This window comes from Burkholderia sp. LS-044, from assembly GCF_004803625.1.
Lineage (GTDB): Bacteria > Pseudomonadota > Gammaproteobacteria > Burkholderiales > Burkholderiaceae > Burkholderia > Burkholderia cepacia.
Map to the genome: position 1 here is coordinate 1 of NZ_SSWO01000016.1, position 57,449 is coordinate 57,449.

Sequence of the window (57,449 nt, forward strand, 5' to 3'; positions counted from 1 at the left end):
GGCAGTTCAGGCAGCGGCCCGCGGGCCGCTGCCTGACGCGCTACAGTTTGCCTTTTCTTCTTCATTGGCATATCCATGACTTTTACACCTCATGATATGCCCCGCCCACGAAATCACGGATAGGTCCGGCCCGTCGGAATGAGAGCAGCAGTCGATGCATTGCCACAAACGACAAATGCAGCGGCATACACGTCCGGCGACGCGAAGGATCCTCCCCCCAACAACACCACAGCAGTCAACGCCCCCACTACGGCGCTCGTCCCACCCGCCCTTCGCCCTTTCGCAGTTTCCGATGCGGCCACATAGGTGCCCGTCTTCTCGCACCAGACATTCTTGTAAATCTTGTTCATTTTGTTCTCCCTGTTGTACTGCCCGGCCGATCGGAACTCGCACCAAAAAACAGCGGCTCTTGTGAAAGAAACACAATCCCCCGCAGCCCCGCGGGGAGTTCATCGTGGGCGACTTTTATGCCTTTGCACCCAGCCCCGTCCTTCGCCGGGCCGGCCGCTGCGGAAAATGTCGCGCAGTGTCATGTCGGCATAGCTCCATACGAGATGCCGAATGCTGATTTCATCTACTGCTGGCAAAAATATAAAAAGTGCTTGCTATCGAAACGACCACACCGACAATCAGCGACTCCCATTCCTCCGCTGCGGGCGCGTCATTTCCATCGCGTGAAAATCATGAAAATTATTTCGATATGTTTTTTAAACTAATTAATCTTATTATCGAAAAACATCACCGAACACACAGCAACAGGAACAGTCGCCGCGCGCCTCACCCCGACAATTTATATTTCGCCCTCACCGTCGACGCCAACACCCATCTTCATTAAAAGATGGATCGTGACCCAAACACCTCAGAGATTGGCGACCCTTCACACCATTACAATTGCCGACGCAACACCGGGAGACATGCACACGCGACCGCCGCATCATCGGGAAAACCCGTTTGCTCAATTCTCACGATCAAAATTGGATATCTCAAACTGCTTGCGATCCTTATCGCGAATCCACTCAGGCGCCCGCCCTACTCCTGACCACGTCGCTCCGCTGACCGGGTCGAAATAACGCGGCCGCCGTTTCGTCGCACGGCGCAGGATATCGGCCGTAAATATATCCTCAGGAGAAAACCCAAACTCACGGACGCAATATCTAATCTCGAGCAAAATCGCCTCAGCAGCCGCTCGCCGCTCTTCAGCAATTCGAGCCTCCAGATTCGCCCTTCTTTCCAAATACCGCCGATGAGACTCCAGGTTGCGCATTTATATAATTACATCTCGTAAAACATAAAAATAAGCACCGATCGAGTCGACAACACAAAAACACTCCACTACCTGAACTCGCACTCGCCCAACAATCCATATGAAACATGCTATATCGACGAGCAATAGCGATTGACAACATTTGTCACACATCAACCGCACCCCAATATCCATTCTGTTCATAAAAGTTGACAAAAAGACCGCTCAAGAATGTCACTCTATTTCGCAAATCAATCCTGCCATTCGGCCATACAACGCCCAGACAAAATATTTCGATTAGCTTTCACTTAAATCTGAAAACACAAGCTGCCCCACGCACGAGGGTATGCACGGATTTAAGCAACACGAAAAAAATGGTTCCAATGAAAATTCTTACCGTTGACGACGAGCCAGCACAGGCTGCGTTTATCTGCGATGTCCTGATCGCAGAAAGGTTCGATGTCCGAAGCGCTACCCGCGGCGCAGAAGCCATACGCCTCCTCGAAACCGATACCTTCAACCTGATCGTGCTCGACTGGAACTTGCCGGATATTTCCGGGCTGGAAGTCCTTGCCTGGATTCGTGCGCGAGTCGGCAGAGACCTCCCCGTGTTGTTCCTGACGAATCGAGTGCGCGAGGAACAGCTTGTCGTTGCGCTTGATGCAGGCGCTGATGACTACATGGTCAAGCCTGTCCGACGCCATGAGCTGATCGCAAGAGTCCGTGCACTCCTGCGGCGGGCCTATCCCGTGAACGCGACGCCGACATCGATCAACATCGGTCGTTACCGTCTGGATCTCGTGACCGAAACCGTGTTCCTGAGTGACGAGCCGATTAAACTGACATCGAGAGAATTCAACGTCGCCGTTGCGCTGTTTCAAAATTGTGGTCGCGCAATGCCTCGCGAAGCGTTGATCAAGTCGATATGGGGACGCCATAGCGATCACATCTCCAGGACGCTCGATACACACATCTATCGCGTGCGTTCCAAGCTGCGAATCACGCCCGAAAACGGTGTTCGACTTCGCGCTGTTTACAATCACGGGTACCGGTTGGAGTTGCTCGATTCCAGTCACACGGTCGATGGGGAGTAGCTGCTTCCTAGAGCGCTCACGACATTCGGCTCTGTGTGCCCGCCAGCGTCGTTACAGCAGCAACATATGCGGTTTGAGTTCAAGACAGGCGCAAAGACCGATGCTGAAGACGCCATACGTGATCGATGAATCCAGCTGCGAACCACACGCAACCGGGATCGACGACAATCTGCAGCGATCCCGGCGCTGTCGCGGCTCGTTCGGCTGCCCTGTGGGCACCGAGCGATTGCAGTCAGACAATCGCGTCGTCGCACTGACCGTCGCGCAAGCCGACGGCTGGTTGCACGATACGGCGGTCGATATCGATCGTCGACGCACCCTTGACCATGACTTCCCGCTCTGCCGGTGCCGTCAACTTCCAGGCGAACGCCGTGACGCTCAGAACTCGATAAAGGGAATGTTGCATTTTCATCCTCACGTCGGAAGCCACGAATCGCATCGATCGCCCCCGAGCATCACCGCATGAAGTCTCACTCTGTGCTGCACAAGGCCGGAAATTCGCATCCGGCATCGGTACGTTCGCAACCGGCACCAGAGACGGCGCGAGCCGCCGTTACCGAGCCTGCTCACGCGGCGGCGTGACGATCGACTTCGCCGAGCCTTGAATCAGTCGAGACGCAAGCGGCACAGGCTCACCATGTTTGGGGCGATCGGCAAGCCAGGCCACACAGACAGCCAGTGCGATCGCGCTTCCCCACAATGTCAACAGAACACGCATCTTCACTTCACCTTCGCGGGCTTTGCCACCTGCGCGATTTTTTCCTGCGGTGTCGGCGCCGTTTCCAGGACGATCACCAGTGCCACGACAAGTCCGCAGATCAGCAGACCGCACATGCCGAACACCGCTCTATTCATTTCAGCGCCACCACTGCATCGTTAGGCCGAATGCGCCGATCGACCCACACCGGGAAATCTGCGCACCAACGCTTGGACCGCGCCTGGAAGCGTCGACTCGATTCAAACGCCCGATGGTCGGCCGCACGATGCGTGATTGGGGCGGTCGCGTCGACCGTGGTAGCGTCGATCGCAATGAAGATGCCTTGGTCACGAGGTGGCGTACCGGTCACGAGCGCCCCGAGTCTCGATGGCTGACCGGACTTTTCGACGGTCCCTGAACGCATCCCCGGTGGAGGCACTCGTTGCCCCGGAAGAGGGGCGTCATAGACTCCCATGGGTGAGGCCGGATTTAATGCCACACCATATTTTTTATTAGTAATACAAATAATCATGCTCGCGAATTTTACTCCGCCAAAGACATCGAAACTTCAGTTGACTGGATCGGAATATCGAAGATTCATGCGCTGCATCGAACGGTCACAACCGGCCAGCGGACACTCGACACGGTCGTCAGAAGCGCCTGGAAGCCGTAGTTCGGCACGATCCGGGTAGCAGTTCCGATTGACCCGTTTGCCAACTACTCACGCCAATACACCTCACGCAACATTTGACTTCATCTCGTCGACAAAGCCGAGGCCGTGAGCTCCAATTCAGACAAGACGCGTTCGATTACGTCAGTCCAGTTTCCACGCGCGGTCTGGGTAAAGAGTCGCATGCCGGGATACCACGGACTGTCGTCGCGATTGCGCAACCAGCGCCAGCAGCCCGCGTACCGGTTCAGTAACCACACGCGCTTCCCCATGGCTGCGGCCAGGTGAGCGACCGCGGTATCAACGGAAATGACAAGATCCAGCGCGTCGATGAGGGCCGCTGTATCGGCAAAGTCCCTCACCTCGTGCATCCAGTCGACTACGTGTGGATACTTCTCGTGAGAAAGCTCTTTCGAAATGTCATCCGCCTTCTGCAAGCTGATCCAGTGCGCGTGAGGCCACGCAAGCAATGGCGCCATCGTATCCAGATCGATACTACGCCGGCGATCATCGGGCGTGCCCGAATGCCCTCCCGCCCAGACCACCCCGATGCGTGGCAAGGTGCGTGGCTGCAACTTCGCCACCTTCGATGACCATTTTCGCGACCGTCGCCGATTCGCGTACAAATAAGGCAGATCGGCGGGAATGTTGTCTACTTGCGTTCCGAAGGCCATCGGCAGCGACAGCAGCGGGCAATACCAGTCCCACTGAAGCGGGTCGAATGACTTGTCGTCGAGCAACGTCAGATTTGGCCACCGAGAGCAGAGCGAATCAGTCAGCAGCCGGCGCAGTGGTTTCGGGCATAAAAGGCCAACTGCAGTGAATTGCCGAAGCGCCATTTCGAGATATCGACAAAAGTGCAACGTATCGCCCAATCCCTGCTCGGCCAGAACGAGCAGGCGGTTTTCGCCAGGCGGCAGCCCTTGCCCCTGCCACCGACGGATCGGCAAAGCCGGGTACTTCGCCCCGGGATACGAATCGCCCGCCAGCATGGTTACCCACCGGTGTTCGAAGTATGGCCAGGCCTCCTTATATTCACCGGCGCGAAGCAATGCATATCCAAGGTTGCCGCAGGCTACGAGATTTTTGGGATCCAACTCGATTGCTCGACGATACGAACTGATTGCGAGGTCGGTCTCGCCCAACAGGCTGAGACACACGCCCATATAGCTATGGGCATCCGAACGTGCCGGATTTCGTTCAATCGTGCGTCGACAAATATCGATGCCGTCTTCCGGCTTTTCGTCCAGCACCAAAGCCAGGCACAGGTTGTACAACAACTTCGAAGTGTCCAGATCCGGCTGGTGATCTTCGGCAAACGCCAGACCGCTTCGCGCGCTTGCTGCCGCCTGCGAAAATGCCCTCAATCGTGTTTGCACCACGCTCAGGCTGTTGTAGAAGATGGCATTGGGAGACGCGTCAATAGCCCTCTTGAACCAGTCCTCTGCCTCCTCAGCCCTATCCTCGGCCTTACCCAATGAAAAGGCGATAAGCCCTCTCAGATGCAGGGCATCACCGCTCGACGGGTACTCCTTCAGAACGTCTTCGACCAGCCGAAGAGCGCGTTCAGGCTGGCCAGCGTGATAAGCCTCGATGGCCTTGTCATAGCACAACTGGATATCTTCAAGATTCGATTCCACGGCAACCCCGATCAGCAGTCCACAGCAGTGAACGTTCCGCAGCGCAGTTCGGACCCGGAAGATGGACGCTGGATATCCATTACCGCCTCAATGCCGATTTGCCGGCGTTGCATGGGGCGCGCGTCGAAGACCGGCGATTTCCGGGGGCCCTTCCAACGTCGACGTGTCAGTTTGAAAATTCAACCAGACCTCGAGCCGTCGTTGAACAAACGTTATCCAGAGATCGGTCGTGACCGGATGCCGTCCGAAAACATCCTGCCCCGCAAAAAACCTCGATCAGAAAAAAGCCAAGCGTGAGCTTGGCGTCAAATCCGAGGGGAAGTGCTCCGGTAACAGAGCATTGACGATGGTACGCGTCCGCACACGGCTAGATTTGAACGATTGTCACATCCAGAAAGAGGGAGGCATTTGCGGCCTTCGGCGATCACCGTTATCGGCCTGCGAGAACCGGTCATTCAAAATCATGCGAACCATCGACTCAACGACGGAAGCGTGCCTCGTCCGGAAGCCTTGCTTCGACAACACGGGCCGTCCGAATCTGAACGAGCCTCGACATTAATCGCCGGAACCCAGCCGGATGCCTCGCGCGCCCCTCCCCGCGGATCCATCGCTTCGCATCGAAGCATTCATTTTCATTACGCCGATATTTACGGTTTACCTCCGCACTAAACACGCCAAACGCCCTCTCCGTAAGGCCCTGGATTACATTCGGTAATTTAATGCGAATCATTCTCGTTTACATTGACTTTCCCATTTGACACTCCTACGATGCGCCGCGTTGCGCTTCGCTTCGTGCCCTGGCCAATCGGAGCCGAGCGTCCGGACAGCGGCCGACAAGCAGGACTCCACACTAATTAGAACCAGGGATTTGATATGAAGTTTGCGTCGTTCCAGGGAGACAGCGTCCGTGCCCGGATGCGCCCCGCCGCCTGCGCGGCCATCCTTGCATGCGCGTCGTTCGCGAGCGGCGCCGCTTTCGCCGACGTGCCCGTCGACGCACAACCCGAAGCACCCGAGGCCGACCTCTCGATCCAGGCGAAGCCGACCAACATGTGGACCGGCATCTGGACGCGCCAGAGCCTGCTCGGCGACATGGGCGGCATCCGCCCGTGGCTCGGCAAGTACGGCGCGACACTGCAGATCACCGAAACCAGCGAATACCTCGCGAACCTGCGCGGCGGCCTGAACCGCGGTGGCGCCTACGACGGATTGACGACGGCCACGTTGACGGTCGACACGCAGAAGGCGATCGGCCTGGCCGGCGGCACGTTCAACGTCAGCGCGCTGCAGATCCACGGCACCAACCTGAGCGCGCGGAACCTCGGCACGCTCAACACCGCGAGCGGCATCGAGGCGCAGGGCACGACGCGCCTGTGGGAGCTGTGGTACCAGCAGTCGTTCCTCGACAAGCGCGTCGATGTGAAGATCGGCCAGCAGAGCCTGGATCAGGAATTCATGGTCAGCACGTATGCGAACACGTTCGTCAACACGATGTTCGGCTGGCCCGCACTGCCGTCGTACGACCTGCCCAACGGCGGCCCCGCGTATCCGCTCGCGGGCCTCGGCGTGCGCGTGCGCGCGCAGATCACGCCGAAGCTCACCGCGCTCGCGGGCGTGTTCGACGGCGACCCGCTCGGCAACAACCCGAACAACCTCAGCGGCACCAGCTTCAACCTGCACAACGGCACGCTCTATATCGGCGAGCTGCAGTACGCGCTGAACCAGCCGTCCGACGGCGAAATGGACACCGGCCGCTCGAACGGGCTGCCGGGCACCTACAAGATCGGCGTCTGGTATCACAACGGCCGCTTCGCGGACCAGAACGTGGGCACCGACGGGCTGTCGCTCTCCGATCCCGCGTCGAACGGCAACGCGCAGCTGCGCCACGGCGACTACAGCTTCTACGCGGTGGCCGACCAGATGATCTGGCGCCCCGACCCGACCGGCCCGCGCAGCCTCGGCGTGTTCGCGCGCGTGATGGGCGCGCCGGGCGACCGCAACCTGGTGAGCTTCTCGGCCAATGCGGGGATCGTGCTGAAGGCGCCGTTCGAAGGCCGCGACAACGACAGCGTCGGGCTCGGCGTCACGTACATCCAGGTCGGCAACCACGTGACCGACCTCGACCAGGCCGCGCGGACGTTCGCGACCGGCCCGTACGGCGTGCGCACCCGCGAGACGACGCTCGAAGCGACCTACCAGTACCAGGTGAACCCGTGGTGGATCGTCCAGGCCGACGCGCAGTACACGTTCAACGCGGGCGCCGGCCAAAACCCGAGCGACGCGACACAGCCGCTGCGCAACACGTTCGTGCTCGGCGCGCGTACGACGATCACGTTCTGAGCGACGCGCCCACGCGACCCGTTTTTCGTGCGCCGCCCGGACGGCGCGCCCTCCAGGAGATTCACATGATTCAATCCGCCCCGCTTCGCCGCCTCGCGACGGGCGCACTGGCCGCCGCCGCCCTGACGGCCGCCGCCGGCGCACTCGCCGAGCCGCAAGGTTTCCTCGAGACGCTGCATCGCCACACCACGCTCGTCAACACGGTGCCCGGCAACGGCGACCAGAACCCGTACGCGATCGCGGTCGCGCCGGTGTCGGCCGGCACGATCCAGGCGGGCGACGTGCTCGTCGACAACTTCAACAACGCGGCGAACCTGCAAGGTACCGGCAGCACGATCGTCGACTACCGCCCGTCGACGAAGCAGCTGAGCCTGTTCGCATCGATCCCGCGCGACCTGAAGGCGTGTCCGGGCGGCATCGGCCTGTCGACGGCGATGACGATGCTCAAATCCGGCTGGGTGATCGTCGGCAGCACGCCGAGCAACGACGGCACGACGAACACCAAGGGGGCCGGCTGCCTGATCGTGCTCGATCCGCAGGGCAAGATCGCATCGACGTGGTCGACCCCGAACATCAACGACCCGTGGGGCAACATGGCCGTGGTCGACCGCGGCGACAGCGCGACGCTGTTCGTCAGCATGGCCGGCTTCGGCGTCGGCCGCGCGGACGGCAACCCGCCCGTCTACAAGCAGGCGACCGTGCTGCGCCTCGATCTCGACGTGCCGGCGGGCAAGCCGCCCGTCATCAAGCAGGAAACGGTCGTCGCGAGCGGCCTCGGCGCGCAGGCCGACAAGGGCGTGTTCCTGGTCGGCCCGACCGGCCTCGCGTTGTCCGGCGACCAGAAGAAGCTGTATGTGTCGGACGCGATCGGCAACCGGATCGTCGAAATCGACGACCCGCTCACGCGCGACACCAGCGCGGGCGTCGGCCGCCAGGTCACCGCCGATGGTTTCCTGCGCCGCCCGCTCGCGCTCGCGACCGCACCGAACGGCCACCTGCTCGCGACCAACGCGCAGAACGGCCAGGTCGTCGAGATCGACCCGGTCGCCGGCAAGCAGCTCTACGCGCGCTGGATCAACACCGACAAGGCGCAGTCGCCCCCCGGCAACGGCAACCTGTTCGGCATCGCAATGACCCCCGAGGGCGACGGTTTCTACTACGTCGCGGACGACGTCAACACGCTGTTGCTCGCGAAGTAACGGAACGAACCATGGCAGACGATCACAACCAGCCGCCCCGCCCCGCACGGCGCGGCTTCCTGAAGGCGGGCGGCGCCGCGGTGGCCGCCGGCCTCGCGGCGGCGTCGATGCCGGCCGCGAAGGCGGCGGATGCCCCCGCCGCCGCACCGGCCCCCGCGCACGACGGCGTCGAGCCGTTCTACGGCCAGCACCAGAGCGGCATTGCGACGCCGCAGCAGCGCCACGCGTATTTCGCGGCGCTCGACCTGACGACGGCGCAGCGCGCGGACGTCATCGCGCTGCTGAAGACCTGGACCGACGCCGCCGCGCGGATGACGCGCGGCGACACCGCGCAACCGCTCGCCGCGACGGGCGGCGACGAAGTCGCGCCGGCCGACGGGGGCGACGCGCTCGGCCTCGGCCCCGCGCGCCTGACCATCACGTTCGGCTTCGGGCCCGGCCTGTTCGCGCTCGCGGGCAAGGACCGCTACGGCCTCGCGAAGCAACGCCCCGCCGCGCTCGTCGACCTGCCGCGTTTCAACGGCGACCAGTTGCTGCCCGAGAAGACCGGCGGCGACCTGTTCATCCAGGCATGCGCGGACGACGCGCAGGTCGCGTTCCACGCCGTGCGCCAGCTCGCGCGGCTCGGCGCGAAAGCGACGCAGATGCGCTGGGGCCAGGCCGGCTTCACGTCGGGCAAGCCCGGCGAGACGCCGCGCAACCTGATGGGCTTCAAGGACGGCACGATGAATCCGCCGATGTCCGATCCGGCCGCGATGAACGAATTCGTGTGGGCCGGCAGCGAAGGTCCGGCATGGATGAACGGCGGCACCTACACGGTCGTGCGCCGGATCCGCATCACGCTCGAACACTGGGACAACACGGAGCTCGGCTTCCAGGAACAGGTGGTCGGCCGCCATAAGTACAGCGGCGCGCCGCTCGGCCAGAAGGACGAGTTCGAGGCGCTCGACCTCGACGCAGCCGACAAGGACGGCAACCCGGTGATCCCCGACAACTCGCACGCGCGCCTCGCATCGCCGCAGGTCAACAACGGCGCGCAGATCCTGCGCCGCGCGTACTCGTACAACGACAGCACGAGCTTCTACATCGAACGCTGGCCGCCATGGCGCCAGCAGACCGAGTACGACGCGGGGCTGATGTTCGTCGCGCACCAGCGCGACCCGCGCAAGGGCTTCATTCCGATCAACGAGAAGCTCTCGAAGCTGGACATCATGAACCAGTTCACCACGCACGTCGGCAGCGCGATCTTCGCGTGCCCGCCGGGCGCGCAACCCGGTTCGTACATCGGCGCCGCGCTGTTCGACGCATGACGTCGCGCCACGCCAGCCAACGCACACCTTTCCGGCCCGACCGGATGCAACCTGCTGAAAACGACATGACCACTTCACCCGTTAGCCGCCCGCTGCGGCACCTGATTTCCGCGGCGGCCGCCGCGCTGATGCTGACCGGCGCGCTGCACGCCACCCGCACGCATGCCGCGACGCTTACGCTGTACAACGCGCAACACGAGCAGGTCGTGAACCAGCTCGTCAAGGACTTCGAAGCGCAGAGCGGCATCACCGTGAAGGTGCGCTCGGGCGAGGGCCCCGCGCTCGCCGCGCAGATCGCCGCGGAGGGCGACCGCACGCCGGCCGACGTGTACTTCACCGAAAACTCGCCGGAGCTCGTGCTGCTCGACCGCAAGGGCCTGTTCGCGAAGACCGACGGCGCCACGCTGCAGTCGGTGCCCGCGCGCTTCAACCCGGCCGACGGCAACTGGGTCGGCGTGCTCGCGCGCGAGAACGTGCTCGTCTACAACACCGCGAAAATCCAGCCGCAGCAGCTGCCCGCGTCGCTGCTCGATCTCGCGAAGCCCGAATGGAAGGGCAAGGTCGGCGTCGCGCCGAGCGACGCGGACTTCCTGCCGCTCGTGAGCGCGGTGCTCGCGCTGCATGGCGAGGCCGCGACGCTGCAATGGCTGAAGGGCCTGAAGGCCAACGCGCAGATCTTCGACGACGACGAAGGCGTGACGGCGGCCGTCAACCGCGGCGGCGTGCTGACCGGCATCGTCAACAACTACTACTGGGACCGCCTGCACGCCGAACTCGGCGACAAGTCGACGCGCAGCGCGATCCACCACTTCGGCCACGGCGACGTCGGCGGTGCCGTCAACGTGTCCGGCGCCGCGGTGCTGAAAGCGTCGAAGCACCAGCCGGAAGCGCAGAAGTTCGTCGCGTATCTCGTCAGCGAGCGTGCGCAGAAGCTGATGGCGGGCGGCCATGTCAGCTTCGAGTATCCGCTGCATCCGGGCGTCGCCCCCGATCCGATCCTGAAACCGTTCAACGAACTGAGCCCGCCGGCGCTGACGTTCGAACAGCTCGGCGACGACAGCCAGGCCGGCAAGCTGCTGCGTCAGGCCGGCCTCCTCTGAGCATGAGCGACGCCGTGTCCCGCACGGCGCGCACCGCGCGCGACGGCGAGCGCACCGCGACCCGGCGGCGCCCGTCGCGCGCGCTCGTCGCCGCGGCCGTGTGCGGGCCGCTCGCGATCCTGTTGCCGCTCGGCTTCACGCTGTACCGCGCGGCCACCTTCGGCGTCGACGATGCGATCGAGCTGCTGTGGCGCCCGCTCGTCGGCGAGTTGCTCGTCAACACGCTGTCGATCACGCTCGCCGCGACCCTCGCGTGCACGCTGCTCGGCACGGCGCTCGCGTGGTTCATCGAGCGCACCGACCTGCCGGCCCGGCCGCTGTGGACCGCGCTGGCGGCCGCGCCGCTCGCGGTGCCGCCGTTCATCACGAGCTACGCGTGGGTGTCGCTGAGCCTCGACCTGCAGGATTTCCTCGGCGCGCTGATCGTGCTGACCTCCGCGTATTTCCCGCTCGTCTACCTGCCGGTGGCCGCCGCGCTGCGCGAACTCGACCCCGCGCTGGAGGAAAGCGCGCGCACGCTCGGCTGCTCGCCTTGGCATACCTTCTTCCGCGTCGTGCTGCCGCAGTTGCGCCCCGCGCTGTGCGGCGGGATGCTGCTCGTCGCGCTCGGCGTGCTGTCCGAGTTCGGCGCATTCCAGTTGCTGCGCTTTCGCACGTTCACGACCGAGATCTATGCGGAATACCGCACCGCGTTCAACGGCGGCGGCGCGTCGCTGCTCGGCTGCGTGCTGATCGCGCTGTGCCTGCTGTGCCTCGCGATCGAGGCGCGCGCACGCGGCCATGCGCGCTACGGTCATACGCACCGCGCCGCACGCCGCGTCGCGATGCGTTATCCGCTCGGCAACCTGCGCGGCCCCGTCACCGTCGCGTTCGCCGCGCTCGCCGCCGCGACGCTCGGCGTGCCGCTCGCGATGATCGGCTACTGGCTCACGCAACAGGGCGCGGCCGCCGTCACGCCGGCCGACGTGTCGCCCGAGCTGCTGTGGCAGGCCACGCTCGCGTCGTCCGGCTACGGCCTGACGGCGGCGGCCGTCACGACGCTGCTCGCGCTGCCGCTCGCGTTCCTGCTGGTCCGTTATCCGGGCCGCGTCGCCACCCTTCTCGAGCGCACGGCGATGACCGTGCAGGGCGTGCCGGGCATCGTCGTCGCGCTGGCGATCGTGTCGATCACGGTGCGGCTGCTGCAGCCGCTCTACCAGAGCGCACCGGCGCTCGTCGCCGCGTACGCGATCCTGTTCCTGCCGCTCGCGGTCGTCAGCGTGCGCGCCGCGCTGTCGCACGTGCAGGTCCGGCTCGAGGAAACCGCGCGCGCGCTCGGCCTCGGCTGGCGCGCGACGCTCACGCGCGTGGTGCTGCCGCTCGCGGCACCCGGCCTCGGCGCGGCCGCGACGATGGTGTTCATCTCGGTCGTGACGGAACTCAACGCGACGCTGCTGCTGTCGCCCATCGGCACCCGCACGCTCGCGACGCAGGTGTGGAGCGATACGGCGACGCTCGCGTTCGCCGCCGCGGCGCCCTATGCGGCGCTGCTCGTCGCGCTGTCGCTCGGCGCATCGGGACTGCTGTTCCTGCTGCTCGGCCGCGCGTCGGTGCGCAACTGAGCGCCGCCCTTTTTCCCCGGAACCGCCCATGAGCGAACTACGCATCCACGGCCTGTCCAAATCGTTCGGATCGCACACCGTCCTGCACGACATCGACCTCACGGTGCGGCGCGGCTCGCGCCTCGCGCTGCTCGGCCCGTCCGGCAGCGGCAAGACCACCCTGCTGCGCGTGCTGTGCGGCTTCGAGCGCGCCGAGCGCGGCACCGTCGAAATCGACGGGCGCCGCGTGGCCGCACCCGACCTGCACCTGCCGCCCGAGGCGCGCAGGATCGGCTATGTGCCGCAGGAAGGCGCGCTGTTTCCGCATCTGTCGGTGGCCGACAACATCGCTTTCGGGCTGCCGCGCGCGGCGCGGCGGCGCCATCATCGCGTCGACGAACTGCTCGAGATGGTCGGGCTGCCCGCATCGTATGCGAGCCGCGCGCCGCAGCAACTGTCGGGCGGCCAGCAGCAGCGCGTCGCGCTCGCCCGCGCGCTCGCGCCGGAGCCGTCGCTCGTGATCCTCGACGAACCGTTCTCCGCGCTCGACACGTCGCTGCGCCACGAAACGCGCAGCGCGGTCGCGGATGCGCTCGCCGCGGCGGGCGCGACATCGGTGCTCGTCACGCACGACCAGCCCGAGGCGATGACGCTCGGCGACGAAGTGGCGGTGATGTGGCACGGCCGCCTCGTACAAACGGCCGCGCCGCAGACGCTGTACCGGCAGCCGGTCACGCGCGACGTCGCGTCGTTCGTCGGGCAGGCCGTGCTGCTCGCCGGCCGCGTGCGCAGCATGCGCATCGCCTGCGCGCTCGGCGAACTGCCGCTCGTCGCGCCGCTGCCCGACGGGCCGGCCGACGCGATGCTGCGCCCCGAGCAGATCGGCATCGTGCCGGTCACGCAGGCCGATGCCGCGCGCGGCCATACGGCGCGCGTCGAAGCCGCGCAGTTCGCGGGCCAGGATGCCGACGTGGTCGTGCGCCTCGATGCCGATCCCGACGTGCTCGTGCGCGCACGCGTGCCGGGACACCGGTGTCCGGCTGTGAGCGAACGTGTCGCCCTGGTGGTGGATGGCGCGGTGATGGCGTACGCGCGTTGAGCGGTTGGCGCGGCGTTTGGCGTTTGGCGTTTGGCGTTTGGCGTTTGGCGTTCGGCGTTCGGCGCTTTTACACGCGTTCACGCGCATTCAGGCATCGGCGCAACCCGCATCCGGCAACGGCCGGAAAGTCCGGCCGTCCGTCTCGACGGCCGCGCCCAGCAGCCGCGCGAGCCCTTTCGCGCCTTCGCGCATCACGACGTCGTGATTCCATCGGAACAGCGGCCGGCCCAGCGGCTCCAGCCGGTTCATCCAGCGCACGTGCGTGCGGATGTGCCAGTCGTAGCGCACGATCGTGCGTGCGCCGTCGGCGGCGAACGACCAGCATCCGTCGCCCTCGATCGCGCCGCTCGCGCGGCCTTCGAGCGCATGACGCGGCTCGACGCGTCGCACGCGCATGTCGAAGGTCAGCCGGTACGGCAGCGCGCCCTTCCACGTGTACCGGTGCAGCGCGCCGACGCCGCGCACGTCGCCCGGCTCGATCTCGACGGTGCGTACAGCGCCCTTCCACCAGTCGGGCCAGCGGTCGACCTGGTAGATCGCATCCCACACCGCCGCGAGCGGCGCGTCCACGCGCCAGGTCGTCGAGAACCGGTATTCCGCCATGCAGCCTCCGGCATGCCCGTCAGGGGCATGAGTCAGCGCACCGCTCAGGGCGCGAAGAAGCGTTCGGGAAACGCGACGTCGATCTCGACGTCGTCGAGCGTCACGGTTTCGAGCGGCACGTCGCCGTCGTCCGCGAAGCTGACGACCTTCAGCGGAAAGCCGTCCTCCGTATCCAGCCACAGCCGGTAGCGATGCACGCCGTCGACCGCATGCGCGGGCGCGCCCGTGACCGACACGCGCAGCGCGGTCCGGCCGCCGACGGCCTCCTCGCCTTCGGTCACCGTCGAGCCGCCCTCCTGCAGCGCATGAACGTTGCGCAACAATTCGCCGACGTCGGACCGGTCGACCCGGTGGCCGCTGCGGTCGCGCACGAGCGGGTTGGACGGCGACAGCGTCAGCGCGGGCGGCGCATGCGCGCCGAACGGGCGCAGCCGCACCTTGCCGTCGCCGGGATCGTACGCGAGCACCGCGCCGTGATGCGGCGATACGAAATCCATCCGGACGAAGCCCGGTTTCAGGTACGCGTAGCGGAATTCCGTATGTTCGCCGCTGCGCGCGGACGAGCGGATCGTCGCGCGGTACGAGCGGACGTGGTCGAAATGCGCCTGCGCGACGGTCACGGGATCGGCGGTCATGCTCGCTCCTATCAGGCTCGCGGCCAGCAACGCGGCGATCACGGCGCCGCCTCGACATCGAGCACGCCTTCCATCCCGCGCTCGCGATGGCTGCTGAAAAACAGCAGCCGATGCGTGCAATAGTAGGCGAACCGGCCCGGCTGCGCCGGCGTGAAGCGAAACGTCTTCGGCGTCGTGCCGAGTGCCGTGTGCACCGCAATGCCGGCCTGCGGCGCATCGATTTCGAAGCTGTGCGGCACCAGGCCGGGCTCGGCCGACACGGTCAGCTCGACCGGCACGTGCGCCCGCACGATCACGTGGTTCGGCCGGAAGAAATAGCTGCCGCCGACGATCGCGACCCGCTGCACGCCGTCGGCGTCGACGGGCACGCGCACGGGTACGTCGCCCTCCGCCCGGGCAAGCGCGGTGCCCGCGGCGAGTGCCGCCAGCAACGGGATCAGCACGAGCCCCTTCGTCATCGTCATCTTCATCTCGTGCTCCGTACCGGCGCCGCGCGCATCACCCCTTCCACGCGTCGGTCTGGCCGCCGAGCGCACCGCACGCTTCGATCGCGAGTTCGCGCAGGCGCCGTTCATCGCCCTGGCCGGACAACGCGTAGCCCATCCCGCGATCCGACCAGAAATACGTGTAGCGGTCGCCGGCCGACATCGCCCGCGGCGCGACGCGCCGTGCGTCGTAGGCCGTCATGTACAGCGTCACGCGCTCGCCGTCCGCGCGCTGGTACATGAGTTGCGCGGCCGGCCCCGCGTCGCCCGGGAGCAGCCGTCCGCCGAGCAGCGCGTAGCCGTATTCGTCGAGCGACGGCGCGCGCACGGGCCGCCCGAGACGCGCGGACAGCCACCCGGCGAGGCGTTCCGGGTCGCCCGCTCCGACTTCGACCGGATGTTCGCGATCGGCCACGTACGTCGCGTACGCGACATCCGCGCGCGCGGCGAACGCCGGTTCGCTGTCGAGCGCGACCCAGCCCGCGTGCAGCGCGATGCCGATCAGCAGCCCGGCCGCGAGCCCCGCGAGCGCATGGGCGATCCCGCGCCGACGCGGCGCGCGGCGCTGCACGAACAGCGCGGGCGCGGCACCCGGCAGCGGAAACAGCGCCTGCAGTGCGTCGCGCTGCGCCCGGTAATGCGCGAATCGTTCGGCCTCCTCCGGATCGGCCTGCACCCGCTCGAGCATCTCGTTTCGCTCGCGCCCGGACAGCTCGCCGTCCAGCAACGCGGACAGCAGTTGCGCCGACGCATCGTCGTCCCGTTCGTCGTTCGAAGGTTTGCGCGGTTCGTCCATCATGTCTTCCCGATCACCCGTAACGCGGGCGTGCCGTGCGCCGACGGCTCGTCCGACAGCATCGCGCGCATCTGCCCGCGCGCCCGTGCGAGGCGCGACATCACCGTTCCCACCGGGACCCCGAGCACCTGTGCGGCATCGCGATAACTCAACTCCTCGAGCGCGACCAGCAGCAACACCTCGCGCTGCTCGACCGGCAGCCGGTACAGCGCGCGCTGCACGTCGCGCAGCACCAGCCCGCCGATCTCGCCGGCCGGCGCGGCCATCGTTTGCCACGGCGCCGTCGCATCGTCGACCGCGATCTCGTGCCGCGCGCGCAACTGGTCGATGAAGCGGTGCCGCAGCAGCGTCAGCAGCCACGCGCGCAGGTTGCCGCCATCGCGCGGCGGGCGGTTCAGCGCACGCTCGAGCGTGTCCTGCACGAGATCGTCCGCCCAGGCGCGGTCGCCCGTCAGCGCGCGCGCATAGCGCGTGAGATGCGGCAGCCACACCAGCAGATCCGATTCATAGCTCATCAGGATGCCTCGCGCACCGCCATGCGGTCACGGGCGCGCAACGTGCCACATGCCGCCGATCCCGTCGCCGCCAGCGTCGCCGGGCTTGCGATCCTGCTTCCAGCGATACAGCGGGCGCCCGCGATACGCCCATTGCTTGCGGCCGTCGTCGCGCGCGACGAGACTCAGTGCACCCACGGCCTTGTCGTACGCGTCGGCGAGCGCGGGCGGCCAGTTGGCCGCGCACGCGCTGTCGCACGCGCTCTTGCCGGGCGCGTCGCGATCGAACACGTACAGCGTCATGCGATCTTCGTCGACCAGCTTGCCGTCGCCGGCACGGGGCGGTTCCGCGGCGGCCGGCCGCACGATAGCCGCCGTCAGCGCGGCGGCAACGAGTATCCGTTTCATGTCCTTTCTCCTTGGCACGGCATCGCGACACGGCGGCACCGGCAGGGACGATCGGCTTCGTCGCGACCATTATCCCGCCGGCCGGTGCTGCCGGGATTCGGTATGTAAACGGACGAAGGAGGCCGATTATTCCGCGTCGGCCGACGAACGCCGGCCACGGCCGTTCATGCGACGAAAGAAAGCGCGCCCCAAAAAGGACAACGCGGCATGACATCCCTGTCATGCCGCGTTGCGCGACCCGTTGCGCACGGCGGCCGATCTCGCGCCGCCGTGCGTGTCCGGCTGATTACCTCGGCAGTGCGCCCGTCAGCGACTGGAGCAGCGACGACACCGGTGCGAGCGGGTTGCCCGGCGCGCTGTTGCCCGAATGCGGCGTGACCGACAGGCCCGGCGCGGAGCCGAGCGCCGTGCCCACCGTCGTGCCGACCGCGTTGACGACCGTCGCCGTCGCGTTGCCGCCCGTCGTCAGCAGCGAGCCAACCGCCCCCGCCGTGCCGCCGGCCGCGTTCGCGCCCGAGCCAAGCAGGCTGCCGCCCGCCGCTGCCGTCGAACCGGCCGCGCCCGACAGCGCGCCGGCCGCCTGCCCGAGGGCCACCGGACCGTTCGCGAGTGCGCCCGTCACCGAACCGAGCGCACCGGTCAGTGCGCCGGCCGGGTTGCTACCGCCCGTCAGGCCGCTCACGAGGTTCGTGATCGGTGCGATCGGGTTGTTGCCCGCCGCGCCCGACAACGTGCCGACGACCTGGTTCACGACGCCTTGCACCGGCGCCAGCGGGTTCGACCCGCCGAGGTTGCCGAGCGTGCCGACCACCTGGTTCACGACGCCCTGCACCGGCGCCAGCGGGTTCGTGCCGCCGAGGTTGCCGAGTGCGCCCACGACGGAGCCGACCGCGTTACCCAGTGCGTTCGTGGCCGTGCCGACCGCATTGCTGTTGCCCAGCGTGCCGACGACCTGGTTCACGACGCCCTGCACCGGGGCCAGCGGATTCGAGCCACCGAGGTTGCCGAGTGCGCCCGTCACCGAGCCTAGTGCACCGGTCAGCGCACCAGCCGCGTTGCCGCCCGTCGGCAGCGCGTTCTGCAGGCCGTTGACGAGGTTCGTGATCGGCGCGATCGGGCTGCCGCCACCGGCGCCGGACAGCGTGCCGACGACCTGATTCACGACGCCTTGCACCGGCGCCAGCGGATTCGAGTCGCCGAGCGTGCCCGCAAGCTGCGTGACGACACCCTGCACCGGCGCCAGCGGGCTGCCCGCGCCGCCGACGTTGCCGAGCGTGCCCGTGATCGTGTTGACCGCGTTGCTGAGCGTGCCGGCCGGGTTGCCGCTGCCGAGCGTACCCGTGACCTGGTCGACGACGTTCTGGATCGGGGCCAGCGGGTTCGAGCCGCCGCCGACGTTGCCCAGTGCCCCCGTCACCGTGCCGAGTGCACCCGTCAACGCACCAGCCGGGTTGCCGCCGCCGAGCGCGCCCGTTGCGGTACCGAGTGCGTTGCTTAGCGTCCCGGTCGCCGTGTTCAGTGCGCCGGTCAGCGCACCCGCGGGATTGCCGCCGCCGATAGCGCCCAATGCGCCGAGCGCCCCCGTCACGTTGCCGATTGCACCGGTTACCGTGCCGGCCGGATTGCCAGCACCGAGCTCACCCGCCACGGTACCGAGCGCACCCGTCAATGCGCTGGCCGGGTTGCCGTTATTGAGCGCAGTCGTGACTTGATTGACGACGCCTTGAACCGCCCCCAGCGGGTACGAGCCGCCGCCGATACCGCCCAGTGCGCCCGTTACCGTGCCGAGTGCGCCGGTCAGCGCACCAGCCGGGTTGCCACCGCCGAGCGCACCCGTTACTTGATTGACGACGCCTTGAACCGGCGCCAGCGGATTCGACCCGCCGCCGACATTGCCCAGCGCACCGGTCACCGTACCGAGTGCACCCGTCAACGCACCAGCCGGGTTGCCGCCACCGAGTGCACCCGTTACTTGATTGACGACACCTTGAACCGGCGCCAGCGGATTCGCCCCGCCGCCAACATTGCCCAGCGCACCGGTCACCGTACCGAGTGCACCCGTCAACGCACCAGCGGGATTGCCGCCGCCGAGCGCACCCGTCACTTGATTGACGACACCTTGAACCGGCGCCAGCGGATTCGCCCCCCCGCCGACGTTGCCCAGTGCCCCCGTCGCCGTGCCAACCGCATTGCCCAACGCTCCCGTCGCCGTATTCAGCGCACCGGTCAACGCGCCGGCCGGGTTGCCGCCGCTCAGCGCACCCGTCACCTGGTTCACCACACCCTGAACCGGCGCGAGCGGCTGCACCGTGCCGCCGCCACCGCCGAGTGCACCCGTCACCGCCCCCACGGCGCCCGACAGTGCCTGGCCGGGGTCGCCAAGGGACGTCTGGATCGCGCCCGCCCCGCCCGCCGCCACGGTGACCGAACCCAGCGGCGACGTCCCCGTCGCGACCAGCCCGACCGAGACGCTGTTCGTCGGCGGGTTGACGATCACTTGCGGGATCGGCAGCCCATCAAGGGGCCCCGCCACCGCGGAACCCGAAGCCAGCACCCCGAACACCGTCGCGACCGACAGCGCTGCACCCGTCAATTTCAGATTTTGTCCCATCTTTGTTTTTCCCCATCTCGGTTGGCACAACGTTGATAAAGCATGGGGACGGATTGCACGAAGTGTGCCAATTCGAAAAACCGGATTGATTCGTCTGCCTATTAGCGATCAATAACGCTTTTTTAATCTATTTCAGACGAAAAGCATGACCCCGGCATCGCAATCATCTGATGAAAAACGGCGTCGGAGCACGGATGTAACGTAACGTTTGCGAGCCCCGTGGTAACGTGTTCCGGTACATTCCCCGTAACACCGGAGCGCGCCGCCAAGGTGGTGCATCAGACCGTCACGAGCAGCTGCCGATTACACATTTCAGAAAAATGAAAATGCATTGATAAATCGCCGATTTGCTGATTTTCTTTATTTGGCGATCATCTTTCTTGCCGATTACGCAGATCATTTCCGATTGCGCGATTTCCGGTAATCCGGATAGCAGAATGAAACATTGTAAAGGCCGCGTCGCAACCGGCGCGCGCGAGGCTGCGCGCGCCGCCGGATCAGCCGAAGCGTGCGGGCCGGTACGGATGGGGATCGATATAGGTCGGCGCGCCCGTCATCATTTCGGCGAGCAGGCGCCCGGTCGCGGGGCCGAGCGTGAGCCCGTGGTGACAATGGCCGAACGCGAACCACAGGTGGCGATGGCGCGGCGCGGGCCCGATCACCGGGCGCATGTCGGGCGTGCACGGCCGCATCCCGAGCCACGGCTCGGGATCGAGCCGCTCGCCGATGCCGAACGCGTCGCGCGCCAGCGGCTCCGCACGCGCGAGCTGCACGCCGGTCGGCGGTGCGCCGCGCAGCGCGATCTCGACGCCGGTCGTGAGCCGCAGGCGGCCGCCTTCCATCGGCGCGACGACGAAACCTTCCTCGGTATCGCACACCGGCACGTTCAACGGCGCGCGCGTCGGCCGGTAGTGCATGTGGTAGCCGCGCTTCGCGCGCAGCGGAATCCGGTAGCCGAGCGGCGCGAACACGTGATCGGACCACGGCCCGAGCGCGACCACCGCCGAGCGTGCCGAGATCGGCCCGTGTTCGGTACCGACCTGCCAGCCGTCCTCCACCTGCACGAGCGTCTTGGCATCGCCGAGCACGAACGTGCCGCCGTCGCGCTCGAACAACCGGGCGTAGGCCTTGGTCAGCCCGCCCGGGCTCGACACGGTCTTCGGGTCCTGCCAGTGGAATGCGCCGCAGAACGCGTCGCTGACGCCGGGCTCCGCCGCGCGCAACGCACGTGCGTCGAGCACCGTCATCCGCAGCCCGTGCGCGTCGGCCACGCGCTGCTGCACGCGCGTTTCCGCATCGAACAGCGCGGGCGAACGGAACGCCTCGATCCACCCGCCGTCGTGCACGAGCGGCTGCGCATCGGTACGCGCGAGCAGCGCGTCGTGCTCGACGACGCTCGCCGCGACGAGCGGCAGCAGGTCGCGCGCGGCGGCCGCGAGCCGCTGCGGCGACGATTCGCGCCAGAAGCGCGCGAGCCAGCCCGCATACGCGGGCAGCGCGCGGTAGTCCCAGTAGAGATCGACCGAGCGGTTGCGCGCATAGCGCAGCAAAGTGCCGAGCCGGCGCGGAAACGCGTACGGCACGACCGACGAGCGTTCGATCAGCCCCGCATTGCCGTGGCTCGTTTCCTCGCCGGGCGCACGCCGGTCGACGAGCGCGACGCGCAACCCGCGATCCTGCAGATGCAGCGCCGACGACACGCCGACGATGCCGGCCCCCAGAACGATGACGTCGAAATCCATGGTTCCCCGTACTGCGTCGAAATTCGATGCGGCACGCACCGGCCCGGCGGCCGGCGCGCGGCGGTCATTACTTCGCGACGATGTCGCGCTTGAAGTACTTCTGCGACAGCGCGCCGAGCGTGCCGTCCTTCTTCAGCGCGTCGAGCGCGCCGACGATCTTCGCCTGCAGCGCCTTGTCGTTCTTGCGCATCCCGAAGCCCGTGCCTTCGCCGAGCGTCGCCGGATCCTTCAGCGGCTCGCCGACGATCTGGTAGTCGCGGCCGGCCGGCTTGTCGAGGAAACCCTCCTGCGCGGTCTGCGCTTCCTGCACGGCCGCGTCGAGACGACCCGCGACAAGATCGGCGTAGATCTGGTCCTGATCCTGGTACGACACGACGGCCACGCCCGCGTTGGCCCAGTGCGCCTTCAGGAAATCCTCCTGCGACGAGCCCTGCAGCACGCCGACGTGCTTGCCGCGCAGGCTCGCGACGTCGGGCCGCAGCGGCGAGCCGTGCTTCGCGACCATCACGATCGGCACCACGTAGATCGCCGGCGTGAAGTCGATGCTCTGCTTGCGCTTCGCGGTGATGTTCATCGCCGAATTGATCGCATCGAACTTGCGCGCCTGCAGCGCCGGAATCAGGCCGTCGAACGAATTCTCGACCCACACGCATTTCATGTTCAGCTTCGCGCACACCGCGTTGCCGATGTCGACGTCGAAACCCTGCAGCTGACCGGCCGGCGTCTTGCTCTCGAACGGCGGATAGGCGGCTTCGATCCCGAAGCGCAACGTGGTCTGTTCCGCGTGGGCCGTGACGGCCGCACAGGCGAGCGCCGCAGCGGCGCAGAGGGAGAGCTTCCAGTTCATGACGGTCCTTCCGTTCTGGATTGAGGCGATGAAGATCGGTACACGACAGCCGCGGCCGGGCGCCGGATCGGCATTCGAAGCAGGCGGTCGCCACACGGCGGCGGGTCGTGTCCTGCACGCGAAATATAGACTCAAAGTCTACGATAGACTATAGGGGATACGAGAATCGTGCCCCGATACGCGGCATCTTAAATTCGCCCGACATCGAAAACACCCTTGATTTATCGATGTTTTTCCAGAATCTTGCGACGACACAAAGTCTCGAAAAGAAAAATTCTCCCGATTTCGTTTGTCTATATTAGACTTTTCGTCCATCACGAACACTGCCGGACACGTCGATCGAGACAGTCCAGTCCGGCCCCGACCGGAGATGTCCTCATGACGCAAACCGCCCCGACCCTGCCGCTGACCGTCGACGAAGCCGCGGTGCGCGCGGCCCTGCCGTCGCTCGACGTGCTCGGCACGCTGCGCAGCATGTTCGCGTCGCTCGCCGCGGCGCGCGCGGTGCAGCCGCCGCAAACGCTCACGCTGTTTCCCGAGCAGGCCGGCGACTTCATCACGTATCTGGGCGCGCTCGCCGACGCGCAGGTGTTCGGCGCGAAGCTGTCGCCGTATGTCGTGACGGGCGGCAAGCCCATCGTCACCGCGTGGACCGCGCTGATGTCGATGCGCACGGGCCAGCCGCTGATGTGGTGCGACGCGGGCCTGCTGACGGTCGAGCGCACGGCCGGCACGACCGCGCTCGCGGTCGATTGTCTCGCGCCGGGCAACGCGCGCCATCTCGCGATCGTCGGCGCGGGCGCGGTCGGCCTCGCGCACCTGCGGCACACCGCGGGATTGCGCGACTGGGAGACGATCCGCGTGTACTCGCCCGCGCTCGCCGGCGACGCGGCGCAGCAGGCGGCGCTTGCGCAGCTCGACCCGCGCGCACGCGCCGCGGCGAGCGTCGAAGCCTGCGTGCGCGACGCGGACGTCGTGATGCTGTGCACGTCGTCGGGCACGCCCGTGCTCGGCGACGGGATGCTCACGCGCCCCGCGCTCGTCACGTCGATCAGCACGAACGTCGCGCGCGCGCACGAGATCCCGCCCGCCTGGCTGCTCGACATGGACGTGTACTGCGACTACCGGCACACGACGCCCGCGAGCGCCGGCGAAATGCAGATCGCGACGGCCGAGCACGGCTGGGAAGCCGCACGGATCGCCGGCGACCTGCCCGCGCTCATCGCCGGCACCTGCCCTGCACCGTCGTACGCGCGTCACGCATTCTTCCGCTCGATCGGCCTCGGGCTCGAGGACATCGCGATCGCGCACGCGCTGTACGCGCACCTGACGCGCGCATGAGCGGCACGCGAGCGCGGGGCCGATACAATGGCGCAACCGCTGCGGCGGCCGCGCGCGGGCGCACGGGCATGCCGGCCACCGGCACGCCGCCTCGCCGGCCCGATGGGCCGCCCGGCCCCCGCCCACCCGAGATGGCGACACCGATGCGCAAGAAGAAATCCCCCGTCAAAGACCTGCTGCTCACCCGCTATGCGCCGATCGCCGACGGTATCGCCGCGCTGTTCTTCCCGTACGCGGAAGTCGTGATCCACGACCTGCACGACCAGACCGTGCTGTATCTCGCGAACAACCTGTCGAAGCGCGAGGTCGGCGACGATTCCGCGCTGGAGGAAATCGATCATTCCGCACGCGAGCGCGTGATCGGCCCGTACGAGAAGCTGAACTGGGACGGCCGGCGGATGCGCTGCGTGAGCAACGTGCTGTTCGACGACGAAGGCCACCCGGCCGGGATGATGTGCATCAACTTCAACATCGCGGTGTTCGACGAGGTGCGCGCGACGCTCGACCTGTTCATCAAGGGTGCGGGCGTGGTCGCGCAGCCGGACGAGCTGTTCCGCGACGACTGGCAGGAGCGCATCAACACGTTCCTGCACGGCTGGCTGCGCGAGCGGCAGGTCGGGCTGAACGGGCTCACGCGCGAGCACCGGCGCGAGCTCGTCGAAGCGCTGTACGCGGAGGGCGCGTTCCGCGGCAAGAGCGCGGCGAACTACGTCGCGAATGTGCTCGGGATGGGTCGCGCGACGGTCTACAAACACCTCAAGCACCTGAAGGAAACGCAGGGCGACGCGTAAGGGAAACGCGGCGGGCTGGTTCGCCGGAACGACGAAACGCCTGTTCGTCGGAACGCGCGGCGGCGGCCCGTATCGGCCGTCGCTATCGGTGCGCCGCTTCCGTGTCTATGCTTCGTGATGCGGCGGGCGCCCGTTTCACGCGCCCGCCCGGCCTGGACGAAGCGTCGAAGCACAAAGTGATATAGTCCCGGTTACATTTTTTTGCTGCCCGGAATCGCCCATGACGACCGCTCCCGCCCCGATTGCCCGCCCGACCCTGACCGTCGAAATCTGGTCCGACCTGATCTGCCCGTGGTGCTGGATCGGCAAGCGCCGCTTCGACGAGGCGCTCGCCGCGTTCGCGCACGCCGAGCGCGTCGACGTCGCGCTGCGCGCATACCGGCTGATGCCGGGCCAGCCGGTCGAGCCGGTCGAGGCGATGCTCGCCGGCAAGTACCGGATGTCGCCCGCGCAGGTCGACCAGATGCTGCGCCAGGTGACCGATGCGGCCGCGAGCGTCGGGCTGCGTTACGACCTGCCCGGCACGCTCGTCGGCGACACGCTCGACGGCCACCGGCTCGTGAAGCTCGCGGAAGCGACGGGCCGCGCGCACGCGCTGACCGAGCGACTGTACCGCGCGTATTTCTGCGAGCACGGCTCGCTGTTCGATCACGCCGAGCTGACCGAATTCGCGGTCGAAGCGGGGCTCGAGCGCGCGGCCGTCGAAGACGTGCTGCGCAGCGACCTGTACCGCGACGAAGTCGAAGCCGACATCGCCCGCGCCGCGCAGATCGGCGGGCGCGGCGTGCCGCTGTTCGTGTTCGGCGGCCGTTACGCGGTGTCGGGCGCGCAGCCGGCCGACGCGTTCGCGCAGGCGCTCGACCAGGCATGGCGCGACGGCATCGTCGAACTCGACGGCAGCGACGCGGCCGCATGCGGCCCCGACGGCTGCGAACTGCCGGCGCGCGCGTAACGCCCGTCGCATCCGTCACGCGCGTCCCGCCCGGACGCGCGACTACGCATCGCTCCTGCCACAAACCGGCAGGAAGCCGGCGCCGAGGGGGCCTACAATGCATCCTTTCAAATAACTATCAGAAGGCTGCAAGCCCATGACCCACGGGATCCACGGCGAAAAGCGCTGGTACGCGCTGATCGTCCTCTGCCTCGGCGTGCTGATGATCGTGCTCGACAGCACGATCGTGAACGTTGCGCTGCCGTCGATCAGCACCGACCTCCATTTCACCGAAACGGCCCTCGTGTGGGTCGTCAACGCGTACCTGCTGACGTTCGGCGGCTGCCTGCTGCTCGGCGGCCGGCTCGGCGACCTGTATGGCCAGCGGCGCATGTTCCTCGCCGGCCTCGTCGTCTTCACGCTCGCGTCGCTCGCATGCGGCCTCGCCCAATCGCAGACGATGCTGATCGCCGCGCGCGCGGTGCAGGGGCTCGGCGGCGCGGTGGTGTCGGCCGTGTCGCTGTCGCTGATCATGAATCTCTTCACCGAACCCGGCGAACGCGCCCGCGCGATGGGCGTGTACGGCTTCGTCTGCGCGGGCGGCGGCAGCATCGGCGTGCTGCTCGGCGGGCTGCTGACGAGTTCGCTGTCGTGGCACTGGATCTTCCTCGTCAACCTGCCGATCGGCATCGCGGTCTATGCGATGTGCGTCGCGCTGCTGCCGCGCCCGCGCGCGCCGGCCGGCACCGCGCGGCTCGACGTCGCGGGCGCGGTCACCGTGACCGCGTCGCTGATGCTGGCGGTCTACGGGATCGTCGGCGGCAACGAAGCCGGCTGGCTGTCGACGCAGACCGTCGTGCTGATCGGCGCGGCGGTCGCGCTGCTCGCCCTGTTCATCGCGATCGAGGCGCGCGCCGCGCATCCGCTGATGCCGCTCACGCTGTTCGCCGCGCGCAACGTCGCGCTCGCGAACGTGATCGGCGTGCTGTGGGCGGCCGCGATGTTCGCGTGGTTCTTCCTGTCCGCGCTGTACATGCAGCGTGTGCTCGGCTACGGGCCGCTGCAGGTCGGTCTCGCGTTCCTGCCGGCGAACCTGATCATGGCCGCGTTCTCGCTCGGGCTGTCCGCGCGCATCGTGATGCGCTTCGGGATCCGCGGCCCGATCGCGGCCGGCCTGCTGATCGCGGCCTGCGGCCTCGCCCTGTTTTCGCGCGCGCCGGTGGACGGCGGCTTCGTCTGGCACGTGCTGCCCGGCATGACGCTGCTCGGCATCGGCGCGGGCGTCGCGTTCAACCCGATGCTGCTCGCCGCGATGAGCGACGTCGATCCGGCCGATTCCGGGCTCGCGTCGGGGATCGTCAACACCGCGTTCATGATGGGCGGCGCGCTCGGCCTCGCCGTGCTCGCGAGCCTCGCGGCCGCCCGCACCGACGTGCTCGCGGCCGCGAACGCCGCGCCGCTCGACGCACTGAACGGCGGCTACCATGCGGCCTTCGCGTTCGGCGCGGCATTCGCTGCCGCCGCCGCGCTGATCGGGCTCGCGCTGCGCATCCGGCGGCAGGACGCCGTCGAAGGCGCCGGCCCCGCGATGCACTGACGCCGACGAGCCGCAGGCGGCGGATGAATCCGGCCGTTTGCATCGAACCTGGGGCGCGCACCGTCGCGCCCTTTTTCTTCTTCCGGGTGCCGCGCACCGCCCGTCCTGTCGTGGCTGGCCGGCACCGGCCATCACGTTGGCCCTGCCCCGTTCAAACGCCCGTTTCACCGCGGCCTGCCGCCCGCGCCTTCCCGGCCGATTTTTAACGCAGTCGTACACCGACCCGCCACATTTGCGACAATGGCGGACTTTGACCCACGCGCCGCTACCGCCGAACGCCGCATAACCGCCTCCTTCCGATGTCGCTTCCCCATATCGATCTGCTGTACTCGTTGTCCGGCCTGTTCGTCGGCATCCTCGTCGGCCTGACCGGCGTCGGCGGTGGTTCGTTGATGACGCCGATCCTCGTGCTGCTGTTCGGCGTCCACCCTGCGACGGCGGTCGGCACCGACCTGCTCTATGCGGCGGCGACCAAGGCCACCGGCACGCTCGTCCACGGCCTGAAGGGTTCGATCGACTGGCGCATCACGGGCCGGCTCGCGACAGGCAGCGTGCCGGCCGCGGCCATCACGCTGTGGTGGCTGCACACGCACGGGATGAACACGCCGGGCACCGCGCGGATGATCCAGCTCGTGCTCGGCGTCGCGCTGCTGCTCACGTCGCTCGCGCTGATCTTCCGGCCGCAGCTCACCGCGTTCGCCGCGCGCAACCCGCTCGCGCCGAACCCCGCGCGCACGCTGTGGTCGACCGTGCTGACGGGCGCCGTGCTCGGCGTGCTCGTGTCGATGACGTCGGTCGGTGCCGGCGCGATCGGCGTCACCGTGCTCCTGCTGCTGTATCCGATGCTCGCGACGACCCGCATCGTCGGGTCCGACATCGCGCACGCGGTGCCGCTCACGCTGGTCGCCGGCATGGGCCACTGGCTGCTCGGCTCGGTCGACTGGTCGATGCTGCTGTCGCTGCTGCTCGGCTCGTTGCCGGGCATCGTGCTCGGCAGCCTGCTGTCGGCGCGCGCACCCGAGCGGCTGCTGCGCAACCTGCTCGCCGCGACGCTCGTCGCGGTCGGTGTAAGGCTCGTGCTCGCGTAGGCAGGCGCCGATCCCGCCCTTCACCCGCGGTTGCGCCCTTTCCCGGCCAGCGCAACCGACGCGCGGCGCCCTCCGCTGCCGATAAAAAACAGCCCGACCGGCCTGCGCCGATCGGGCTGTCTTCCGTCCGGGGCGGCTCGAGCCGCCCACCGCGCTTACTGCCCCTGCTGCTGCAGTTTCTGCTGCTTGAGCTGCTGCGTGCGCGCCTGCAGCTTCAGCACCCGCTGCAGGGCGGTGCGGTTCGCGAGGATCCCGTCGTAGAAGTTGGCGAGATCGCCCTTCAGCGCGGTCCGCGACGCGTCGTTCAGGTAGATCATGTGGCCCGACGGGTAGTTCTTGATCGTCAGGTTCTGCGCCTTGAGCGTCGGGTCGAGCGGCATCTGCGCGAGCGTCAGCTCCGTCTGGTGGAACGGCGTGACGGCGTCGAAATAGCCGTTCGCCGACAGCACCTTCAGATCCGGGTTCACGCTCATCGTCGACGCCAGGTCGCCGGCCGTATATAGCGTGTTGCCGCCGCCCTTGTTCGCGCCGGTCGGGTCGGTGTGGCTGAAGTCCCAGTTGTTGAAGACCTGGTCGTTCAGGTCCACGAACGACGACGTCGACGTGTACTTGAGGTCGGTGTTGATGTAGCTGTTCCACAGCACCGTGTACGCGCCGCCGACGTTCGTGATCGACGGATCGTTGCTGCCCGAGTTCGGCAGGATGTACGGCGCGATGCCCTTGCCCGTGAAGTTCGCGCGACCGTCGTACTGGCCGATCTGCGTGCCCGGCACGAGCGTCAGGAAGAACGTGTACGGCGGGTTGTCGTCCGACGACGGCACATTGCCGAGCGCGGCCGGGTTGCCGAACGTCTGGATCAGCGACGTCGGGTCCGTGCCGATGTACGCGCCCATCTGCTGCGCGGTCTGCAGGTTCAGGTTCAGCCGCACGTTCACGAAGCCGCCGTCCTGCGGGTTCGGCTTCTGCGCGAGCGGCGCGAGCGTGTTGTCCGCGTAGTTGCGGGCCTGGACCATGTACGCGTCGAGATCGGTCGGCGTCGGGTTGAGCGTCGTCTTCTTCCAGTAGAACGCGTCGGCCGCGAGCGTCGGGAACGTGCCCGGCGCGGACAACGCATTCGCGTAGTCGAGGATCGACGACTGCAGCGTGATCCCGTTCAGGTCGATGCCGTCCTCGTGCAGCACCCACGACACGACCGCGCTGCGCGCGGTGCCGTACGACTCGCCGTACAGGAATTTCGGCGAATTCCAGCGCGAATACTTGGTCAGGTAGCGCTGGATGAAGCGGTCGATCGAGCGGGCGTCCTGGTCGGTGCCCCAGAAGTCCTTGTTCTTCGCCGGGGCGATCGCCGTCGAATAACCGGTGCCGACCGGGTTGATGAACACGAGGTCGGTACGGTCGAGCAGGCTGTCCGGGTTGTCGAGCAGCTTGTACGGCGCGGGCGGCGTGAAGTTCGGGAACGACGACTGCAGGCGCTTCGGCCCGTACGAGCCGAGCAGCAGGTAGACCGACGACGAGCCGGGGCCGCCGTTGTAGAAGAACGTGACCGGGCGCGGCTTCGACGGGTCCGGATTGTCCTGCGTGTACGCGACGTAGAACATCTTCGCGTTCGGCGCCGAGGTGACCGGGTCGATCGTCGTCAGGTGGCCCGTGGTGGCCGTGTACTTGATGGTCTTGCCGCCGATCGTGACCGAACGGTGGACGACGGCCGCCCCTTCCGTGGAATCCGTCACCGCGTCGTTCGGCCCGGTGCCGTACACGTCGTTGTCGACGTACGGCTGGTCGGCCGCTGCGGCCGTTGCGCCGGTGTTGGCCGACGTGCTGGCGCCGGCCGACGTCGCGGCCGCGGCGGCGGCCGAAGCAGCCGGGCTCGGCCCGTCGTCGCCGCCGCACCCCGTGACGAGCAGCGCCGCGGCCGCGGCTGCGGCGAGCGGCACGCTCAGTGTCGTTCCGAATAGCGCGAAACCGTCTTTCAAGGACTTCCGTGTCGTCATTATTGCCTCTCGAACAGAACGATAAATACCGCCGGTCGCAAAGGATCATTTGCTCCGGCGCTCCGCACCAGGAATGCATTCGTTATGCGACGCACCCCGAGTTTTTTACCGGATCGGTGAATACCGATCGGCACGATTTACCCCACCCATGTTTTTTTGCAACCGCACAATGGAATCAATTCCATTGCAAACGGCAATTCAATAATCCGCAGCAATACGAATTCATTGCGCGAATTTGCATGCACACAAAATCGACGGCAAAAACACACCCCGCAAGGCCCGCCCGACAAGGGCGCCTCGCTTGGAACAGACGAACGATCCCCCTCGGCGAGATACCGATTAATCGCAGAATGGCGATCAACCGCGACTCGAACCGATTTAACAAAATCGAAAGGATCGATTAACTAAACGGAAAGGAATATCTTCGTATCTGTAATTTATTAAATTAAGTGAAAATACCGGCGCATATTAGGGTTCTGATTTACCGCCGTAAAGTAAGAATTTGTTACAGCGCTCGCCATTCGGACAAATGGCCAATCCGGGACCGATTCCATTCGCTCAAAGGAAAAAGCCGGACGGCTGTCCGGCTTCGTGCGGGCGGCGCGGGGCGGGCGCCGTCAGAGCGGCACGTCGATCGTGCCGGCGCCGGTCGTGATCGCGTTCGCCCCCGGCGCGGCCGAGATCGGCGGCAGGTTCGCGCTCGTCAGCGCGGGCGCGGCGCCCGGCGTGCCGCCGCGCGGCACCGTGCGGATCACCTGCGACGGCGGCAGCGGCGCACCGTTCTTCAGGTGCCGCCACATCAGGTTCAGCGCCTGCAGGTTGTAGTAGTGAACCGGCACGAAGCGCGTGTCGAAGCCCGGCACCGGCAGGAACGCGTCGAAGTGCTGGCCGTTCGTCACCTCGTAGAACACGAGCCGGCTGCGCCCGCCTTCGCTGATGCCGTTCTGCGCGACGTACGCGCGCGATGCGTGGTTCACGGGCACCAGCGCATCGCTGCGGCCCTGGACGATGATCGCCGGCTTGCCCTGCAGGTTCGCGTTCACGCGCACCGCATCGACGTTCGCGGGCATCCCGAGCATCCCGTTCGTCCAGAGCCGGCGCAGGCACAGCGCGCCCGCGAAGCTCGCATCGGGTGTCGCGAGCCGGTGGTCGATACCCGCGCCCGTGTTGAACACGAGGTCGATGCCGGCCGTCGGCGGCACGCCGTTGCCGACGCCGAAGACGGCCGGCATCGGCGACGTGGCCGGCGCGGCGACGGCGCCCGTCGCCGGGTTCGTCGTCGCGAAGCTGAAATTGCACAGGTTGTCGGTGACGCGCGAGCGCGTGTACGCGTTCGCATACGTGACGGCGATCGCCGGAATCGCCTGCGAATCCCACATCGGCGCTTGCAGCAGGTCGGAATCGGCAAGATAGCCGGCCGCGTGGAGCTGCGCGAGCGCGTCGGCGGCCTGGCTTTGCGTATCGGCCCCCGACACGAGCCCGGCCGCGGCGAGCGTCGCGCAGCGCTGCGTGCGGATCGCCTGCGTGGTCGCCGCCGGCAGCGCGCTCAGGTACGGCGCACCGGCAAGCGACGCCGACGCGGCCGCGCAGGGCTGAAGCAGGTTCGCGAGGGTCGCGTAGTCGGCCAGCGGCCGGCCGAACGACGGCACCGGCTGGCCGCCCGAGCGCACGACCGCGTTCGGCGCCATCCGCACGTTGATTTGCGGCTCGCCGACCACGACCGCGGTGATCCAGCCGCGATTGTCCTGCTCGGCCGCCGCGAGCGACGCGCCGCCGCCGTTGCTGACCGACGCGGCGATCGTCGTGATGTCGCCCGCGCGATAGCGCACGCCGTGATGCGAGCTGTCGATCAGCGGGCCGAACTGCTCGTTGAGCGCCCAGTACGCGAACTCGACCGACTGCAGCGTCACGCGCCCCCAGTCCTGCTCGGGATTCTGCTGCGAATGCGCGTGCTTGAACGCATAGCGGTTCGGGAAGCGGGAATTGAAGGTGGCGAGATCGCCGCTCGTCACGTTCGCGGTGAACAGGCTCGCGGTGCCGGCCAGCACCGCGTTGGCGAGCGTGCCGTCGATCAGCGTGACGGTGTCCGACATGAGTTCGTGCGCGCCGTTGCCGCCGCCCTTGTCGTTGTAGGCAACCGCGCAGCCGCGCTTGAGCGCCCATTCGCCGGCTGCGGAAATCGCGCCGTACACGCCGCGCGAGCCCGACGACGTCGCGGTGACGATGCACGGCTGCGCGGGATTGAAGCTGGCGGGCACCTGCACGAGCAGCGTCACGTTCTTGCTGCCGCTGCCGTCGTCGGAGTATGCGAGATATTCGGTGCCGGGGATCTTGCCTTCGCCGAGCGTGGCGTTGCCGTCGAGATCGACGTTCGGCCCCCAGAAGCGGCCGTAGCCGCCGTTCGCGCTCATGTCGACGAGCGCGCGGTAGTTCGACCAGATCGCAAGGCGGCGCAGCTCGGCGCCCGTCGGCCGGGCGGCATTCGCGAAGCCGGGGGCGGTGGCCGAGCCGAGGCCCGTCTTGCCGAGGCCGGCCGTCAGCAGGTCGTCGCTCGCGCCGTCATAGGCTGTCGTGCGCACGCTGCCGGACACGAAACCGGGCAACCGGTTGCGCTCGGCCGATTCGTCGCCGTTGCAGGCGCCGAGTAGCGCGATCGCGGCCAGCGCCGCGCCGAAAACCATCCGCCTGCCCCACCCGAGCCTCGTCATCGCCGCCCTCTCGATATCGTTATCGGTCCGCCGCCGCTTCATGCGGCTTGCGGCCTCTCAAGCGCAAACGGGCCCCGGCATGCCGGGGCCCGCCTGGAAACGGGCGCACGCGGCGCTCGCGCGCCGCCGCCCGGCATCACTGCTGCTGAACCGTCAGCTTGTTCGTGACCGACGTCACGCCCGCCACGCCCTTGGCTGCGGCTTCGGCCTTGTCGATCTGGTCCTGGGCCGGCATCGTGCCTTCCAGCGTGATCGCGCCGCCCTTCGAACGCACGACGAGGTTCGACACGTTGACGCCCGATTCCTTCGAAATCGCCTTGCGCACCGTATAGCCGAGCTTGCGGTTCGCCTTCTTCGCGGTTTTCGCGGCGGCCTTCGGCGCGCTGGTCGCTGCCGCGGGCGCTTCCGTTGCCGCCGCATCGCTCGACTGCGCATACACGCTGCCCGACAGACAGGCCGCCACGGCGGCGACACCCAACGCTCTCAACACGATCGACTTCATGCTATCTCCTTATCACTCCGGAACGGCCGTGCACAGTACGGCCGGATACCCCCAAAAACAGCCGGCCCGCGCGCGAACGGGCGGGACAGCCGGTGTTTTCCACGGCGATACGAGAGAGGCAAGACGGGCTGGCGGACGGCGCACGCGAGAGCGGGCCGGCCGGGCCGGACAGCCGCCGGCCGGACGCGCCCGGTCTCATTGCGTGCCGGGTCGCGCGCGAATCGGGCGCGGCTGCGTCGCACAATGTAATCCAGCGCCCGCGGAAGCGCAAAGCTTTTGACGCGGCGGCCCCCGCCGCTGTCGTCGCGCCGCCGCGCCGCACTCGCGCACGCACCGCGAAACCGGGTACCATCGCCGCGAGAATCCGCATCGTCCGCGCCGACCGTCACCGATACGTCACGCCAGCGTCATCCGCCGCCCCCCATGAAGCCAGCCCGCCCCCGCCCGCCTCGCCGCATCCTCGCCCGCTTCGTCGCGGTGTCGTGGCGCGACCTCGCGCTGTCGATCGGCCCCACCGTGCTGCTCGCCGCCACGGCCGTCTGGCTCGCGGTCAAGCTGATCCAGCCGGCCCCGCCGTCCACGCTCGTGATCTCGTCCGGGCCGCCCGGCAGCACGTACTGGAACGCCGCGCAGAAATACAAGACGATCCTCGCGAAGAACGGCGTCACGCTCGACGTCCAGTCATCCGAAGGGTCCGCCCAGAACCTCGCGCGGCTGTCGAACCCGAACGCGCCGGTCGACGTGGGCTTCGTGCAGAGCGGCATCGGCCCGAAGGAGCGCGACGAACACCTCGTGTCGCTCGGCAGCATCGGCTACGTGCCGCTCGCGATCATGTACCGCGGCCCGGTCGTCGCGCGCCTGTCCGATTTCAAGGGCAAGCGGCTCGCGCTCGGCGCGGAAGGCAGCGGCGCGCGCGAACTGAGCCTCGCGCTGCTGAAGATGAACGGCATCGTGCCGGGCGGGTCGACCGAGCTGCTGCCGACCGCCGGCGAGGATGCGGCCACCGCGCTGCTCGACGGCAAGATCGACGCGGCGTTCCTGTCCGGCGACTCGACACAGATCCCGGTGATGGCGAAGCTGTTCCGCGCACCGGGCGTGCACGTGTATTCGTTCACCCAGGCCGAGGCGTACGCGCGGCGCTTCCCGTACCTGACCGCGATCACGCTGCCGATGGGCGTCTACGATCTCGGCCGCAACCTGCCGCCCGCCGACATCCACACGGTCGCGCCGACCATCGAGCTGGTCGCACGCGACTCGCTGCACCCCGCGCTGTCCGACCTGCTGATCGAGGCCGCGCGCGAGGTGCACGGCCACGCGACGATCCTGCAGCACGCGGGCGAATTCCCGTCGTCCGTCACGCGCGGCTTCCCGCTGTCCGACGACGCCGCGCGCTACTACAAATCCGGCAAGACCTTCCTGTACCGGCGGCTGCCGTTCTGGGTCGCAAGCCTCGTCGACCGGCTGCTCGTCGTGGTCGTGCCGCTGATCGTCGTGCTGATCCCCGGGCTGCGGCTCGTGCCGTCGCTGTACGGCTGGCGCGTGCGCTCGCGCATCTACCGCTGGTACGGCGCGCTGATCGCGCTCGAGCGCCGCGCGCTCGGCGAGCACACGGCCGAGGAGCGCGTGCAGCTGCTCGACGAGCTCGACGACATCGAGGAAGCCGTGAACCGGATGAAGATGCCGCTCTCCTATGCGGGCCAGTTCTACGTGCTGCGGGAGCACATCGGCTTCGTGCGCGAACGGCTCACCGCGCACGACCACGACACGCCGGCCGGCCCGCCGGGCGCCGGCGGCCCGCCGCAGGCACGTGCCGACGCCGCGCCGCCGGCCGGCACGTCCCCTCGGGCGACTCCCGGTTCCGCTTGACCGGACGATCCGCGATCATTGCCGCATGCGTGCACCGCCGCGTAACATGGAGGCCGCCGCCAGACGCCGCACGCCCCATCCACTGGAGATCGACATGACAACCGGCCTCGATATCGCCCAGCCCGCCTGGTTCTTCGACTTCGTGTCGCCGTTCTCCTACCTGCTCCTCGAACAGCACGACAAGTGGCCGGACGTGCCGTTCGAACCCGTCGCCGTGTCGCTGCCCGACCTGCAGCGGCACTGGGGGCAGCGCCCCAGCGCCGACGTGCCGGCCAAGCGCGTGTTCACGTACCGTCACGCGCTGTTCCGCGCCGAGCAGCTCGGTATCCGCTTCAAGATGCCGCCCGCGCACCCGTTCGAGTCCGACAAGGTGCTGCGCCTCGCGATCGCGCTGCGCGCCGACATCGCGACCGTGCTGGAGATGTTCCGCTTCATCTGGCGCGACGGCAACGATCCGTCGACGCCGGAAGGGTTCGCGGCATTGTGCGAGCGGGTCGGCGTCGGCCACGGCGACGAGCTGATCGAATTCGAGGAGACCGCCGCGCAACTGGCACGCAACAACGCCGACGCGATCGCGCTCGGGGTGTTCGGCGTGCCGACGTTCTGGATGAACCAGCAGCTGTTCTGGGGCGAGGATGCGCTGCCGATGGTGCTGTACTGCGCGCGCACGCCGAACTGGCTCGAATCGCGCGAGGTCAAGCGGATCAGCGCGCTGCCGAAGGGCCGCGCGTGATGGCCGGTATCACGCACGGCAACGCGCGATTACGGTAACGTTACGCGTCACCCGAATCACCCCCACCGATGGAAGACGACGACCGTACCGCCTCGCTCGATATCTGGCTCGTGCGTGTGCTGCGCACGCTGCTGCTCGAGCGCAGCGTCACGCAGGCCGCGCTGCGGCTGAACCAGACCCAGCCCGCGATCAGCACCGCGCTGCGCAAGCTGCGCGAGACGCTGAACGACCCGATCCTCGTGCGCGGCAAATCCGGCATGGTGCCGACCGAATACGGCGCGTCGCTGCTCGAGGCCGCGCAGCGCGCGCTGCGCGAGGTCGATTTCATCGCGACGCCGCACGGCGACTTCGATCCGTCGTCCGCACGGCGCACGTTCCGCGTCGCCGCGCCCGATTACCTGAACGATTTCTTCATGCCGACGCTGATCGAGCGCTTTCGCGACGCGGCGCCGCATGCGCACCTGGAAATCGATTCGCTGAATCCCGCGCTCGATCACGCGGGCGCGCTCGAATCCGGCGCGCTCGATCTCGTGATCGGCAACTGGCCGAAGCCCGACCCGCAGTTCGCACGCCAGGACCTGTTCTCCGACACGATCGTGTGCCTGATGCGCGATGCGCACCCGCTTGCGCGCGGGCCGCTCACGCGCGAAGCGTACGCGTCGGCCGCGCACGTCGCGCCGACGCCGTACACCGGCGACAAGCGCAACGCGATCGAGATCGGCCTTGCCCGCGCGCACCTCACGCGGCGCATCGTGACGACGCTTCCGTACTTCGGGATCGTGCCGCAGGTGCTGCTGCAATCGGACCTGATCTTCACGACGACGCGCCGCTTCGCGACGCATTACGCGCAGTTGCTGCCGCTCGTCGTCGTCACGCCGCCGGTGCCGTTTCCGCGTATCAAGAGCTACCTGCTCACGCATCCGCAACCCGACCGGCCGACCGACATCGCGTGGCTGTGCGCGCTGATGCAGAGCGTGTCCGACGAGCTGACGGTCGCCCGCGGCCGCAAGCGCTGAGCCGCAAGCGGCGAGCTAAGCCGGCGCGGCCGTTCAGCCGTTCAGGCCGTACAGAAGGTTTCCTGCAGATGGGTCCAGCGCACGACGCCCGCCGCGTCGCGTTCGAACACGGCGGTCGCGCGGCGCGCGGGCAGCTCGCCCGAGGCCGCGTGCTGCGCCTCGAGATAGGTGAGCGTCGCATGCGACGCGTCGGCGGCGAGCACGCGGGTGTCCGACAGCGTGATGCGCAGCCCCGGCTTCGCGCCGGCGAGCTTCGCGAACAGCGCGCGCGTGCCGTCGTGGTCGACCTCGCGGCCGTCGGTCAGGATCATCGTGAAATCGGCGGAGAACGAAGCGAGCAGCGCGTCGAGCGCCCCGGGCGCGGTATCGACGCCGGACAGCCAGCGCTCGATGGCGACGAGGCTCGCATCGAGCGTGTCGAGATAAACCTGGTGATCGGACATGGTGCGTGCACGGTAAGGCGCGGCCCGGTGCCGCGCGTCGTCGTGCAGTGTATGCAAAAACGCGCGGCCATGCGCTGGCCGCGCGGTGCTATCGCGCGCAGGACACGTCGTCGCGCGCACGCCCCGCCGCGGCGGCCTTCGCGTCCGCCACCGGCATGCCCGAGCGCGCCTGCAGCAGCTCCGCGCACACGGCCACCGCGATCGCGCCCGGCGCCTTGTCGACGATGCCCGCGACGCCGATCGGGCACACCATCTCGACGAGCCGCGCCGGATCGACGCCGCGCGCGGCAAGCCGGCGCTCGAACTTCACGCGCTTGGTGCGCGAGCCGATCATCCCGAAGTACGCATAGTCGCGCCGCCGCATGATCTGCGCGGCGAGCGAGAAGTCGAGCGCGTGGTTGTGCGTCATCACGAGGAAATATGCGCCGGGCGGCGCCGCGTCGACGACGGCCTCCGGCGTGTCGGTCGGCTCCGGCTGCACGTTCGGCGGACATTCGTCCGGAAACAGCTCGTCGCGCGTGTCGACCCACTGCACGACGCACGGCAGCGCGCCGAGCAGCGTGACGAGCGCGTGACCGACGTGCCCGGCGCCGAACAGCACGATGTGCATCGGCGCCGGCGTGCCGCTCGCGCGGTTGCGCTGGCCGGTGCCCTGCGCGAACGCCGGGGGCGGCGCGGTGCGAAGCGAGCGTGCGGGGCCGTTCATGTCAGCCTCCGCCGGGCCGCCCCAAGGAGGCTGACCGCCCCCATCGGAAGCAGCGAACGAAGCGAGCGCGGGAGCCGTTTCATCTCAGCCTGCCTGACCGGCGCGCGCCGCACGCACCGCGCTGACCGCGCGCAGGATCGACTCGCCGGTGGCCGGCGCGTCGAGCGGCGGGTTCACCTGGTAGTCGCCGACCGCGGCCACCGCGTCGCGCACCGCGAAGAACACCGAGAACGGCAGCAGCAGCGGCGGCTCGCCGACGGCCTTCGAACGGTGGATGCTGTCCTCGACGTTGCGGTTCTTGAACAGCTGCACGTTGAACTCGGGCGGCGTGTCGTTCACCGTCGGGATCTTGTACGTCGACGGCGCATGCGTCATCAGCTTGCCGCCCTTGTTCCACCACAGCTCCTCGGTCGTCAGCCAGCCCATCCCCTGGATGAACGCGCCTTCGACCTGGCCGATGTCGAGCGCCGGGTTCAGCGATGCGCCCACGTCGTGCAGCGCATCGACGCGCAGCGTGCGCATCTCGCCCGTCAGCGTGTCGATCACGACTTCCGACACGGCCGCGCCGTACGAGTAGTAGTAGAACGGCCGGCCCTGCAGCTTCGACTGATCCCAGTACAGCTTCGGCGTCGCGTAGAAACCGTCGGACCACAGCTGCACGCGCGCGAGGTACGCCTTCGCGACCACGTCGCCGAACGGCACGCCGTTGCCGCCGACCCACACGAAGTCGTTGCCGAACCTCACGTCGGCCGCATCGACCTTGCCGTCGCCGAACTGCTTCGCCGCGAACACCGCGAGCCGCTCGCGCAGCTGGCGCGCCGCATCCTGCGCGGCCTTGCCGTTCAGGTCCGAGCCCGTGGAAGCGGCCGTCGCGGACGTGTTCGCGACCTTGCTGGTGTCGGTCGCCGTCACGCGGACCCGGCCGAAGCGGATGCCGAGCTCGTGCGCGACGACCTGCGCGACCTTCGTGTTGAGCCCCTGCCCCATCTCCGTGCCGCCGTGGTTCACGAGCACCGAGCCGTCGGTATAGATGTGCACCAGCGCGCCGGCCTGGTTGAAGTGCGTGACGTTGAACGCGATACCGAACTTCACCGGCGTGAGCGCGATGCCCTTCTTCAGCACCGTGTTGCGCGCGTTGAATTCGCGCACGCCCGCGCGCCGCGCGCGGTAGTCGCTCGTCGCCTCGAGTTCGCCGAGCAATTCCTGCAGCACGTTGTCCTCGACCGTCTGCCCATAAGGCGTCACGTTGCGTTCGGTCTTGCCGTACAGGTTCGCGTAGCGCACGTCGAGCGGATCGCGATCGAGCGAGCGCGCGATGTCGTCGAGGATGTACTCGATCGCGAACGCGCCCTGCGGGCCGCCGAAGCCGCGGAACGCGGTGTTCGACTGCGTGTTGGTCTTGCCGCAGTAACCGGCGATGTTCACGTCGCCGAGCCAGTACGCGTTGTCGAAATGGCATACCGCGCGCGTCATCACCGGGCCCGACAGGTCGGCCGAGAAGCCGCAGCGCGACGTCATGTCGAGCGCGACGCCGTCGATGCGGCCGTCGTCGTCGTAACCGACGTCGAAGCGGTAATGGAAGTCGTGGCGCTTGCCGGTGATCATCATGTCGTCGTCGCGATCCGGACGCAGCTTCACCGGGCACAGCAGCTTCCACGCGGCGAGCGCCGCGCAGCACGCGAACAGGCCCGACTGCGATTCCTTGCCGCCGAACCCGCCGCCCATCCGGCGGCACTCGACGAGCACGTTGTGCGACGCGACGCCGAGCACGTGCGCGACGAGGTGCTGCATCTCGCTCGGGTGCTGCGTCGAGCAGTACACGTGCATCCCGTCGTCGTCCTTCGGCACCGCGTACGCGATCTGCCCTTCGAGGTAGAACTGCTCCTGGCCGCCGAGCAGCATTTCGCCCGACTCGCGGTGCGGCGCGACGGCGAGCCGTGCGGCCGCGTCGCCGCGCGCGAGCTTCAGCGGCGGGATCACGTAGGTTTCGGCCGCGCGCGCTTCCTGCGCGGTGAGAATCGCCGGCAACTCCTCGTAGTCGACCTGTGCGCGGCGCGCGGCGAGCCGCGCGGTTTCATGCGACGTCGCGACGACGATGAACATCGGCTGGCCGACGAACTGCACGATGCCCTTCGCGAGCACCGGGTCGTCGTGGATGATCGGGCCGCAATCGTTGACGCCCGGGATGTCGTCGGCCGTGAACACGGCGACCACGCCCGGCGTCGCGCGCACCGCGTCGAAGTTCATCGACACGATCTTCGCGTGCGGCTTCGCCGACAGGCCGAGCGCCGCGTGCAGCGTGCCCGCGACGATCGGGATGTCGTCGGTGTAGGTGGCACGTCCGCTGACGTGCAGGTGCGCGGATTCGTGCGCACGCGAGACGTGGACCTGCGCGGCGTCGGCTTGCGGATCGAGGGTGTTCAGGAACGGTTCTGCTTGCTGGTTCATGTTCGGGGTTCTCCGTCTTCAGACGCGCGCCGCGTCGGTGCCGGTTTCGGCGGCCACTTCACGCACATTCAGGGCTTGCGGCGGCAGCGGGTCGTGCGGGCGCGTCTCCAGCCAGAATCGGTACATCAGGTTCTTCGCGGTATCGAGGCGATACGTGCTCGTCGCGCGCATGTCGGACAGCGGCTGGTAGTCGCGCTCGAGCGCCTGCATCGCGGCCTGCGCGGTGGCTTCGTGCCATTGCGCGCCGTCGAGCAGGCTTTCCGTGTGCGTCGCGCGCTTCGGCGTCGCGGCCATCCCGCCGAACGCGATGCGCGGCTCGCGGATCGTGTCGCCGTCCGCGATGAACGCGAACGCCGCGCACACGGCCGAGATGTCGGAGTCGAACCGCTTCGACAGCTTGTACGTGCGGAACTGCAGCTTCTCGCGCGCGCCGGTGCGGGTCGGCACCTTCAGGCCGACGACGAATTCGTGCGGTGCCATGTCCTTCTGCTGGTAGCCCGTGTACAGCGCCTCGAGCGGCAGCTCGCGCACCGTGTCGCCGCCGCGCAGCACCACGCGCGCGCCGAGCGCGATCAGGCCCGGCATCGAATCGCCGATCGGCGAGCCGTTCGCGACGTTGCCGCCGATCGTGCCGGCGTTGCGGATCGGCAGCGACGCGAAGCGCTTCCACATTTCGGTCAGCTCCGGATACGCGCCGGCCAGCGCCGCATACCCGTTCTCGACCGTCACGCCCGCACCGATCTCGATCCAGTCGTCGCCGTGCACGACGCGCTGCAATTCGGCGATCTGGCCGACGTAGATCAGGTCGTCGAGCCGGCGCATCTGCTTCGTGACCCACAAGCCGATGTCGGTGCTGCCCGCCAGAATGCGCGCGTCGGGCCGCTCGACCTTCAGCGCGGCCAGCTCATCGAGCGTGCGCGGCGCCGCGAAGCGCGCGCCGTCGAGCGTCGTGTAGTCGAACGTGTCGTCGCGCTTGAGCGACGCGAGCGTGCGGGCCAGCGCAGCCGTGTCGACCGGTGCCGACGGCGCCGGCCCATCGAACATCTGCACGGCCGCGTCGACGATCGGCCGGTAGCCGGTGCAGCGGCACAGGTTGCCGGTCAGCGCATCGGCGATCTCGGTGCGCGTCGGTACGTCCTTCGCCTTCGCGCACGCGCTGCCGCAGCCTTCGTGGCCGTGCTTCTCGTACAGCGCCCACATCGACATCACGAAGCCGGGCGTGCAGAACCCGCATTGCGAACCGTGACAGTCGACCATCGCCTGCTGCACCGGATGCAGCGCGCCGTTCGGCTGACGCAGGTCCTCGACCGTGAGCAGCGCCTTGCCGTCGAGCGTCGGCAGGAACTGGATGCATGCGTTGACGGCCTTGAACTCGACCGCGCCGGTGTCGGTCAGCTCGCCGACGACGACCGTGCATGCGCCGCAGTCGCCTTCCGCGCAGCCTTCCTTGGTGCCGGTGCAATGCGCGTCCTCGCGCAGGTATTGCAGCACGGTGCGGGTGACGTCCGCGCCGCTGACTTCGCGAATCGCGTGACGATGGTAGAAGCGGATCGGCTCACTCATGTCTCGAGGGTTCTTCAAATGGGGGGCAAGGCGGCCTGCGCAGTGCGCTCGACCGACGTTTTTCTGACAGTTTGCACGCTATCACCATCAAATTTCGCAACCCATAGCCCATCACGCATGGGGCCCATATAACTGCCGCGATATGAACGCCGGGGAACGCCGGGGCCGCCCGCCGCCCTTTCCGCACGGTGCCCTGTACCCATTCCCGATGTCTTCAACACCGTCCGTCATCGTCAAAAACGGGGCGCGATTAACTAAATGGTACCTGCGTGAAAACCGGTTCCATGGGAAAATCCCGATTCCCTTTTTCGCCGCCTTCCGTTCGTTTCGTTCATTCGTTCCGACCCCATGTCAACCGATTCCGCCACACCGCCGCGCAGCGGGTTCGCGGTCACGCTGCAAATCGTGTCCGTCGTCTGCTTCACGTTCATCTGCTACCTGACCATCGGCCTGCCGCTCGCGGTGCTGCCGGGCTTCGTCCATGACGACCTCGGTTTTTCCGCGATCGTCGCGGGCGGCGCGATCAGCGTCCAGTATTTCGCGACGCTCGCATCGCGGCCGCTCGCCGGGCGCTTCGCCGATACGCTCGGGCCGAAGCAGACGGTGCTGCGCGGGCTGGTCGGCTGCGGGGTGTCGGGCGTGCTGCTGCTCGTCGCGCTGCTGCTCGCGCACTGGCCGGTCGCGAGCCTCGTGCTGCTGGTCGCGAGCCGGCTCGTGCTCGGCGTCGGCGAGAGCCTGTGCGGCACCGGCGCGATCCTGTGGGGCATCGGCCGGGTCGGCGTCACGCACAACGCGAAGGTCATCTCGTGGAACGGGATCGCCACCTACGGCGCACTCGCGCTCGGCGCGCCGGTCGGCGTCGCGATCGCGCATACGCTGAATCCGGCGCTGATCGGCGTGATCGTGATCGCGCTCGCCGCGACCGGCTTCTATCTCGCGCGCCTGATCGATTCCGTGCCGCTCGTGCACGGAGAGCGGATGTCGTATGCGAGCGTGTTCACGCGCGTGCTGCCGCACGGCCTCGGCCTCGCGCTCGGCTCGGCAGGCTTCGGCTCGATCGCCACCTTCGTCACGCTGTACTACGCGGCGCGCCACTGGCCGAACGCCGCGCTGTCGCTGACCGTGTTCGGCACGCTGTTCATCGGCGCGCGCCTGCTGTTCGCGAACACGATCAAGACGTATGGCGGCTTCCGCGTCGCGATCGTGTCGTTCGCGTTCGAATGCTCGGGCCTCGTGCTGCTGTGGCTCGCGCCGGTGCCGCACGTCGCGCTCGTCGGTGCCGCGCTGACGGGCTTCGGCTTCGCGCTGATCTTCCCGGCACTCGGCGTCGAGGCCGTCGCGCTCGTGCCGCCCGCGAGCCGCGGTGCAGCGCTGTCCGCGTACTCGGTGTTCCTCGACCTGTCGCTCGGCATCACGGGCCCGCTCGCCGGCTATGTCGCGGGCGCGTTCGGTTATCCGCAGGTATTCCTGTTCGCGGCGGTGGCCGCCGCCGCGGGCGTCGCGCTGTCGATGGTGCTGTACCAGCGGCAGGCGCGGGTTGCGGAGAGCGGCGCGGCGGCATGAGCGCCCGGGCCGCGGGATATCGCGCGAGCCCTCGTTCCGACGGAAGGCCGCGCGGGGCCATTCGTCGGCGTCCGGCGAGACACGGCTTGACGTGACTTAACGCGGCAGTATGTTGAAGTCCCGCAGCACGCGGGCAGCGTCGACGTGGCGCCGGAACGGCACGGCGCGCTCGAGCATGAGCTTCGGTTCGGCACGATCGAAAAGCACGAGCGCTTCCGACGTGTTGAGATGGCGTGACATATACAGAAAACCGTCGACCCGGCGGCCATGCCCGTGCACGGCGAGCGACCATTGCTGCGGGATGTCGTACGGTACGACGGTCGACAGCGCGCCGTCGCCGCCAAGGTTTTTCAGCGGCAAGCCGTGCAGGACGGCCACCGTCAGCGGCGAGCCGGTAAACGACAGCACGAACCGCTCAAGCTCCGTCGTCACGAGCGGAAAGCCGCCAACGGCGAGATCGGCGACTTCGTCGTGCAGCACCGTCTCGGCGAACGCACAGTGCAGGTCGAAACCGAAATAGCTGGTGCCATACCGGCGCCGCTTGCGCGGGTCGTCGAAACGGTTGCCGCCCGACTTGCCGAAGTACGGCTCCCCCGTCTCGTATCGGGAAACGCGCACCAGCGCCGCCGGCGGAATCGTTCGCGTAACCAGCGTCGCATTCGCGAAGTGTTCGCTCGGTGGCCTCAACGTCAACCGCGCCTCCTAGCGTTCCGCGAACGCCGCCGCGGCACGCTCGACCTCGGCAAGCTTCCCCTGCGACAGCGCCTTCAGCGGCGTGACGTTGCCGAGGGACGCCTTGGGCGTCGTGAAGAATTGCCATTTGCTCCACCCCGGCAAACCACCCAGGCATTGCGTCACCTTCCCGAGCGTCTTGCGATCGATATCGCCCGTCAGATAAAAGGCCGGGTAGTACTGCGCCGCCCCCACGTCGACCGCGAAGATGCGCCCCGACACGACCGCCTTGCTGAGCGCCTGCCGTGTCATGCCGAGCCCCGCCCAGATCTCCGCGGCCGGCAGCAGCGCGCCCTTCGCGACGAGCGCCCGCCGTTCGGCCAGCGCGCGCTGCTCGAAATCGGCGGCCGCGGCATCCGCGCGGGCCGCCGGCCTCGCAGGCTGTTTCCTGCGAACGGGCGGTTGCCTGTCGCGGGTCGCGGCGGCAGCGATGCCGAACGTGATCGTGCCGGCCAGATCGATGACCTGGGCGATGCCGACCTTGAACAAGTGCCCCAGCTGTTCGTCCGACAGCCTGAGCAGCGCCCGGGCCCGATCGGGCCCGAGCATGGTCGCGGCGCCGACGGCGCTGCGCAGCGCCTCCTCGGTCTCGACATCGAGAACCGCAGCCACGCCTTCAAGCGCATGAGCCTGCCTGACCATCGCTACCTCCTTGCACGACCGGAAGCTCGAGACTAGGCCCGATTCGAAACCAAGTCAACCATGACAACCAAACTGACGACCGGGCAGGCGACATCGGGCCGCCCCCTCATCCGTCACGCCGTCCTCGGAAACAGCCTCCGCGTCAGGTCGAACGCGACCAGGTTGCCGGCCACCACCAGCAGCAGCCCGACCACCGCGAGCGGCGACCACTGGTAACCCTCGAACACCGTCGACACTGCCAGCGCGACGATCGGGAACAGCACCGTGCAGTACGCGGCACGCTCCGGCCCGATCCGGCCGACGAGGGTCAGATAGGCGGTAAAGCCGATCACCGAGCCCGGCACGGCCAGGTAGACGAGCGCGCCGAGATAACGCGGGCTCGTGTCGAGCGTGAACGGCAAGCCGGCCGCTGCGCTGCCGACGGTCAGGATCGCCGCGCCGATCAGCATCGCCCAGCCGTTGGTCGCGAGCGGGTGCAGCCCCATCGACTGCATCCGGCTCGACAGCAGGTTGCCGGCCGAGAAGCACATCGTGCCCGCCAACGCGATCGCGAGCCCCGTCCAGGTCGCGTGGTCGTCGAGATGGCCGGCCATCTGCTGCCAGAACAGGCATGCGATGCCGGTCAGGCCGAGCAGCGCGCCGGCGATCGCCGACGGCCGCAGCGGGCGGCCCATGAACAGCCGGCCGTTGATCGAATTCAACAGCGGCGCGGTCGAGAAGATCACTGCGACGAGGCCGCTCGGTACGACCTGTTCCGCGTAGTAGAAGCACAGGAAGTTCAGGCAGAACAGCGCGAAGCCCTGCGCCAGCAGGAAACGCCACGCTTCGCGCGGCGGGCGCACCGGCCGGCGCATCACGCGCAGCAGCGCGAACAGCACGGCGGCCGCGAGCCAGAAGCGCCAGGCGATCGACACGGGCGGCGGCACGGAGCCGAGCTGCCACTTGATCGCGATCCAGGTGGTGCCCCAGATCAGCACGGTGACGAAATAAAGCGACAGGTTCATGGCGGCAACGATCCAAAAAAGCGGGTGAAACGGGACTCCGACTATGCCGCCGCCCGGCGCGCGCCGATTGTCCGGAATTGCGGTCTTTTTCGGGCCGCCGCCCGCGGCGCCGCCCGCCCGCTTATACTCGGCCCATCATGAGCCTCACCCTTTCCGCGCCCCCCATCGACCACCCCGCCGCCCTGGCCGGCGGCGATCTGCCGTTCGGCCTGCAGTCGGTCTGCCGCACGCTCGCCGACGCGAACGCGACGCTCGAGCGCTTCGCGTGGCTAGGCGATCATCTCGCGATCGCCGAATGGACACGGATCACCGACGAAAGCGAGACGATCTACGAGCAGCCGGGCCACCACACGCTGTCGTGCTACCTCGACGGCGGCTACCAGACGGAACGCCAGCGCGTGCCGCGCTACGGCGCGCCGAGCCTGCTGTGCGCGCTGCCGGGCGACCATGAATCGCGCTGGTGGGTGCGCGGCGAGATGCACTTCATCCACCTGTATTTCCTGCCCGAGCACTTCACGCAGCGCGCGATCCGCGAACTCGATCGCGAGCCGCGCGAGCTGAAGCTCGCCGACCGCACTTACTTCGAGGATGCGCGCGTCGCCTCCCTGCTGCGCTCGCTCGCGCTGGACGGCTGGGACGATGCCGACGAGCGGCTGCGCGTGAACGAGACCGCGCACGAGGTGCTGAGCCTGCTTCTGCGCGGGCAGAGCACGACCCGCACCGACACGTCGTTCCGCGGCGGGCTCGCACCGGCCGTGCGGCGCCGTGTGCGCGACTACATCGACACGTACCTGACGCAACCGCTGACGCTCGGCGAACTCGCCGACGTCGCCGCGCTGTCCGAGTACCACTTCTCGCGGATGTTCCGGTTGTCGTTCGGCCGGGCGCCGCACGCGTGGGTGGCCGAGCAACGGCTGGCGCGGGCGCGCGAGCTGTTGCGCACGACGGCGCTGCCGCTCGCACAGATCGCGGCCGACTGCGGCTATGCGAACGCCGGCCACTTCAGCCATCGCTTCCGCGACGCTCACGGTACGACGCCGAATACCTACCGGCGTGCGATGCAGGGCCGCTGAGCGCGGCCCCGTCGCGGCTTACGCGCCGCGTCGCGACAGTTCCTGTTCGAGCGCCGCGACGCCGGCCGGCAGGTCGACCGGCACCTTCAGGTCGACCATCGTGCGGCCGAACGCATGCAGCGTACGGAACAGGTTGTGTTCACGGCACTGCTCGCCCATCTGTCCGATCCGCACGATCGGCAACCCGAACGAGCCCGAGATCTCGACCTGGTACTGCTTCGAGATGTGGCCGCAGACCATCCCCGGCGTCAGCCCTTCCGGCGTCTCGATCCCGACGACCGAGTTCAGCCGGCAATCCTTCGGCGCATAGAGCTTGAGCCCCATCGACTCGACGCCTGCCTGCAGCGCGAGCGAGCAGCGCAGGTGGCGCGCGAAGCGGCTTTCGAGCGTCTCCGCGCAGACGAGCCGCAGCGCTTCGTGCAGCGCGAGCACGCCCGACACGGGCGCCGTGTAGTGATAGCCCGCGTTGTGCCAGAAATTCTCCGCGAGCGCCATGTCGAGGCACCAGTGCGCGTTCGGCTCGGGGCGCTGCTTCATCCGGTTCCACGCGGCGTCGGAGAACGCGATCAGCGACACGCCCGGGATCGACGACAGCCCTTTCTGGCCGCCGGTGATCACCGCGTCGATGCCCCACGCGTCCATCTCGAGCGGCATCGTCGACAGCGTGCACACCGCGTCGACCACGACCAGCGCACCGGCCGCCTTCGCGAGCGCCGCGATGTCGCGCAGGTCGCGGTTCCACACGGTGTTCGACGTCTCGCCCTGCACGATCGTGACGATCTCGGGCCGCTCGCGCGCGATCGCGTCCGCGATCTCGTCGAGGCTCGCGACCGCGCGATCAGCCACTTCGAGCGTCGCGACGTCGGCGCCGACGCGCGTGGCCATCTCGGCCATCCGCGCGCTGAAGAAGCCATTGCGGATCGACAGCACGCGGGTACCGCGCCACGCGAGGTTCGAGATCGCCATTTCCATCGCGGCCGAACCGGGGCCCGCGACGCCGAGCACCCACTTCGTGCGGGTCTGGAACACGTAGCGCGCCATCTCCTTCACCTGCTCGATGATCTTCGCCATCGTCGCGCCGAGATGGTTGATCACGATCGTGTTCGCCTTCGCGACGGCGGCCGGGATCGGAACCGGGCCGGCCCCCATCATCAGCAGCGGTTCTTCGGGCAGGATCGCGTCGAGCGGCACGACGACGGGACAGGGAATCGGCGAGTAATCGATGGACATGGCAGGTAAAAGGTGAGGAAAGGAAGTGCACGGACGCTCGCCGCGCAGCATGGCGAACTGATCGATCATTCCGTGTTCCGCCGCCTCGCGCAAGAGGCACGCACGGCCGGACAGCGCAACGCTGGCCCGGTCGCCGGACCGGGCCAGCCAGCCGTGCGCGTGCCGCACGCCAGCCATTCGAAATGAGAAACGATTGCGGACCGGGTTGTGAAACGGTTCCATTCGTACGCCAGGCGCCCGATTTTCTCCGTCAATAACACAACGAATCGTCGAAACCGCCGGTTCAACGCGACTTCTGTATCAAAAAAATAGACCGAATCCGCCCTAAAAATCGCTTCACGGAATCCTGCACGCAAAACAGACGTGCGGCCCCCAAAAACATCCATTACTTCTGCATGTATTGGGGCACGCTTTCCATCAATACCGGAACAAGCGTGCCAGAATAGCCATCAACCCATTGATTAACATAGGAAATACTCGAACAACCGCGCTTACTCTAATACCCTGCCGTCTTTGAACGGCAGGCATCGATACAGCACCGCGTTTAACGCGTTACTCCCTATTTCGATTTTCCGCAACCCGCCCCTTTTCTCAGGTTGACGGATATCGCTTCTGTATTGAACAATCGTCTGCGGAATCGAAAAAAACGATTTTTCGATACGAAGGAAAACTGGGTGCCGCGCGATACGCTTTCGAGGTTGCGCGGCGAAAAGCATCAACCATAATCAATCAACCGGGCCAGAAATACGCAAGCCATGAACCAGATTCAGACCATGCGTGTATTCGTCTGCGTCGCCGAGCAGCAGAGCTTCCGGCGCGCGGCGCACCATCTCGGCGTGTCCAATGCACTCGTCACGCGTTCGATCGCGATGCTCGAGGGCCACCTGAACACACGGCTGATCCACCGCACCACGCGCAACCTGTCGCTTACCGAGGCCGGCGTGCGCTACCTCGACGGGTGCCGTGCGCTGCTCGAGGAATTCGACCACCTCGAATCGTCCGTCGCGCATGCCGTGCGCGAACCGGCCGGCACGCTGCGCGTCGTCGCGTCGGGCCTGCTGTCGCCGCTTGCACTGACGCCGCTCGTCAGCAGCTTCCGGCACCGCTACCCCGAGTTGCGCGTGCAGCTGACCGTCTCCGAGGGGCCGCTCGACGTGCTCGATTCGGGTTACGACGTCGGCATCGTCACGGGCAACCGGCTCGACGGCAACCCGACGCTGATCGGCCACGCGCTCGCGCCGAACCCGTTCGTCGCGTGCGCGGCACCGGCCTATCTCGAGCGACGCGGCGAGCCGCGCTTGCCCGACGACCTGCCGGGCCACGACTGGGTCACGCTCGCATCGCACCAGCATGCGCCCGCGTGGCAACTGGTCGGCCACGACGGCATCGCGCATTCCGTCACGGTGCGCCCGACCTGCACGGTCAATCAGCTCGCGCTCGTCCAGGCGGCCGCCGTGGCCGGGGCCGGCATCGCGGTGCTGCCCGAGCCGTGCGTCGCCGACGCGCTCGCGAGCGGCACGCTCGTGCGGCTCATGGCCGGCTACCGGATCGACGATCCCGACACGCAACTGTCGCTCGTCTACCCGAACCGGCAGTACGTACCGGCCCGCACGCGCAGCTTCGTCGAGCACGCGCTCGATCACTTCAGTGCGCAGCCGGCCCGCGAACGAACCGACTACGGCTTCCTGCGACCGCCGCGCGGGCCCGACCGCTCCGACATCGTCACGGGCCTGCAGTAAACTGCGCGCGTCAGCCTTCGGAGATGCAGCGTGCGCGTGATCCTGTTCAGCAGCCGGCAGTACGACGACGATTCGTTCGCTGCCGCCAACCGGCAGTTCGGCTATCGGCTGCACTTCCAGCCGTCGCACCTCGACGCGGAAACCGCGATCCTCGCGCACGGTTATGAGGTCGTCTGCCCGTTCGTCAACGACACCGTCGACGCGGCCGTGCTCGAACGGCTGGCCGACGGCGGCACGCGCCTGATCGCGCTGCGCTCGGCGGGCTTCAACCATGTCGACCTGGCCGCCGCCGAGCGGCTCGGCATCACGGTCGTGCGCGTGCCCGCCTATTCGCCGCACGCGGTGGCCGAGCACGCGGTCGCGCTGATCCTCGCGCTCAACCGCCGCCTGCCGCGCGCGGTCGCGCGCACCCGCGAAGGCGACTTCTCGCTGAACGGCCTGCTCGGCTTCGACTTGCACGGCAAGACCGTCGGCGTGATCGGTACCGGCATCATCGGCAGCGTGTTCGCGAAGATCATGATGGGCTTCGGGATGCATGTGCTCGCGCACTCGGTGCCGCCGTACAACGACGAACTGATCGCGTTCGGCGCGCGTTATGTCGAGCTCGACGAGCTGCTGCACCACGCCGACATCGTCAGCCTGCACTGCCCGCTGCTGCCGTCGACGCACCACCTGATCAACGAACGGACGCTCGCGCGGATGAAGCATGGCGCGATGCTGATCAACACCGGGCGCGGCGGCCTCGTCGATGCGCAGGCGCTGGTCGATGCGCTCAAGAGCGGCCAGCTCGGCCATCTCGGGCTCGACGTGTACGAAGAGGAAAGCGGGCTCTTCTTCGAGGATCACTCCGACCTGCCGCTGCAGGACGACGTGCTCGCCCGCCTGCTGACGTTCCCCAACGTGATCGTCACGTCCCACCAGGCGTTCTTCACGCGCGAAGCGCTGGCCGAGATCGCGCACACGACGCTGCTGAACATCGAGGCGTGGCATGCGGGCACGCCGCAGAACGTCGTGACCGCGAATCGCTGACAAACCGACGAAAACGGCTCATTTGACGGTTGCCGGCGCCACCGCAATCGTTTGCTTGTGGCCATCGCCGCAAACGAAGCGCGTTTCATCAACAATTTCGCGCTTTGTTTCGAATGATGTAACGATTCCGGTGCGCCGTCTGCTATCGTTGCGCCGACGTTATCCCGCCCCTCCCGCTCATGCGTTTCGACGACTCCGACATCGCCGCCGTCTACCGCGCCATTTTCGAACGGCGCGACATGCGCCACTTCACGCCGGCGCCCGTCGATCCCGCCGTGCTCGCGCGCCTGCTGCGCGCGGCACATCACGCGCCGAGCGTCGGCTTCATGCAGCCGTGGCGCTTCATCCGCATCACCGATCCCGCGCTGCGCACCGCGATCCACGCGCTGGTCGAGGCCGAGCGCCGCGCGACCGCCGACGCACTCGGCGAGCGCCAGGACGAATTCATGCGGCTGAAAGTCGAAGGCGTGCGCGAATGCGGCGAACTGCTGGTCGTCGCGCTCGCCGACGGCCGCGAGCGTCACGTGTTCGGCCGCCGCACGCTGCCGGAAATGGATCTCGCGTCCGCCGCGTGCGCGATCCAGAACATGTGGCTCGCGGCCCGCGCCGAAGGGCTCGGGATGGGCTGGGTCTCGCTGTTCGACGTCGACGCGCTGCGCGCGCTGCTGCGCATGCCCGACGGCGCGAAGCCGATCGCCGTGCTGTGCGTCGGGCACGTCGCCGCGTTCTATGCGAAGCCGATGCTCGAGCAGGAGCGTTGGGCCGCGCGGATGCCGATCGAAGCGTGCCTGTTCGAAAACGGCTGGGACGATCCGGCCCCGATCGATGCCGCCGGCGCGCCTTCGTCGCGCGCGGACACGACAGCGGCCCCCGACTCGGCAAGCACACCGGGCGCGTCGACCACGGGCGTCGACGGCTCCCCCGAACACATCGCCTGACGAGCACACGGTCGCCGGCATCGTGCCGGCACCGCGGCACATTCACCGCGGCAAGCCCCGTTGAATCCCACACTGTGAGCTTCACGCGCGCAGCCTCGTCGCACGCCGGCAACATCCGTTTTGGCCCCGAGCATAGGGGTTTTCACTGAAGTAGAATCGCGACTGTCGTTCGCCTTCCCGCCCGCCCGTCCCGCGCATCCTGCGCCAGCCCGAGCGGCGGCTTTTCCCGAGCCCACCGCGATGCCCCTACCTCTTTTCGCCCTCGCCGTCGCCGCATTTGGAATCGGTACCACCGAATTCGTGATCATGGGGCTGCTGCCCAACGTCGCGCGCGATCTCGGCGTGTCGATCCCGGCCGCCGGGATGCTCGTGTCGGGTTACGCGCTCGGCGTGACGATCGGTGCGCCGATCCTCGCGATCGTCACCGCGAAGATGCCGCGCAAGCGCGCGCTGATGGGCCTGATCGGATTGTTCATCGCGGGCAACCTGTTCTGCGCGATCGCACCGGGCTACGCGGTGCTGATGGCCGCGCGCGTCGTCACCGCGTTCTGCCACGGTGCGTTCTTCGGGATCGGCTCGGTGGTCGCGAGCAACCTCGTCGCGCCGAACCGCCGCGCACAGGCGATCGCCCTGATGTTCACCGGCCTCACGCTCGCGAACGTGCTCGGCGTGCCGCTCGGCACCGCGCTCGGCCAGGCATTCGGCTGGCGCGCGACGTTCTGGGCCGTCACCGGCATCGGCATCGCCGCGGCCGCCGCGCTCGCGGTGTGCCTGCCGAGAAACCTCGCAATGCCCGACACCAGCATCACGCGCGAATTCAGCGTGCTGAAGCACCCGCAGGTGCTGATGGTGCTCGGCATCAGCGTGCTCGCGTCGGCAAGCCTGTTCAGCGTGTTCACGTACATCACGCCGATCCTCGAGGACGTGACGGGCTTCTCCCCGCGCCAGGTCACCTACGTGCTGCTGCTGTTCGGCCTCGGGCTGACGGTGGGCGGCACGCTCGGCGGCAAGCTCGCCGACTGGCGCCGGATGCCGTCGCTGATCGCGACGCTCGCGCTGATCGGCGTGGTCCTCGCGCTGTTCGCGGGCACGATGCACCTGCCGTTCGCCGCGCTCGCGACGATCTTCGTGTGGGGCATCCTCGCGTTCGCGATCGTGCCGCCGCTGCAGATCCTGATCGTCGACCGCGCAAGCGATGCGCCGAACCTCGCATCGACGCTGAACCAGGGCGCGTTCAACCTCGGCAACGCAACCGGCGCGTGGCTCGGCGGGATGGCGATCGGCTCCGGCGTGTCGCTCGTGAAGCTGCCGTGGGTCGGCGTCGCGATGGCCGTCGCCGCGCTGGCGCTCACGCTGTGGTCGGCGTCGCTCGAACGCCGCCCGGTGACCGTGCCGACAGAATACGTGTAACGTCGCCCCGCGCGCATTCGTTGCGCGCGCAACGCCAGCAACACCATCCGAACCTGATGGCCTTCATGGACCTTTCAAGGTCCGCGGTGTAGCATCCCGGCCGATGAAAGCCATTCTGAATCGCGATTTCCTCGCGCTGATCCTGAGCGTCGCGGTCGTCGGCCTCGGCACCGGCGCCACGCTGCCGCTCACCGCGCTCGCGCTGACCGAGGCCGGGCACGGCACCAACGTCGTCGGCATGCTGACCGCCGCGCAGGCCCTCGGCGGCCTCGCGATCGTCCCGTTCGTCACCGCGCTCGCACGCCACATCGGCTCGCGCCGCGCGATCGTCGTATCGGTCGTGCTGCTCGCGGCAGCCACGGCGCTGATGCAGTTCACGTCGAACCTGATCCTGTGGGGCGCGCTGCGCGTGCTGTGCGGCGCCGCGCTGATGCTGCTGTTCACGATCGGCGAGGCGTGGGTCAACCAGCTCGCCGACGATTCGACGCGCGGCCGCGTCGTCGCGATCTATGCGACCAATTTCACGCTGTTCCAGATGGCGGGCCCCGTGCTCGTGAGCCAGATCGCCGGTGCGACGAGCATCCGCTTCGCGCTGTGCGGCGCGCTGTTCCTGCTCGCGCTGCCGACGCTCGCGACGATCCGGCGCGCGCCGCTCGCCGGCGACGACGCGCATCACGAAGCCCACGGCCGCTGGCTCGACGTGCTGCCGCGCATGCCCGCGCTGATCATCGGCACCGGTTTCTTCGCTCTGTTCGATACGCTCGCGCTGTCGCTGCTGCCGCTCTACGCGATGGATCACGGCGTCGCGAGCGCCACCGCCGTGCTGCTCGCGTCGATCATGCTGTTCGGCGATACCGCGATGCAGTTCCCGATCGGCTGGCTCGCGGACAAGCTCGGCCGCGAACGCGTGCACCTCGGTGCGGGCTGGATCGTGCTGGCCGGCCTGCCGCTGCTGCCGCTCGTCATCGCGAACCCATGGCTGTGCTGGCCGCTGCTGTTCGTGCTCGGCGCGGCGGCCGGCAGCATCTACACGCTGTCGCTCGTCGCGTGCGGCGAACGCTTCCGCGGCGCGGCGCTCGTCACCGCGAGTTCGCTCGTGTCGGCGTCGTGGAGCGCCGCGAGCTTCGGCGGCCCGCTGGTCGCCGGCGCGTTGATGGAGCAACTGGGCAGCAACGCGCTGGTCGGCGTGCTGGTCGTCTGTGTCGCCGCGTTCGTCGCGGCCGCGCTGTGGGAGCGCCGCGCCGCGTTGCAGCGCGCGGTCTGATATCGGCGCTGTCGATGTCGATGTTGCAAACGCAAACGCAAACATTGACGCTCGCACTCGGCGCCCCACACGGACGCACACGCGCCGCCCCCGGCCTGCCAAACGAAAACGGCCCGCGCAATGCGGGCCGCCCTGTCCTTCCGGACGACTTGTTGCGTGTCGCGCCGCGACCCGTCACGCGCTCCGCGCGGGCAGGATCTTGCCGGCACACGTGCCGAAGCCGACGCGATAGCCGTCGCCCTGGCACCATCCGGCGAGCGTGAGCTCGTCGCCGTCCTCGATGAACGCGCGACTGCCGCCGCCGTTCAGCGCAACCGGCTCCTTGCCGTTCCACGTCAGTTCGAGCAGGCTGCCGAACGAATCCTTCGTCGGCCCGCTGATCGTGCCCGAACCCATCAGGTCGCCCACGCGCGTGTTGCAGCCGGCCACCGTGTGATGCGCGAGCTGCTGCGCCATCGTCCAGTACATGTGCTTGAAGTTCGTGCGGCAGATCGACGTCGCCTCCGCCGCCCCTTCCGCGCGCAGCGTCACTTCGAGCGCGATGTCGAACGCATGCTTGCCCGCATGCCGCAGATACGCGAGCGGCTGCGGCGACTGCTCGGGCTGCGCGACGCGGAACGGTTCGAGCGCGTCGAGCGTGACGATCCACGGCGAGATCGTCGTCGCGAAGGTCTTCGCGTTGAACGGGCCGAGCGGCACGTATTCCCACTGCTGGATGTCGCGCGCGCTCCAGTCGTTCAGCAGCACCATCCCGAAGATATGTGCTTCCGCGTCCTCACACGCGATCGGCTCGCCGAGCGCATTGCCGCGGCCGACGATGAAGCCGGTCTCCAGCTCGATGTCGAGCTTGCGGCACGCGCCGAACACCGGACGCTCCTGGTCGGGCAGCTTCAGTTGCCCGTTCGGGCGCCGCACCGGCGTGCCGCTCACGACCACCGACGACGCACGTCCGTTATAGCCGATCGGCATCTCCGACCAGTTCGGCAGCAGCGCGTTCTTCGGATCGCGGAACATCGAACCGACGTTGGTCGCATGCTCCTTCGACGAATAGAAATCGGTGTAGCCGGGAATCTCGACCGGCAGATGCAGCGTCGCGTCGCGCTGCGCGACGAGCACCTGCGCGCGCAGCGCCGCATCGTCACGCAGCCGCGGGTTGTCGCGCGAGAACAGGTCCGACAGCTGCACGCGCACGCTGCGCCATGCGTCGCGGCCGAGCGCGATGAACGGATTGAGCGTCGGCGCGGCGAACACGTCGGCGCCGGCCGGCAGCGTCACGAGCCCCGCGCGTGCGAGCGCGGCGAGATCGATGATCCGGTCGCCGAGCGCGACGCCGGCGCGGCGCGCCGTCTGCTTCGCATCGCTGAAGATCCCGAACGGCAGGTTCTGGATCGGGAAATCGCAGGCGGGATCGTTCGCCGTCTCGACCCAGCTCTTGCGGGCCGGGTCGAGCGTCGCGCGCCAGTCTTGGGTATCGCTCATCTTTGCTCCGGGTTGAAGTGTTTCCTGATGCCTTGCCAGCATTCGAAGTAGTCGGCCTGCAGCTGCGCGGTGTCGAGCGCGTAGCGCGTCGGCCGGATCAGCGTGCGGGTTTCGAACATGAACGCCATCGTCGCGTCGACCTTGTGCGGCTTGCTCGTATCGCTCGCGGACGCCTTCTCGAACGTGTCCGCGTCGGGCCCGTGGCCCGACATGCAGTTGTGCAGGCTCGCGCCGCCCGGCACGAAGCCTTCGGCCTTCGCGTCATACGCGCCGTGCACGAGCCCCATGAACTCGCTCGCGACGTTGCGGTGGAACCAGGGCGGGCGGAACGTATCCTCGGCCGCGAGCCAGCGCGGCGGGAAGATCACGAAGTCGATCGTGTCGACGCCCGGCGTGTCGCTCTGCGACTGCAGCACCAGGAAGATCGACGGATCGGGATGGTCGTAGCTGATCGAGCCGATCGTGTTGAACAGGCGCAGGTCGTATTTGTACGGCGCGTAGTTGCCGTGCCACGCAACGACGTCGAGCGGCGAATGGCCGATGTCCGCGCGCCACAGCCGGCCGTTCAGCTTCGCGATCAGCTCGAACGCGCCTTCGCGGTCTTCGTAAGCGGCCTGCGGCGTCAGGAAGTCGCGCGGGTTCGCGAGACCGTTCGAGCCGATCGGGCCAAGGTCCGGCAGACGCAGCAGCGCGCCGAAGTTTTCGCAGATGTAGCCGCGCGCATTGCCGTCCGGCAGCGCGACGGAGAAACGCACGCCGCGCGGGATCACCGCGATCTCGAACGGCTCGACGTCGAGCCGGCCGAATTCCGTCGCGATGAACAGGCGCCCCTGCTGCGGCACGATCAGCAGTTCGCCGTCCGCGCTGTAGAAAAAGCGGTCCTGCATCGAGCGGTTCGCCGCGTACAGGTGGATCGCGCAACCGTTCATCGCGGCGGCCGACCCGTTGCCGGCCATCGTCACCAGCCCTTCGACGAAATCGGTCGGCTCGACCGGCATCGGCAGCGGGTCCCAGCGCAGCTGGTTCGGC

General features: G+C 67.7%; 49 protein-coding genes (1 of these 49 running past the window's edge). 23 read left to right on the forward strand and 26 right to left on the reverse strand.

Annotated elements, in window-relative coordinates; all coding sequences use genetic code 11:
* Window positions 1-113: 113 nt before the first annotated feature.
* Both E9536_RS31460 and E9536_RS31465 read right to left on the reverse strand, forming a co-directional pair.
* Window positions 114-350 carry an ESPR domain-containing protein gene (locus E9536_RS31460; RefSeq protein ID WP_136472017.1) on the reverse strand — a complete coding sequence of 79 codons (237 nt, stop codon included), beginning with the start codon at window positions 348-350 and terminating at the stop codon, window positions 114-116.
* A gap of 605 nt (window positions 351-955) precedes the next feature.
* Entirely contained in the window at window positions 956-1,255 is a 300-nt protein-coding gene (locus E9536_RS31465) for an H-NS histone family protein (protein WP_081063877.1), read from the reverse strand.
* Between the two features lie 371 nt (window positions 1,256-1,626).
* On the opposite strand from E9536_RS31465, the gene E9536_RS31470 reads away from it, so the two are divergent.
* The gene (locus E9536_RS31470) at window positions 1,627-2,337 is read left to right on the forward strand and encodes a response regulator transcription factor (protein ID WP_136472019.1); all 711 of its coding nucleotides are present in this window, start codon (window positions 1,627-1,629) and stop codon (window positions 2,335-2,337) included.
* A 232-nt stretch (window positions 2,338-2,569) separates the two neighbouring features.
* Here the strand turns inward: E9536_RS31470 and E9536_RS41655 are convergent, their stop codons facing one another.
* Both E9536_RS41655 and E9536_RS31475 read right to left on the reverse strand, forming a co-directional pair.
* A complete protein-coding gene (locus tag E9536_RS41655; RefSeq protein ID WP_155633678.1) occupies window positions 2,570-2,743 on the reverse strand; it encodes a hypothetical protein in 174 nt (57 codons plus the stop codon).
* A gap of 1,044 nt (window positions 2,744-3,787) precedes the next feature.
* Window positions 3,788-5,344, reverse strand: coding sequence for a tetratricopeptide repeat-containing glycosyltransferase family protein (locus E9536_RS31475; RefSeq protein WP_247873542.1), 1,557 nt, complete (start codon window positions 5,342-5,344; stop codon window positions 3,788-3,790).
* A 27-nt stretch (window positions 5,345-5,371) separates the two neighbouring features.
* Between E9536_RS31475 and E9536_RS31480 the strand changes: the two genes are divergently transcribed.
* The 7 genes from E9536_RS31480 to E9536_RS31510 all read left to right on the forward strand — a co-directional run bounded on the left by E9536_RS31480 (window position 5,372) and on the right by E9536_RS31510 (window position 13,972).
* Window positions 5,372-5,641, forward strand: a complete 270-nt coding sequence (locus E9536_RS31480) for a hypothetical protein (protein ID WP_136472023.1) — start codon at window positions 5,372-5,374, stop codon at window positions 5,639-5,641.
* A 576-nt stretch (window positions 5,642-6,217) separates the two neighbouring features.
* On the forward strand, window positions 6,218-7,684 hold the full coding sequence (locus E9536_RS31485; RefSeq protein WP_119338885.1) for a carbohydrate porin: 1,467 nt from the start codon (window positions 6,218-6,220) through the stop codon (window positions 7,682-7,684).
* A gap of 65 nt (window positions 7,685-7,749) precedes the next feature.
* On the forward strand, window positions 7,750-8,883 hold the full coding sequence (locus tag E9536_RS31490) for a hypothetical protein (RefSeq protein ID WP_136472025.1): 1,134 nt from the start codon (window positions 7,750-7,752) through the stop codon (window positions 8,881-8,883).
* An 11-nt stretch (window positions 8,884-8,894) separates the two neighbouring features.
* The gene (gene efeB, locus E9536_RS31495) at window positions 8,895-10,193 is read left to right on the forward strand and encodes an iron uptake transporter deferrochelatase/peroxidase subunit (RefSeq protein ID WP_136472027.1); all 1,299 of its coding nucleotides are present in this window, start codon (window positions 8,895-8,897) and stop codon (window positions 10,191-10,193) included.
* A 65-nt stretch (window positions 10,194-10,258) separates the two neighbouring features.
* Entirely contained in the window at window positions 10,259-11,293 is a 1,035-nt protein-coding gene (locus E9536_RS31500; RefSeq protein WP_136472029.1) for an iron ABC transporter substrate-binding protein, read from the forward strand.
* 2 nt (window positions 11,294-11,295) lie between these two features.
* Window positions 11,296-12,894, forward strand: a complete 1,599-nt coding sequence (locus E9536_RS31505; RefSeq protein WP_136472031.1) for an iron ABC transporter permease — start codon at window positions 11,296-11,298, stop codon at window positions 12,892-12,894.
* 28 nt (window positions 12,895-12,922) lie between these two features.
* A complete protein-coding gene (locus E9536_RS31510) occupies window positions 12,923-13,972 on the forward strand; it encodes an ABC transporter ATP-binding protein (RefSeq protein WP_136472033.1) in 1,050 nt (349 codons plus the stop codon).
* Window positions 13,973-14,059: 87 nt separating this feature from the next.
* Here E9536_RS31510 and E9536_RS31515 read toward each other — a convergent pair whose 3' ends face one another.
* The 9 genes from E9536_RS31515 to E9536_RS31560 form a co-directional block, all read right to left on the reverse strand.
* Window positions 14,060-14,575, reverse strand: a complete 516-nt coding sequence (locus tag E9536_RS31515; protein ID WP_049097657.1) for an SRPBCC family protein — start codon at window positions 14,573-14,575, stop codon at window positions 14,060-14,062.
* Between the two features lie 44 nt (window positions 14,576-14,619).
* Window positions 14,620-15,252: a DUF1571 domain-containing protein gene (locus E9536_RS31520; protein ID WP_027788221.1), complete on the reverse strand. Its 633-nt coding sequence runs from the start codon at window positions 15,250-15,252 to the stop codon at window positions 14,620-14,622.
* Window positions 15,249-15,668 carry a quinol oxidase gene (locus E9536_RS31525; protein ID WP_088611360.1) on the reverse strand — a complete coding sequence of 140 codons (420 nt, stop codon included), beginning with the start codon at window positions 15,666-15,668 and terminating at the stop codon, window positions 15,249-15,251. Before E9536_RS31525 ends, E9536_RS31520 begins: the two co-directional genes overlap by 4 nt.
* 40 nt (window positions 15,669-15,708) lie before the next feature.
* The gene (locus tag E9536_RS31530) at window positions 15,709-16,494 is read right to left on the reverse strand and encodes an anti-sigma factor (RefSeq protein ID WP_027788223.1); all 786 of its coding nucleotides are present in this window, start codon (window positions 16,492-16,494) and stop codon (window positions 15,709-15,711) included.
* Complete coding sequence (locus tag E9536_RS31535) at window positions 16,491-17,006, reverse strand: sigma-70 family RNA polymerase sigma factor (protein WP_027788224.1); 516 nt, start codon at window positions 17,004-17,006, stop codon at window positions 16,491-16,493. Before E9536_RS31535 ends, E9536_RS31530 begins: the two co-directional genes overlap by 4 nt.
* A gap of 27 nt (window positions 17,007-17,033) precedes the next feature.
* Window positions 17,034-17,393 (reverse strand): hypothetical protein, encoded by a 360-nt coding sequence (locus E9536_RS31540; protein WP_027788225.1) that lies wholly within the window; start codon window positions 17,391-17,393, stop codon window positions 17,034-17,036.
* A gap of 286 nt (window positions 17,394-17,679) precedes the next feature.
* Window positions 17,680-20,004, reverse strand: a complete 2,325-nt coding sequence (locus E9536_RS31545) for a hypothetical protein (RefSeq protein ID WP_136472035.1) — start codon at window positions 20,002-20,004, stop codon at window positions 17,680-17,682.
* A 497-nt stretch (window positions 20,005-20,501) separates the two neighbouring features.
* Window positions 20,502-21,746 (reverse strand): FAD-binding oxidoreductase, encoded by a 1,245-nt coding sequence (locus E9536_RS31555; RefSeq protein WP_060348999.1) that lies wholly within the window; start codon window positions 21,744-21,746, stop codon window positions 20,502-20,504.
* 67 nt (window positions 21,747-21,813) lie between these two features.
* Window positions 21,814-22,593 (reverse strand): ABC transporter substrate-binding protein, encoded by a 780-nt coding sequence (locus E9536_RS31560; protein ID WP_059698940.1) that lies wholly within the window; start codon window positions 22,591-22,593, stop codon window positions 21,814-21,816.
* A 378-nt stretch (window positions 22,594-22,971) separates the two neighbouring features.
* On the opposite strand from E9536_RS31560, the gene E9536_RS31565 reads away from it, so the two are divergent.
* From E9536_RS31565 to E9536_RS31585, 5 genes are all read left to right on the forward strand, one after another.
* A complete protein-coding gene (locus tag E9536_RS31565) occupies window positions 22,972-23,934 on the forward strand; it encodes an ornithine cyclodeaminase family protein (protein WP_136472036.1) in 963 nt (320 codons plus the stop codon).
* Entirely contained in the window at window positions 23,931-24,725 is a 795-nt protein-coding gene (locus E9536_RS31570; RefSeq protein WP_027788230.1) for a PAS domain-containing protein, read from the forward strand. Before E9536_RS31565 ends, E9536_RS31570 begins: the two co-directional genes overlap by 4 nt.
* A 220-nt stretch (window positions 24,726-24,945) precedes the next feature.
* Window positions 24,946-25,677, forward strand: coding sequence for a DsbA family oxidoreductase (locus tag E9536_RS31575; RefSeq protein WP_060279513.1), 732 nt, complete (start codon window positions 24,946-24,948; stop codon window positions 25,675-25,677).
* Window positions 25,678-25,813: 136 nt separating this feature from the next.
* Window positions 25,814-27,253, forward strand: a complete 1,440-nt coding sequence (locus E9536_RS31580; protein ID WP_136472038.1) for a DHA2 family efflux MFS transporter permease subunit — start codon at window positions 25,814-25,816, stop codon at window positions 27,251-27,253.
* Between the two features lie 299 nt (window positions 27,254-27,552).
* The gene (locus tag E9536_RS31585; RefSeq protein WP_027788233.1) at window positions 27,553-28,341 is read left to right on the forward strand and encodes a sulfite exporter TauE/SafE family protein; all 789 of its coding nucleotides are present in this window, start codon (window positions 27,553-27,555) and stop codon (window positions 28,339-28,341) included.
* A 155-nt stretch (window positions 28,342-28,496) separates the two neighbouring features.
* Here E9536_RS31585 and E9536_RS31590 read toward each other — a convergent pair whose 3' ends face one another.
* The 3 genes from E9536_RS31590 to E9536_RS31605 form a co-directional block, all read right to left on the reverse strand.
* Complete coding sequence (locus E9536_RS31590; protein ID WP_124672041.1) at window positions 28,497-30,332, reverse strand: peptidase S1; 1,836 nt, start codon at window positions 30,330-30,332, stop codon at window positions 28,497-28,499.
* Window positions 30,333-30,949: 617 nt separating this feature from the next.
* Window positions 30,950-33,040 (reverse strand): D-(-)-3-hydroxybutyrate oligomer hydrolase, encoded by a 2,091-nt coding sequence (locus E9536_RS31600; RefSeq protein ID WP_136472040.1) that lies wholly within the window; start codon window positions 33,038-33,040, stop codon window positions 30,950-30,952.
* A 136-nt stretch (window positions 33,041-33,176) separates the two neighbouring features.
* Window positions 33,177-33,542 (reverse strand): BON domain-containing protein, encoded by a 366-nt coding sequence (locus tag E9536_RS31605; protein ID WP_021157129.1) that lies wholly within the window; start codon window positions 33,540-33,542, stop codon window positions 33,177-33,179.
* Window positions 33,543-33,965: 423 nt separating this feature from the next.
* Here E9536_RS31605 and E9536_RS31610 point away from each other — a divergent pair, with 423 nt between their 5' ends.
* The 3 genes from E9536_RS31610 (at window position 33,966) to E9536_RS31620 (ending at window position 37,157) form a co-directional block, all read left to right on the forward strand.
* Window positions 33,966-35,408, forward strand: coding sequence for a TAXI family TRAP transporter solute-binding subunit (locus tag E9536_RS31610; protein ID WP_136472127.1), 1,443 nt, complete (start codon window positions 33,966-33,968; stop codon window positions 35,406-35,408).
* 94 nt (window positions 35,409-35,502) lie between these two features.
* Window positions 35,503-36,141: a DsbA family protein gene (locus tag E9536_RS31615; RefSeq protein ID WP_027788237.1), complete on the forward strand. Its 639-nt coding sequence runs from the start codon at window positions 35,503-35,505 to the stop codon at window positions 36,139-36,141.
* A gap of 68 nt (window positions 36,142-36,209) precedes the next feature.
* Entirely contained in the window at window positions 36,210-37,157 is a 948-nt protein-coding gene (locus E9536_RS31620; protein WP_021157131.1) for a LysR family transcriptional regulator, read from the forward strand.
* Between the two features lie 41 nt (window positions 37,158-37,198).
* On the opposite strand, the gene E9536_RS31625 is transcribed toward E9536_RS31620, so the two are convergent.
* The 4 genes from E9536_RS31625 to xdhA all read right to left on the reverse strand — a co-directional run bounded on the left by E9536_RS31625 (window position 37,199) and on the right by xdhA (window position 42,317).
* Window positions 37,199-37,600 carry a nuclear transport factor 2 family protein gene (locus E9536_RS31625; protein ID WP_060193670.1) on the reverse strand — a complete coding sequence of 134 codons (402 nt, stop codon included), beginning with the start codon at window positions 37,598-37,600 and terminating at the stop codon, window positions 37,199-37,201.
* An 88-nt stretch (window positions 37,601-37,688) separates the two neighbouring features.
* Window positions 37,689-38,306: a xanthine dehydrogenase accessory protein XdhC gene (gene xdhC / locus E9536_RS31630; protein ID WP_136472042.1), complete on the reverse strand. Its 618-nt coding sequence runs from the start codon at window positions 38,304-38,306 to the stop codon at window positions 37,689-37,691.
* Between the two features lie 84 nt (window positions 38,307-38,390).
* Complete coding sequence (gene xdhB / locus E9536_RS31635) at window positions 38,391-40,754, reverse strand: xanthine dehydrogenase molybdopterin binding subunit (protein WP_136472044.1); 2,364 nt, start codon at window positions 40,752-40,754, stop codon at window positions 38,391-38,393.
* 18 nt (window positions 40,755-40,772) lie between these two features.
* A complete protein-coding gene (gene xdhA / locus E9536_RS31640) occupies window positions 40,773-42,317 on the reverse strand; it encodes a xanthine dehydrogenase small subunit (protein ID WP_136472046.1) in 1,545 nt (514 codons plus the stop codon).
* 348 nt (window positions 42,318-42,665) lie between these two features.
* Between xdhA and E9536_RS31645 the strand changes: the two genes are divergently transcribed.
* Entirely contained in the window at window positions 42,666-43,880 is a 1,215-nt protein-coding gene (locus tag E9536_RS31645; protein WP_059698925.1) for an MFS transporter, read from the forward strand.
* Between the two features lie 96 nt (window positions 43,881-43,976).
* On the opposite strand, the gene E9536_RS31650 is transcribed toward E9536_RS31645, so the two are convergent.
* The 3 genes from E9536_RS31650 to E9536_RS31660 all read right to left on the reverse strand — a co-directional run bounded on the left by E9536_RS31650 (window position 43,977) and on the right by E9536_RS31660 (window position 46,258).
* On the reverse strand, window positions 43,977-44,573 hold the full coding sequence (locus E9536_RS31650; protein ID WP_060174623.1) for an RES family NAD+ phosphorylase: 597 nt from the start codon (window positions 44,571-44,573) through the stop codon (window positions 43,977-43,979).
* Between the two features lie 9 nt (window positions 44,574-44,582).
* Window positions 44,583-45,254, reverse strand: a complete 672-nt coding sequence (locus E9536_RS31655) for a hypothetical protein (RefSeq protein ID WP_060359556.1) — start codon at window positions 45,252-45,254, stop codon at window positions 44,583-44,585.
* A 113-nt stretch (window positions 45,255-45,367) separates the two neighbouring features.
* Window positions 45,368-46,258: an EamA family transporter gene (locus E9536_RS31660; RefSeq protein ID WP_027788245.1), complete on the reverse strand. Its 891-nt coding sequence runs from the start codon at window positions 46,256-46,258 to the stop codon at window positions 45,368-45,370.
* A gap of 137 nt (window positions 46,259-46,395) precedes the next feature.
* On the opposite strand from E9536_RS31660, the gene E9536_RS31665 reads away from it, so the two are divergent.
* Window positions 46,396-47,331, forward strand: a complete 936-nt coding sequence (locus E9536_RS31665) for an AraC family transcriptional regulator (protein ID WP_059698918.1) — start codon at window positions 46,396-46,398, stop codon at window positions 47,329-47,331.
* Between the two features lie 18 nt (window positions 47,332-47,349).
* Here E9536_RS31665 and E9536_RS31670 read toward each other — a convergent pair whose 3' ends face one another.
* On the reverse strand, window positions 47,350-48,561 hold the full coding sequence (locus tag E9536_RS31670) for an alanine--glyoxylate aminotransferase family protein (protein ID WP_027788247.1): 1,212 nt from the start codon (window positions 48,559-48,561) through the stop codon (window positions 47,350-47,352).
* A 755-nt stretch (window positions 48,562-49,316) separates the two neighbouring features.
* On the opposite strand from E9536_RS31670, the gene E9536_RS31675 reads away from it, so the two are divergent.
* From E9536_RS31675 to E9536_RS31695, 5 genes are all read left to right on the forward strand, one after another.
* The gene (locus E9536_RS31675; protein ID WP_059497303.1) at window positions 49,317-50,300 is read left to right on the forward strand and encodes a LysR family transcriptional regulator; all 984 of its coding nucleotides are present in this window, start codon (window positions 49,317-49,319) and stop codon (window positions 50,298-50,300) included.
* Between the two features lie 30 nt (window positions 50,301-50,330).
* Window positions 50,331-51,329 carry a 2-hydroxyacid dehydrogenase gene (locus tag E9536_RS31680; RefSeq protein ID WP_027788249.1) on the forward strand — a complete coding sequence of 333 codons (999 nt, stop codon included), beginning with the start codon at window positions 50,331-50,333 and terminating at the stop codon, window positions 51,327-51,329.
* A 179-nt stretch (window positions 51,330-51,508) separates the two neighbouring features.
* Window positions 51,509-52,267, forward strand: coding sequence for a 5,6-dimethylbenzimidazole synthase (gene bluB / locus E9536_RS31685; RefSeq protein WP_136472048.1), 759 nt, complete (start codon window positions 51,509-51,511; stop codon window positions 52,265-52,267).
* A 240-nt stretch (window positions 52,268-52,507) separates the two neighbouring features.
* A complete protein-coding gene (locus E9536_RS31690; RefSeq protein WP_060193538.1) occupies window positions 52,508-53,677 on the forward strand; it encodes an MFS transporter in 1,170 nt (389 codons plus the stop codon).
* Between the two features lie 103 nt (window positions 53,678-53,780).
* Window positions 53,781-54,941 (forward strand): MFS transporter, encoded by a 1,161-nt coding sequence (locus tag E9536_RS31695; RefSeq protein WP_021157148.1) that lies wholly within the window; start codon window positions 53,781-53,783, stop codon window positions 54,939-54,941.
* 174 nt (window positions 54,942-55,115) lie between these two features.
* Here E9536_RS31695 and fahA read toward each other — a convergent pair whose 3' ends face one another.
* Both fahA and hmgA read right to left on the reverse strand, forming a co-directional pair.
* A complete protein-coding gene (gene fahA / locus E9536_RS31700) occupies window positions 55,116-56,420 on the reverse strand; it encodes a fumarylacetoacetase (RefSeq protein ID WP_136472050.1) in 1,305 nt (434 codons plus the stop codon).
* Window positions 56,417-57,449, reverse strand: partial view of a homogentisate 1,2-dioxygenase gene (gene hmgA / locus E9536_RS31705; RefSeq protein WP_059698909.1) — the 3' portion only. Its footprint extends 302 nt past the window's final position; only the last 1,033 of its 1,335 coding nucleotides appear in the window; its start codon lies off the right edge, out of view; it ends in the stop codon at window positions 56,417-56,419. The genes fahA and hmgA overlap by 4 nt, the downstream gene beginning before the upstream one ends.

What these genes read in the sequence shown, in the direction of transcription:
- E9536_RS31460 (WP_136472017.1), bottom strand. Translation starts at nt 350, where the DNA reads ATGAACAAGATTTACAAGAATGTCTGGTGCGAGAAGACGGGCACCTAT.
- E9536_RS31470 (WP_136472019.1), top strand. Translation starts at nt 1,627, where the DNA reads ATGAAAATTCTTACCGTTGACGACGAGCCAGCACAGGCTGCGTTTATC.
- E9536_RS41655 (WP_155633678.1), bottom strand. Translation starts at nt 2,743, where the DNA reads ATGCAACATTCCCTTTATCGAGTTCTGAGCGTCACGGCGTTCGCCTGG.
- E9536_RS31485 (WP_119338885.1), top strand. Translation starts at nt 6,218, where the DNA reads ATGAAGTTTGCGTCGTTCCAGGGAGACAGCGTCCGTGCCCGGATGCGC.
- E9536_RS31490 (WP_136472025.1), top strand. Translation starts at nt 7,750, where the DNA reads ATGATTCAATCCGCCCCGCTTCGCCGCCTCGCGACGGGCGCACTGGCC.
- efeB (WP_136472027.1), top strand. Translation starts at nt 8,895, where the DNA reads ATGGCAGACGATCACAACCAGCCGCCCCGCCCCGCACGGCGCGGCTTC.
- E9536_RS31500 (WP_136472029.1), top strand. Translation starts at nt 10,259, where the DNA reads ATGACCACTTCACCCGTTAGCCGCCCGCTGCGGCACCTGATTTCCGCG.
- E9536_RS31505 (WP_136472031.1), top strand. Translation starts at nt 11,296, where the DNA reads ATGAGCGACGCCGTGTCCCGCACGGCGCGCACCGCGCGCGACGGCGAG.
- E9536_RS31510 (WP_136472033.1), top strand. Translation starts at nt 12,923, where the DNA reads ATGAGCGAACTACGCATCCACGGCCTGTCCAAATCGTTCGGATCGCAC.
- E9536_RS31515 (WP_049097657.1), bottom strand. Translation starts at nt 14,575, where the DNA reads ATGGCGGAATACCGGTTCTCGACGACCTGGCGCGTGGACGCGCCGCTC.
- E9536_RS31525 (WP_088611360.1), bottom strand. Translation starts at nt 15,668, where the DNA reads ATGACGAAGGGGCTCGTGCTGATCCCGTTGCTGGCGGCACTCGCCGCG.
- E9536_RS31530 (WP_027788223.1), bottom strand. Translation starts at nt 16,494, where the DNA reads ATGATGGACGAACCGCGCAAACCTTCGAACGACGAACGGGACGACGAT.
- E9536_RS31535 (WP_027788224.1), bottom strand. Translation starts at nt 17,006, where the DNA reads ATGAGCTATGAATCGGATCTGCTGGTGTGGCTGCCGCATCTCACGCGC.
- E9536_RS31540 (WP_027788225.1), bottom strand. Translation starts at nt 17,393, where the DNA reads ATGAAACGGATACTCGTTGCCGCCGCGCTGACGGCGGCTATCGTGCGG.
- E9536_RS31545 (WP_136472035.1), bottom strand. Translation starts at nt 20,004, where the DNA reads ATGGGACAAAATCTGAAATTGACGGGTGCAGCGCTGTCGGTCGCGACG.
- E9536_RS31555 (WP_060348999.1), bottom strand. Translation starts at nt 21,746, where the DNA reads ATGGATTTCGACGTCATCGTTCTGGGGGCCGGCATCGTCGGCGTGTCG.
- E9536_RS31560 (WP_059698940.1), bottom strand. Translation starts at nt 22,593, where the DNA reads ATGAACTGGAAGCTCTCCCTCTGCGCCGCTGCGGCGCTCGCCTGTGCG.
- E9536_RS31565 (WP_136472036.1), top strand. Translation starts at nt 22,972, where the DNA reads ATGACGCAAACCGCCCCGACCCTGCCGCTGACCGTCGACGAAGCCGCG.
- E9536_RS31570 (WP_027788230.1), top strand. Translation starts at nt 23,931, where the DNA reads ATGAGCGGCACGCGAGCGCGGGGCCGATACAATGGCGCAACCGCTGCG.
- E9536_RS31575 (WP_060279513.1), top strand. Translation starts at nt 24,946, where the DNA reads ATGACGACCGCTCCCGCCCCGATTGCCCGCCCGACCCTGACCGTCGAA.
- E9536_RS31580 (WP_136472038.1), top strand. Translation starts at nt 25,814, where the DNA reads ATGACCCACGGGATCCACGGCGAAAAGCGCTGGTACGCGCTGATCGTC.
- E9536_RS31585 (WP_027788233.1), top strand. Translation starts at nt 27,553, where the DNA reads ATGTCGCTTCCCCATATCGATCTGCTGTACTCGTTGTCCGGCCTGTTC.
- E9536_RS31590 (WP_124672041.1), bottom strand. Translation starts at nt 30,332, where the DNA reads ATGACGACACGGAAGTCCTTGAAAGACGGTTTCGCGCTATTCGGAACG.
- E9536_RS31600 (WP_136472040.1), bottom strand. Translation starts at nt 33,040, where the DNA reads ATGACGAGGCTCGGGTGGGGCAGGCGGATGGTTTTCGGCGCGGCGCTG.
- E9536_RS31605 (WP_021157129.1), bottom strand. Translation starts at nt 33,542, where the DNA reads ATGAAGTCGATCGTGTTGAGAGCGTTGGGTGTCGCCGCCGTGGCGGCC.
- E9536_RS31610 (WP_136472127.1), top strand. Translation starts at nt 33,966, where the DNA reads ATGAAGCCAGCCCGCCCCCGCCCGCCTCGCCGCATCCTCGCCCGCTTC.
- E9536_RS31615 (WP_027788237.1), top strand. Translation starts at nt 35,503, where the DNA reads ATGACAACCGGCCTCGATATCGCCCAGCCCGCCTGGTTCTTCGACTTC.
- E9536_RS31620 (WP_021157131.1), top strand. Translation starts at nt 36,210, where the DNA reads ATGGAAGACGACGACCGTACCGCCTCGCTCGATATCTGGCTCGTGCGT.
- E9536_RS31625 (WP_060193670.1), bottom strand. Translation starts at nt 37,600, where the DNA reads ATGTCCGATCACCAGGTTTATCTCGACACGCTCGATGCGAGCCTCGTC.
- xdhC (WP_136472042.1), bottom strand. Translation starts at nt 38,306, where the DNA reads ATGAACGGCCCCGCACGCTCGCTTCGCACCGCGCCGCCCCCGGCGTTC.
- xdhB (WP_136472044.1), bottom strand. Translation starts at nt 40,754, where the DNA reads ATGAACCAGCAAGCAGAACCGTTCCTGAACACCCTCGATCCGCAAGCC.
- xdhA (WP_136472046.1), bottom strand. Translation starts at nt 42,317, where the DNA reads ATGAGTGAGCCGATCCGCTTCTACCATCGTCACGCGATTCGCGAAGTC.
- E9536_RS31645 (WP_059698925.1), top strand. Translation starts at nt 42,666, where the DNA reads ATGTCAACCGATTCCGCCACACCGCCGCGCAGCGGGTTCGCGGTCACG.
- E9536_RS31655 (WP_060359556.1), bottom strand. Translation starts at nt 45,254, where the DNA reads ATGGTCAGGCAGGCTCATGCGCTTGAAGGCGTGGCTGCGGTTCTCGAT.
- E9536_RS31660 (WP_027788245.1), bottom strand. Translation starts at nt 46,258, where the DNA reads ATGAACCTGTCGCTTTATTTCGTCACCGTGCTGATCTGGGGCACCACC.
- E9536_RS31665 (WP_059698918.1), top strand. Translation starts at nt 46,396, where the DNA reads ATGAGCCTCACCCTTTCCGCGCCCCCCATCGACCACCCCGCCGCCCTG.
- E9536_RS31670 (WP_027788247.1), bottom strand. Translation starts at nt 48,561, where the DNA reads ATGTCCATCGATTACTCGCCGATTCCCTGTCCCGTCGTCGTGCCGCTC.
- E9536_RS31675 (WP_059497303.1), top strand. Translation starts at nt 49,317, where the DNA reads ATGAACCAGATTCAGACCATGCGTGTATTCGTCTGCGTCGCCGAGCAG.
- bluB (WP_136472048.1), top strand. Translation starts at nt 51,509, where the DNA reads ATGCGTTTCGACGACTCCGACATCGCCGCCGTCTACCGCGCCATTTTC.
- E9536_RS31690 (WP_060193538.1), top strand. Translation starts at nt 52,508, where the DNA reads ATGCCCCTACCTCTTTTCGCCCTCGCCGTCGCCGCATTTGGAATCGGT.
- E9536_RS31695 (WP_021157148.1), top strand. Translation starts at nt 53,781, where the DNA reads ATGAAAGCCATTCTGAATCGCGATTTCCTCGCGCTGATCCTGAGCGTC.
- fahA (WP_136472050.1), bottom strand. Translation starts at nt 56,420, where the DNA reads ATGAGCGATACCCAAGACTGGCGCGCGACGCTCGACCCGGCCCGCAAG.